50 protein-coding genes (1 of these 50 running past the window's edge) are annotated in these 57,671 nt (G+C 72.1%); 32 read left to right on the top strand and 18 right to left on the bottom strand.

Features of this window, described 5'->3' with window-relative positions; translation table 11 throughout:
- Positions 1 to 247: 247 nt before the first annotated feature.
- Together RM590_RS25765 and RM590_RS25760 are read right to left on the bottom strand one after the other, a co-directional pair.
- Entirely contained in the window at positions 248 to 1,810 is a 1,563-nt protein-coding gene (locus tag RM590_RS25765) for a serine/threonine-protein kinase (protein WP_311707103.1), read from the bottom strand.
- Positions 1,811 to 2,497: 687 nt separating this feature from the next.
- Positions 2,498 to 3,157 carry a DsbA family oxidoreductase gene (locus RM590_RS25760; RefSeq protein ID WP_311707102.1) on the bottom strand — a complete coding sequence of 220 codons (660 nt, stop codon included), beginning with the start codon at positions 3,155 to 3,157 and terminating at the stop codon, positions 2,498 to 2,500.
- Positions 3,158 to 3,220: 63 nt separating this feature from the next.
- On the opposite strand from RM590_RS25760, the gene RM590_RS25755 reads away from it, so the two are divergent.
- Complete coding sequence (locus RM590_RS25755) at positions 3,221 to 3,604, top strand: winged helix-turn-helix transcriptional regulator (protein WP_311707101.1); 384 nt, start codon at positions 3,221 to 3,223, stop codon at positions 3,602 to 3,604.
- Positions 3,605 to 3,638: 34 nt separating this feature from the next.
- Here RM590_RS25755 and RM590_RS25750 read toward each other — a convergent pair whose 3' ends face one another.
- Together RM590_RS25750 and RM590_RS25745 are read right to left on the bottom strand one after the other, a co-directional pair.
- Entirely contained in the window at positions 3,639 to 4,310 is a 672-nt protein-coding gene (locus tag RM590_RS25750; protein ID WP_311707100.1) for a DedA family protein, read from the bottom strand.
- A complete protein-coding gene (locus RM590_RS25745) occupies positions 4,307 to 5,083 on the bottom strand; it encodes an MBL fold metallo-hydrolase (RefSeq protein WP_311707099.1) in 777 nt (258 codons plus the stop codon). Before RM590_RS25745 ends, RM590_RS25750 begins: the two co-directional genes overlap by 4 nt.
- Positions 5,084 to 5,207: 124 nt before the next feature.
- Here RM590_RS25745 and RM590_RS25740 point away from each other — a divergent pair, with 124 nt between their 5' ends.
- A complete protein-coding gene (locus tag RM590_RS25740) occupies positions 5,208 to 7,286 on the top strand; it encodes a phage holin family protein (RefSeq protein WP_311707098.1) in 2,079 nt (692 codons plus the stop codon).
- A 59-nt stretch (positions 7,287 to 7,345) separates the two neighbouring features.
- Positions 7,346 to 7,651, top strand: coding sequence for a 4a-hydroxytetrahydrobiopterin dehydratase (locus tag RM590_RS25735; protein WP_311707097.1), 306 nt, complete (start codon positions 7,346 to 7,348; stop codon positions 7,649 to 7,651).
- Between the two features lie 6 nt (positions 7,652 to 7,657).
- On the opposite strand, the gene RM590_RS25730 is transcribed toward RM590_RS25735, so the two are convergent.
- Together RM590_RS25730 and RM590_RS25725 are read right to left on the bottom strand one after the other, a co-directional pair.
- Positions 7,658 to 9,223 (bottom strand): molybdopterin-dependent oxidoreductase, encoded by a 1,566-nt coding sequence (locus RM590_RS25730; RefSeq protein WP_311707096.1) that lies wholly within the window; start codon positions 9,221 to 9,223, stop codon positions 7,658 to 7,660.
- An 81-nt stretch (positions 9,224 to 9,304) separates the two neighbouring features.
- On the bottom strand, positions 9,305 to 10,147 hold the full coding sequence (locus RM590_RS25725) for an aldo/keto reductase (RefSeq protein WP_311707095.1): 843 nt from the start codon (positions 10,145 to 10,147) through the stop codon (positions 9,305 to 9,307).
- Positions 10,148 to 10,280: 133 nt separating this feature from the next.
- On the opposite strand from RM590_RS25725, the gene RM590_RS25720 reads away from it, so the two are divergent.
- Positions 10,281 to 11,318 (top strand): bile acid:sodium symporter family protein, encoded by a 1,038-nt coding sequence (locus RM590_RS25720; protein WP_311707094.1) that lies wholly within the window; start codon positions 10,281 to 10,283, stop codon positions 11,316 to 11,318.
- Here RM590_RS25720 and fdhD read toward each other — a convergent pair.
- Positions 11,210 to 12,121 (bottom strand): formate dehydrogenase accessory sulfurtransferase FdhD, encoded by a 912-nt coding sequence (gene fdhD / locus RM590_RS25715; RefSeq protein ID WP_311707093.1) that lies wholly within the window; start codon positions 12,119 to 12,121, stop codon positions 11,210 to 11,212. The genes RM590_RS25720 and fdhD overlap by 109 nt on opposite strands.
- Before the next feature lie 136 nt (positions 12,122 to 12,257).
- Complete coding sequence (locus tag RM590_RS25710) at positions 12,258 to 14,534, bottom strand: beta-L-arabinofuranosidase domain-containing protein (RefSeq protein WP_311707092.1); 2,277 nt, start codon at positions 14,532 to 14,534, stop codon at positions 12,258 to 12,260.
- 104 nt (positions 14,535 to 14,638) lie between these two features.
- Here RM590_RS25710 and RM590_RS25705 point away from each other — a divergent pair, with 104 nt between their 5' ends.
- The 3 genes from RM590_RS25705 to RM590_RS25695 all read left to right on the top strand — a co-directional run bounded on the left by RM590_RS25705 (position 14,639) and on the right by RM590_RS25695 (position 17,156).
- Positions 14,639 to 15,898 carry an SGNH/GDSL hydrolase family protein gene (locus RM590_RS25705; RefSeq protein ID WP_311707091.1) on the top strand — a complete coding sequence of 420 codons (1,260 nt, stop codon included), beginning with the start codon at positions 14,639 to 14,641 and terminating at the stop codon, positions 15,896 to 15,898.
- Positions 15,899 to 15,921: 23 nt separating this feature from the next.
- A complete protein-coding gene (locus tag RM590_RS25700) occupies positions 15,922 to 16,296 on the top strand; it encodes a MerR family transcriptional regulator (protein ID WP_311707090.1) in 375 nt (124 codons plus the stop codon).
- 77 nt (positions 16,297 to 16,373) lie between these two features.
- A complete protein-coding gene (locus RM590_RS25695) occupies positions 16,374 to 17,156 on the top strand; it encodes an NAD(P)-binding domain-containing protein (protein ID WP_311707089.1) in 783 nt (260 codons plus the stop codon).
- 308 nt (positions 17,157 to 17,464) lie between these two features.
- Here the strand turns inward: RM590_RS25695 and RM590_RS25690 are convergent, their stop codons facing one another.
- The 3 genes from RM590_RS25690 to RM590_RS25680 all read right to left on the bottom strand — a co-directional run bounded on the left by RM590_RS25690 (position 17,465) and on the right by RM590_RS25680 (position 21,459).
- Positions 17,465 to 20,599 (bottom strand): glycosyl hydrolase 115 family protein, encoded by a 3,135-nt coding sequence (locus tag RM590_RS25690; protein ID WP_311707088.1) that lies wholly within the window; start codon positions 20,597 to 20,599, stop codon positions 17,465 to 17,467.
- Between the two features lie 176 nt (positions 20,600 to 20,775).
- Positions 20,776 to 20,967, bottom strand: a complete 192-nt coding sequence (locus tag RM590_RS25685) for a hypothetical protein (protein ID WP_311707087.1) — start codon at positions 20,965 to 20,967, stop codon at positions 20,776 to 20,778.
- 48 nt (positions 20,968 to 21,015) lie between these two features.
- Positions 21,016 to 21,459 carry a winged helix-turn-helix transcriptional regulator gene (locus RM590_RS25680; RefSeq protein ID WP_311707086.1) on the bottom strand — a complete coding sequence of 148 codons (444 nt, stop codon included), beginning with the start codon at positions 21,457 to 21,459 and terminating at the stop codon, positions 21,016 to 21,018.
- Positions 21,460 to 21,541: 82 nt separating this feature from the next.
- Here RM590_RS25680 and RM590_RS25675 point away from each other — a divergent pair, with 82 nt between their 5' ends.
- The 11 genes from RM590_RS25675 (at position 21,542) to RM590_RS25625 (ending at position 33,305) form a co-directional block, all read left to right on the top strand.
- A complete protein-coding gene (locus tag RM590_RS25675; protein ID WP_311707085.1) occupies positions 21,542 to 22,459 on the top strand; it encodes a Rossmann-fold NAD(P)-binding domain-containing protein in 918 nt (305 codons plus the stop codon).
- A 293-nt stretch (positions 22,460 to 22,752) separates the two neighbouring features.
- The gene (locus RM590_RS25670) at positions 22,753 to 23,634 is read left to right on the top strand and encodes a glutathione S-transferase C-terminal domain-containing protein (protein WP_311707084.1); all 882 of its coding nucleotides are present in this window, start codon (positions 22,753 to 22,755) and stop codon (positions 23,632 to 23,634) included.
- Positions 23,635 to 23,655: 21 nt separating this feature from the next.
- Positions 23,656 to 24,336, top strand: coding sequence for a hypothetical protein (locus RM590_RS25665; RefSeq protein WP_311707083.1), 681 nt, complete (start codon positions 23,656 to 23,658; stop codon positions 24,334 to 24,336).
- Complete coding sequence (locus RM590_RS25660; RefSeq protein ID WP_311707082.1) at positions 24,329 to 24,613, top strand: type VII secretion target; 285 nt, start codon at positions 24,329 to 24,331, stop codon at positions 24,611 to 24,613. Before RM590_RS25665 ends, RM590_RS25660 begins: the two co-directional genes overlap by 8 nt.
- A 3-nt stretch (positions 24,614 to 24,616) precedes the next feature.
- Entirely contained in the window at positions 24,617 to 26,101 is a 1,485-nt protein-coding gene (locus RM590_RS25655) for an AAA family ATPase (protein WP_311707081.1), read from the top strand.
- On the top strand, positions 26,098 to 26,709 hold the full coding sequence (locus RM590_RS25650; RefSeq protein ID WP_311707080.1) for a hypothetical protein: 612 nt from the start codon (positions 26,098 to 26,100) through the stop codon (positions 26,707 to 26,709). The genes RM590_RS25655 and RM590_RS25650 overlap by 4 nt, the downstream gene beginning before the upstream one ends.
- The gene (locus tag RM590_RS25645; protein ID WP_311707079.1) at positions 26,706 to 27,350 is read left to right on the top strand and encodes a hypothetical protein; all 645 of its coding nucleotides are present in this window, start codon (positions 26,706 to 26,708) and stop codon (positions 27,348 to 27,350) included. The genes RM590_RS25650 and RM590_RS25645 overlap by 4 nt, the downstream gene beginning before the upstream one ends.
- 925 nt (positions 27,351 to 28,275) lie before the next feature.
- Positions 28,276 to 28,491, top strand: coding sequence for a hypothetical protein (locus RM590_RS25640; protein WP_311707078.1), 216 nt, complete (start codon positions 28,276 to 28,278; stop codon positions 28,489 to 28,491).
- A 196-nt stretch (positions 28,492 to 28,687) separates the two neighbouring features.
- Positions 28,688 to 31,684, top strand: coding sequence for an AfsR/SARP family transcriptional regulator (locus RM590_RS25635; RefSeq protein WP_311707077.1), 2,997 nt, complete (start codon positions 28,688 to 28,690; stop codon positions 31,682 to 31,684).
- A gap of 117 nt (positions 31,685 to 31,801) precedes the next feature.
- Positions 31,802 to 32,842, top strand: a complete 1,041-nt coding sequence (locus RM590_RS25630; RefSeq protein ID WP_311707076.1) for an STM4013/SEN3800 family hydrolase — start codon at positions 31,802 to 31,804, stop codon at positions 32,840 to 32,842.
- 19 nt (positions 32,843 to 32,861) lie between these two features.
- Entirely contained in the window at positions 32,862 to 33,305 is a 444-nt protein-coding gene (locus RM590_RS25625) for an NUDIX hydrolase (protein ID WP_311707075.1), read from the top strand.
- 201 nt (positions 33,306 to 33,506) lie between these two features.
- Here RM590_RS25625 and RM590_RS25620 read toward each other — a convergent pair whose 3' ends face one another.
- Positions 33,507 to 34,217, bottom strand: a complete 711-nt coding sequence (locus tag RM590_RS25620) for a hypothetical protein (RefSeq protein WP_311707074.1) — start codon at positions 34,215 to 34,217, stop codon at positions 33,507 to 33,509.
- 52 nt (positions 34,218 to 34,269) lie between these two features.
- Positions 34,270 to 34,635, bottom strand: a complete 366-nt coding sequence (locus RM590_RS25615) for an ATP-binding protein (protein WP_394813975.1) — start codon at positions 34,633 to 34,635, stop codon at positions 34,270 to 34,272.
- Positions 34,636 to 34,942: 307 nt separating this feature from the next.
- Here RM590_RS25615 and RM590_RS25610 point away from each other — a divergent pair, with 307 nt between their 5' ends.
- The 3 genes from RM590_RS25610 to RM590_RS25600 all read left to right on the top strand — a co-directional run bounded on the left by RM590_RS25610 (position 34,943) and on the right by RM590_RS25600 (position 37,891).
- Positions 34,943 to 35,815, top strand: coding sequence for a helix-turn-helix domain-containing protein (locus tag RM590_RS25610; protein ID WP_311707072.1), 873 nt, complete (start codon positions 34,943 to 34,945; stop codon positions 35,813 to 35,815).
- A gap of 20 nt (positions 35,816 to 35,835) precedes the next feature.
- Positions 35,836 to 36,036: a DUF397 domain-containing protein gene (locus RM590_RS25605; protein ID WP_311707153.1), complete on the top strand. Its 201-nt coding sequence runs from the start codon at positions 35,836 to 35,838 to the stop codon at positions 36,034 to 36,036.
- A gap of 1,102 nt (positions 36,037 to 37,138) precedes the next feature.
- A complete protein-coding gene (locus RM590_RS25600; protein ID WP_311707071.1) occupies positions 37,139 to 37,891 on the top strand; it encodes a glycoside hydrolase family 12 protein in 753 nt (250 codons plus the stop codon).
- Here the strand turns inward: RM590_RS25600 and RM590_RS36070 are convergent.
- Both RM590_RS36070 and RM590_RS25595 read right to left on the bottom strand, forming a co-directional pair.
- The gene (locus RM590_RS36070; protein WP_394813974.1) at positions 37,888 to 38,166 is read right to left on the bottom strand and encodes a transposase; all 279 of its coding nucleotides are present in this window, start codon (positions 38,164 to 38,166) and stop codon (positions 37,888 to 37,890) included. The two genes, RM590_RS25600 and RM590_RS36070, sit on opposite strands and share 4 nt — an antisense overlap.
- A 22-nt stretch (positions 38,167 to 38,188) precedes the next feature.
- Positions 38,189 to 38,728, bottom strand: a complete 540-nt coding sequence (locus RM590_RS25595) for a transposase (RefSeq protein WP_311707070.1) — start codon at positions 38,726 to 38,728, stop codon at positions 38,189 to 38,191.
- Between the two features lie 492 nt (positions 38,729 to 39,220).
- Between RM590_RS25595 and RM590_RS25590 the strand changes: the two genes are divergently transcribed.
- Both RM590_RS25590 and RM590_RS25585 read left to right on the top strand, forming a co-directional pair.
- Entirely contained in the window at positions 39,221 to 39,919 is a 699-nt protein-coding gene (locus RM590_RS25590; protein ID WP_311707069.1) for a tectonin domain-containing protein, read from the top strand.
- A 256-nt stretch (positions 39,920 to 40,175) separates the two neighbouring features.
- Complete coding sequence (locus RM590_RS25585; protein ID WP_311707068.1) at positions 40,176 to 41,063, top strand: aminoglycoside phosphotransferase family protein; 888 nt, start codon at positions 40,176 to 40,178, stop codon at positions 41,061 to 41,063.
- 207 nt (positions 41,064 to 41,270) lie between these two features.
- On the opposite strand, the gene RM590_RS25580 is transcribed toward RM590_RS25585, so the two are convergent.
- Both RM590_RS25580 and RM590_RS25575 read right to left on the bottom strand, forming a co-directional pair.
- On the bottom strand, positions 41,271 to 42,677 hold the full coding sequence (locus tag RM590_RS25580) for a sulfatase-like hydrolase/transferase (RefSeq protein ID WP_311707067.1): 1,407 nt from the start codon (positions 42,675 to 42,677) through the stop codon (positions 41,271 to 41,273).
- Positions 42,674 to 43,612 (bottom strand): TauD/TfdA dioxygenase family protein, encoded by a 939-nt coding sequence (locus RM590_RS25575; protein ID WP_311707066.1) that lies wholly within the window; start codon positions 43,610 to 43,612, stop codon positions 42,674 to 42,676. The genes RM590_RS25580 and RM590_RS25575 overlap by 4 nt, the downstream gene beginning before the upstream one ends.
- A 311-nt stretch (positions 43,613 to 43,923) precedes the next feature.
- On the opposite strand from RM590_RS25575, the gene RM590_RS25570 reads away from it, so the two are divergent.
- The 9 genes from RM590_RS25570 to RM590_RS25535 all read left to right on the top strand — a co-directional run bounded on the left by RM590_RS25570 (position 43,924) and on the right by RM590_RS25535 (position 55,891).
- Positions 43,924 to 45,162 carry an ROK family transcriptional regulator gene (locus RM590_RS25570; protein WP_311707065.1) on the top strand — a complete coding sequence of 413 codons (1,239 nt, stop codon included), beginning with the start codon at positions 43,924 to 43,926 and terminating at the stop codon, positions 45,160 to 45,162.
- Positions 45,163 to 45,194: 32 nt separating this feature from the next.
- The gene (locus tag RM590_RS36065) at positions 45,195 to 45,293 is read left to right on the top strand and encodes a putative leader peptide (protein ID WP_394813971.1); all 99 of its coding nucleotides are present in this window, start codon (positions 45,195 to 45,197) and stop codon (positions 45,291 to 45,293) included.
- Positions 45,294 to 45,529: 236 nt separating this feature from the next.
- On the top strand, positions 45,530 to 47,116 hold the full coding sequence (locus RM590_RS25565; RefSeq protein WP_311707064.1) for an ABC transporter substrate-binding protein: 1,587 nt from the start codon (positions 45,530 to 45,532) through the stop codon (positions 47,114 to 47,116).
- 3 nt (positions 47,117 to 47,119) lie between these two features.
- Positions 47,120 to 48,061 (top strand): ABC transporter permease, encoded by a 942-nt coding sequence (locus RM590_RS25560; protein ID WP_311707063.1) that lies wholly within the window; start codon positions 47,120 to 47,122, stop codon positions 48,059 to 48,061.
- A 4-nt stretch (positions 48,062 to 48,065) separates the two neighbouring features.
- Entirely contained in the window at positions 48,066 to 48,938 is an 873-nt protein-coding gene (locus tag RM590_RS25555; RefSeq protein ID WP_311707062.1) for an ABC transporter permease, read from the top strand.
- Complete coding sequence (locus RM590_RS25550) at positions 48,935 to 51,241, top strand: dipeptide ABC transporter ATP-binding protein (protein WP_311707061.1); 2,307 nt, start codon at positions 48,935 to 48,937, stop codon at positions 51,239 to 51,241. Before RM590_RS25555 ends, RM590_RS25550 begins: the two co-directional genes overlap by 4 nt.
- Positions 51,238 to 52,155: a formylglycine-generating enzyme family protein gene (locus RM590_RS25545; RefSeq protein ID WP_311707060.1), complete on the top strand. Its 918-nt coding sequence runs from the start codon at positions 51,238 to 51,240 to the stop codon at positions 52,153 to 52,155. The genes RM590_RS25550 and RM590_RS25545 overlap by 4 nt, the downstream gene beginning before the upstream one ends.
- Positions 52,152 to 53,579: a sulfatase gene (locus RM590_RS25540; protein WP_311707059.1), complete on the top strand. Its 1,428-nt coding sequence runs from the start codon at positions 52,152 to 52,154 to the stop codon at positions 53,577 to 53,579. Before RM590_RS25545 ends, RM590_RS25540 begins: the two co-directional genes overlap by 4 nt.
- The gene (locus tag RM590_RS25535; protein ID WP_311707058.1) at positions 53,576 to 55,891 is read left to right on the top strand and encodes an arylsulfatase; all 2,316 of its coding nucleotides are present in this window, start codon (positions 53,576 to 53,578) and stop codon (positions 55,889 to 55,891) included. The genes RM590_RS25540 and RM590_RS25535 overlap by 4 nt, the downstream gene beginning before the upstream one ends.
- Here RM590_RS25535 and RM590_RS25530 read toward each other — a convergent pair.
- A protein-coding gene (locus tag RM590_RS25530) for an AMP-dependent synthetase/ligase (RefSeq protein ID WP_311707057.1) crosses the window boundary here: on the bottom strand, positions 55,864 to 57,671 show its 3' portion. The gene runs 154 nt beyond the window's last position; only the last 1,808 of its 1,962 coding nucleotides appear in the window; its start codon lies beyond the right edge, outside the window; the stop codon is at positions 55,864 to 55,866. The two genes, RM590_RS25535 and RM590_RS25530, sit on opposite strands and share 28 nt — an antisense overlap.

The raw sequence follows: 57,671 nt of genomic DNA, 5'->3' as shown, positions 1-57,671 counted from the left end.
ACTCGGAGACGATCACGCACGAAGTGCTGCCCGCGCAGAGGTGTCCGGCGGCCGGGAGCGCGAGGAGGCGGAGAGGGGCCGGAGAGCCCGGCAGGTGTCTGTGGGTGGACGAGGCGGAGAAGGCGGCGCTGGAGCAGACACTGGCCGAGTGCTGACATGACGCGGTTGGGAGACCGGGCCGCCATCGGCCGAACGGTGGCTGGCGCCGCTGTACACCTGCCAGTGAGAGCGAGTGCCTGTCGGACGGTCATGCGCCCCAGACGTCGGCGTCGTCCTTGCCCTGACCGTATCGAGCAAGGGCTTCTCTCAGTGCGGTCCGCTGCTGGTCCGTCATCGGTCCGAGAACACAGACAGGGACCATGTCGTTGAATGCCTCGGGTCGGTGCGGGAGCGGCCACCCTGCCGGATGGGAGTCGGCCGGGTGCTCGGCGCCTGTGAACTTGATGTGGAGCGCGGCGGACCACAGGAAGCTTTTACTGTTGCCACCCTCTCCAATGGCGAACGCCCGTACGATGTCCCACGGATATTCGCGCCTGTCGAAGCCGCTGGTGGTCCTGATTCCGCGCGGCCCGACCTGCAAAGACCAGGCGGTTTTTGCGGCCGGATAACTCATCGGGAGGAAGACGAGAAGGAGTAGGAGCGTGAACCCTGCGGTGCAGGCGAACAGAATGGACCATGCTGACCACGCGTCGGCTTCGCCATCCTCCGCAGACGTAAACGGTTCGTTGGGGTCCAGTGCCAGCGTGATGAAGAAGCCCGCCAGGAGTACCGTCACCGCAATCGTCATCGAGACGGCCCGGACACGTCGCGGCCGAGTATCGAAGTAGGTGGAAAGGCGATCCTCTCCCGTCCACGAGATGGTGAACGAACTGCCCGGGAGTTCGGATGGTTGCCGGGTACCGTCGATCGCGGGGATGCTCGGTCCAGACGACTCTGCCGCCGTGGTCCGTAAGCCCGAGGCGCCATCCTTCTCCGGGGCAAGGTCCGCCCGCAGCTCCTGAAGGCGTTCATGGACCCGCCGCGCCGACTGGGGACGCCGGTCTGGACGGCGTTGCAGGAGTTCGGCAACCAGGGCGGTCACCGCTGGCGGCAGATCGGGACGAAGGGAATCGAGATGGGGCGCCTCTTCGTCCAGCTTGCGCCGCATGAGCGCGATACCGTTGTGGCCGGTGAAGGGGGGTCGGTTGGCGAGCAGAGTAAAAAGCACGCCGCCGAGGGCATACAGATCCGAGCGTTCGTCACCTCGCTCGGCAAGGAACTGTTCCGGCGCGCCGTACTCCACGGTTCCGGCCGGAGCGAGCTGGGATGAGCGTGCGACGGAGAACGATGCCTGGATGAACCCCGCAATCCCGAAGTCCACGACCTTCACTTGGCCGTCCGAGGTGAGCATCACGTTACTCGGCTTGATGTCGTAGTGGATGATATGGGCCTCATGGGCGGCCATCAGCGCTGAACAGATCCCGCTGGCGATGTCCAGGACGCGCGCCATGGATATGGGATTCTCGGCACGGGCGTATTCGCTGAGCGTCACCCCCTCGACCTTCTCCATGACCAAGAACAGCATGCTCTCGTGCATTCCCCGGTCGTGGAGGGCAACCACGTTGGGATGGTTGATCTGAGCGGCGGCAACCGCCTCACGCTCAAACCGCTGGGGCAGCTCCGGGTGGACGCCCCCGTCGAGGTCGAGCAGCTTGAGTGCGACGTCACGGTGAAGAGTGCGGTCCCGAGCGGCCCACACTTCACCCATGCCGCCCCTACCCAGCCGCTTGAGCAGCTCGTAACGGCCCGCGATCAGCCCCCCGCGCTCCATGCCCTACCTCCGTTGGCCTTGTCGTGCCAGGTGTAGAAGTACGGTCGGCGGCACCAGTGGCGTCGAACAGGTGTCGCGGCGCCGATCGCGTCCGCTCACCTGGTAGACGAAACGAAACCATCCGTTGGTTTCACCCGCGAGACGCCGATGGACCGCGAGGCCGCGGACAGGTCGCCGCGGCGGCCGAGCGGGACCCGGAGAGCCCGACAGCGGTGTCGGGGGCTCGGGGAGCGGCCCCAGGCCGCCGCCCCTCGAAACGATGTCGATGAGGACGAGGACTGGCGAGACGGCCCGGGTCGGACACCGGCCCGGGGGACCGGCGGACGCAGCGCCGCACCAGCGCGCCAGACACCCTGTGCACGGCCTCCGAGATCCCTGGGGCCAACGAGCCGTTCGGCTATGGCGTTTCCGTAACGCCATCCCGCGACGCCCTCGCTGCCGGGCGGCGTGCAACAGCCGTCACCGCCGTGACCTGTGCCGGCTCGAACTGAACACCGCCTCCGCCGTTTTCGACGCCGGCAACGGATCACCGCACTCCCGGCAGCACCGCCTCCCCGCTCCACCCCGATCCCACCACGATCATCCGACCAGGCCAGATCTCCCGACCAGGGTTCTCACATGCCTACTGACCACCGCGCCGCCGCGGTCGGTCCGCGGCCAGTCGCCCGCAGACCGGCGCAGCGGCGATCAGGACTCCGCCAGAGCCTCCTGCCGGGCCCGGGTCAGCGCGTCGCGCAGCACCGCGGCCGGCTGGGCGCCGACCACCGCGTACCGGCGGCCGAGGACGAACGACGGCACCCCGGTGAGCCTCAGCCGCCGCGCCGTGCCGGCGTCCGACCGCACCGCCGCCGCGTGGTCGTCGCCGGCCAGCGTCTCCCGCGCCCGGTCCCCGTCGAGCCCGGCCTCGGCCGCGAGGCCGGCCAGGGCATCGTGGTCGGCCAGCGAGACGCCCTCCGCCGTGTAGGCGGCCATCAGCCGCTCGGTGACCTCCGCCGCCAGCCCCTCCTCGGCGGCGTGGTGGACCAGGCGGTGCGCGTCGAAGGTGTTCACCGGGCGGGCCCGCGCCAACTGGTACTCCAGCCCCTCCCCGGCGGCCGTCTCGCTGACCGACGCGAGCATCTCGGCCACCCGCTCCGGGGCGACGCCCTGCCGGCGGCTGATGTACTCCGGCAGCGTCAGGTCGCCGGCGGTCGGCGCGTCCGGGTCCAACTGGTAGCTGCGCCAGACCACTTGAACCCCGGAGGCCGCCTCCCCAAGGCCGTCGAGGGCCGCCGTCAGGCGGCGCTTGCCGATGTAGCACCAGGGGCAGACGAGGTCGGACCAGATCTCCACGGTGATCTCACTCATGGGCACACCGTAGGGCATGCGACTAACGATTGGTAAGGGCATACCTTTTGGTAAGCTCCGGGCGTGAACGGAGGATCGCAGGTGGAGCGCGAGCGGCTGGATGTTTTCGAGGGCGACTGCCCGGCCCGGACCGTGCTCGACCATGTCACGAGCCGCTGGGGGGTGCTGATCCTGGTCGCCCTGCGAGACGGCCCCCAGCGCTTCTACCAGCTCCGCGACCGCATCGGCGGCATCAGCGAGAAGATGCTCTCGCAGAACCTCCGCCTGCTGACCGGCGACGGCCTGGTCGCACGCGAGGTGGAGCCCGTCGTCCCCGTCCGCGTCAGCTACGCCCTGACCCCGCTCGGCCACGAGGTGACGGCCCCGCTCCAGGCGATGATCGACGTCATCGTGGCCCGCACCCCCGACATCCTGCGCGCCCGCGAGGAGCCGGCCGCCGGCTCCTGACGGGCGCGGGGCAGCCATCCGCCAACGCGCTCGGCTACCCGGAGTTGGGCTCCGCCGCCGGGCCGTGCGGCGGCGGCTGGCGCAGCCGGCGCCAGGCCATCGGGACCGCGGTGATCAGCAGCGTGAGGGCCACGGCCGCGGCCACGCCCTGCCACGGGTGCGGGAACAGCGCGCCGCCCAGCATCCCCAGCAACTGGTACGTCGCGGCCCAGCCCAGCACCGCCGGGAAGTTCCCCCGGAGGTAGACGTGCAGCGGCATCCGCGCCAGCAGGCACGCCAGCATCGCCGGGATGCGGCCGGCCGGCAGCAGCCGGGAGACCAGCAGCACGGCCGCGCCCCGGCGTGCGAGCCGGTCGCGGGCGCGTTCCAGCGGCTCGGGCGCGACCTGGGCGCGCATCCGGTCCAGCCAGCGCGACCCGTTGCGCGACCGGACGCCCCGCCAGCCCAGCCAGTACAGCACCGCGTCGCCCAGGAACGCCGCGGTCGCCGCCACGGCGAAGACCAGCAGCGAGGACACCGCCGCGTCCCGGTGGTGGAACGCGACCGCCGCCGCCGAGCTGACCAGCGCGCCCGTCGGCACCACCGGCACCAGCGCGCCCAGCAGCACCAGCAGGAACAGCGACGGATAGCCGATCGCCTGCTGCGTCGCGTCCGGTGACACCGCCCGCCCGGCGGCCAGCGCGCACTCCGCGCCCGCCGTCGTCATCCGGCCACCGCCAGCCGCACGCGCTCGCCGTGCGCCAGCCGGTGCACGGTGACCGCCGGGGCCAGCCGCGCCGCGTGCCGCACGAACTCGTCGCCGGGGGAGTGGAATTCATGCGGCCGCACGCCCGCCATGCCCAGCGGCCAGAAAGTGCCGTAGTGGATCGGCACGGCGTCGCGCGGCCGCAGCCGGGCCAGCGCCTCCGCCGCCCGCTCCGCGTTCAGATGGCCGTGCCCCAGCCCCGGCCCCCAGCCGCCCACCGGCAGCAGCGCCATGTCCACCGGCCCCGTCTCGCGCGCCATCGCGTCGAACAAATCCGTGTCCCCCGCGTAGTACGTCCGCGCCTCGCCATCCACCACAAAGCCCAGCGCGGACACCCGGCGCGGCCCGAACGGCAGCCGCCGCCCGTCGTGCGCCGCCGGCACGGCGCGGATCGTCAGTCCGCCCACGGGAACCTTGTCGCCCGGCGTAACCTCGCACACCTCCAGCCGTGCGGCCAGCCTCCGCAAGCCCCGCACCGCCCGCAGGGCACCGCGCGGGGCCACCAGCGGCGTGCCGGCCGCCAGCCGGGCCAGGGAGCGGAGATGCAGATGATCGGCGTGCAGATGCGAAACGAGCACCACGTCCGCGCGGTGCGCCGTCACCGGGGGCACCGAGCCGCGCCGCCGCCACAGATGGGCACACCGGTGGGTGAACAGCGGATCGGTGAGCACCGTGGTGCCCGAGTCCACGACCGACGCCGTCGCATGCCCCCACCAGGTGATGTCCACCGGCACGGAGAACTCCTTCCGCCCCTGCACACGTTTCCGTGACGCCACCGGACGCCGCCGGCTCCCACCAGCATGCCAGGCGGCGCGTTGTGGAGAATTGCACACCGGACGGAAGGGCAGGTCGGTACGGGTGACGGCATGGCGGAACGGGGGCGCGGCCCTGCTGCGCGTGCTGGCCGTATGGGCGGTCGGCACGCTCACCATGGTGCTGCTGGCGCTGGTGCTGCCCGACTTCCGGCTCCAGTCCGCCGACGGCGACAGCTTCACCCGCGTCGGGGTGACCGCGGCCCTCGGCGCCGGCTGCTTCAGCCTGCTCAACGCCCTGGTGTGGCCCTGGCTGGTCCGCGCCCTGCTGCTCGTGCCCGCGCTCGCCCTGGGCTCGCTGGTCTTCCTGCTCAACGGGTCGCTGCTGTGGCTCGCCCTGAGCGCCACCCCCGACGGCCGCGGCACGGCCGGCCCCGGCACGGCCGTCGTGGTCGCCGCCGTGATGTCCGTGACCGCCTCCGCCACCAGCACGTTCCTCGCCACCCGGGACCCCGGCGCGCAGTCCCGCCGGCTGCGGCGGCTGGCCGGCCGGCGCGCCTCCGCCCCCGCCCGGCACTCGGTGACCCCGGGCATCGTCTTCCTCCAGCTCGACGGCATCGGCTACGACGTGCTGTGCGAGGCCATCGACGGCGACCGGCCGGTGATGCCGGCGGTCGCCGCCCTGTGCGGCACCAGCCACCGGCTGACGCTCTGGCACACCGACTGGTCCAGCCAGACCGGCGCCGCGCAGCTCGCGATCCTGCACGGCAGCAACGAGGACGTGCCCGCGTTCCGCTGGTACGAGAAGGAGACCGGCGAGGTCATCGTCAGCAACCGGCCCTCCAGCGCGGCCGAGCTCCAGCGCCGCGCCGTGGCCCGCAGCGGCGTCCCCGGGCTGCTGGCCCACGACGGCGCCAGCCGGGGGAACCTGTTCACCGGCGGCGCCGGGCAGGCCGCGCTCGTCCTGTCCGTCGCCGCCCGCCGCCGCCCCGGACAGCGGTCCCGCGCCGGGTACTTCGCGTACTTCGCCGACCCGGCCAACGCCGCCCGCACCGCCGCGTCGTTCCTCGCCGAGCTGGTCCGCGAGGTGGGCCAGGCGCTGCGCGCCCGGCTCGCCGGGGAGCGGCCCCGCGTCAGCCGCGGCGGGCTCTACCCGCTGATCCGGGCGTTCGCGACGGTCGTGCAGCGCGACGTGGTCACCGCCGCCGTCATCGGCGACGTGCTCACCGGCCGCACCTCCGTCTACGCCGATCTGGTCGCCTACGACGAGGTCGCCCACCACTCCGGGCCGCGCGGCCGCGACACCCGGCAGGTGCTGGCCCGCCTCGACCGGTGCGTCGACCTGATCGCGCGCGCCACCCACCACGCGCCCCGCCCCTACCACCTGGTGCTGCTGTCCGACCACGGGCAGAGCCAGGGCGAGCCGTTCGCGGCGGCCTACGGCCACTCGCTGGAGGAGCTGGTCCGCATCGGCTGCGGGCGCCCGGTGCCCCGGCAGCCGCGCCGCCCCGAGACCGGCGCGGAGGCGCGCGGCGCGGCGCGCGTCGCCCTGCACCGCCCCGAGCGGCCGCCGGAGCCGCCGGGCGCGGCGAACGGCGAGGGCGCCGCGGGCGGCGGACCGGGCGGGCGGACCGCGCCCGTTGTCCTCGGCTCGGGCAACCTGGGCCTGGTCTCCTTCCCGGACCTGCCGGGCCGGGCCTCCCGGCAGGCCATCGAACGGCGCTACCCCGCGCTGCTGCGCACCCTGGCCGAGCACCCCGGCATCGGCTTCCTGCTGGTGGACGACGAGCGGCACGGCCCGGTCGTGCTGGGCGCCGGCGGCGCGGAACACCGGCTCGCCACCGGCGAGATCACCGGCCACGACCCGCTGACCCCGTTCGGCCCCGGCGCGGCGGCGGCCGTCCGGCGCGCGGCCGGCTTCCCGCACGCCGCCGACATCATGGTCAACTCGTCGGTGGACCCCCGCACCGGCGCGGTGCACGCGTTCGAGGACCAGATCGGCTGCCACGGCGGCCTCGGCGGGGAGCAGACGCGGGCGTTCCTGATGTCGCCGCTGGCGCTGTCCGCCCCGGCCGGCGAGCTGGCCGGCGCCGAGGCCGTGCACGAGGAACTGCGCCGCTGGCAGCGGGAGGCGATGGCCCAGCCGGCCCAACGCGCGGGCGCGCCCGCGCCGGCCGCCCCCTAGGGTGGGACACACCCCACGCCATGAGCAGGACCGCGCATTTCGCGGGAAGGGAGCACCGAATGGCCCCGCAGCCGTTGACCGAGGTGGAGATCGCCGAGTCCCTGAGCGGGCTGCCCGGCTGGACGTTTCAGGCCGGCCGCCTGGTGCGCAGCTATGGCCTGAGCAGCCATCTGGCGGCCGTCTCCCTGCTGGTGCACGTCGCCACCATCCAGGAGGAGCTGAACCACCACGCGGACCTGACGGTGACCTACGACCGGCTCGGCATCGCCGTGCACACCCACAGCGTGGGCGGCAAGGTCACCGAGCTCGACGTCCAACTGGCGCGCCGCATCGACGAAGTCGCGCCCGCCCACGGCGCGAGCTGAGCCTCCCTAGCCCTCCCGCACCTCAAGGGTGACGGTGTGCCAGCCGGTGGCGCCGTCGGGGGCCGTGCCGGTGGTCGTTTCCGTCTGGGTGCGGCCCGCGCGGTCGGTGGCCCGTACCTGGAGCCGGTGCTCGCCCGGCTCGGCCGTCCAGTCCCACCGCCACTGCCGCCAGGTGTCGGCCGTGTCCTCGGCGGCGAGCTCCGCCTCCTGCCAGGGCCCGTCGTCCACCCGTACCTCGACCCGTTCGATGCCGGTGTGCTGGGCCCACGCGACGCCCGCCACCGGCACGCGGCCGGCCACCGGCGGCGACGAGGGGCGCGGGGTGTCGATGCGGGACTGGGTCTTGATCGGCCCCTGTTCGGCCCAGCCGCGGTCCACCCAGTAGGCGTCGAAGTCGTCGAACGTGGTCAGCTCCAGCCCTTGCAGCCATTTGCACGCCGACACATAGCCGTACAGGCCGGGCACCACCATCCGCACGGGGAAGCCGTGTTCGAACGGGAGCGGTTCGCCGTTCATGCCGACCGCGAGCAGCGCGTCCCGGCCGTCCATGACCGTCTCCAGCGGGCTGCCCAGCGTCATCCCGTCCACGGAACGGGCCACCAACTGGTCCGCCGGCCCGCCCTCCGAGGGCGGGCGGACGCCGGCCTCGCGCAGCACGTCGGCCAGTTGGACGCCGATCCAGCGGGCGTTGCCGATCAGTGTGCCGCCGACCGGGTTGGACACACAGGTCAGCGTGATGTCGCGTTCGACCAGCTCCCGCCGCAGCAGTTGGTCCAGCGTCATGGTCACCGGGCGCGGCACGCCCCGGCCGGAGACCCGCAGTCGCCACCGGGTGGCGTCCACGCGAGGGACGCGCAGCGCGGTGTCGATGCGGTAGAAGAGCCTGTTCGGCGTGAGGAACGGGCCCAGCCCCGGCACGTCGAGCTCGGCGGCGGGCGGGACCGGCGCGGCCGGGACGTCCGGCGCCGGAATGGTCAGCGCGGCGCGGGAGGCGGCGGCCTCGGCGGAGTCGGCGGAGTGCAGGGCGCGGCCCCACAGCCCGGCGCCGGCCGACGCCGCCGCGGCAGCGCCGAGCGCCGTCAGGAAGCCGCGCCGGTCGAAGCCGTCGCCGTCCCCGGCCGCGCCGTCCGGCGATTCGGCGAGCCGGCCGGCCAGCACCCACAGCACCGCGCCGGCGGCGACCGCCGCCAGCACCGAGGGCCAGGCGTCGCCCCCTCCCGCGTCCGGCCGCGTCACCGCCGCCGCGACGCCGACCAGGCCGAACAGCGCGGCACCCGCCGGGCCGATGAGCCGGAACCGCGGCGCCAGCGCGCCCAGGACGGCGGCGCACAGCCCGAGCACCGCCACGATGCCGATCTCCAGCGCCAGCTTGTCGTTGGTCCCGAAGACGTCGATCGCCCAGTCGGTCAGCCCCACCGGGGCCAGCTCGATCGCCGCGTCGCCCACCGCCGTGACCGGGCTCGCCTCCCGCCGCACCGCCGCCGAGGCCAGTTCCCCGGCGGCCAGTCCGGCCGCCCCGGCCACCAGCCCGCCGAGCGCGCCCAGCGCGCGTTGCCCACTCCTACCGCTCACTCCGCCATTCGACTCCACCAAGGGCGCGCCGCGACAGGTCTGGAAAAGAACGAAACGCTGACATCCGCCGGCCGGCCGGGCTCAGCTCCAGTCGAAGGTGTCCGGGTCGGCGCCGAACCGGGTGCCGGAGTCGAGGGCGGCGATGGCCGCCATGTCCTCGTCGTCCAGCTCGAAGTCGAACACGTCGATGTTCTCCTTGATCCGCGAGGGCGTCACGGACTTCGGGATCGCGATGATGCCGAGCTGGAGGTGCCAGCGGAGCACCACCTGCGCGGGGCTGCGGCCGTGCTTGCGCGAGAGGCCGGCCAGCGCCGCGTCGTCCAGCAGGCCCTTGCCCTGGCCCAGCGGCGAGTACGCCTCGGTGGCGATGCCCAGTTCGGCGTGCAGGGCCCGGCACTCGCTCTGCTGGAGATAGGGGTGCAGCTCGATCTGGTTGACGGAGGGAACGACCCCGGTCTCCTCGACGGCCCGCCGCAGGTGCTCGGGCTTGAAGTTGGAGACGCCGATGGCCCGGGCGCGGCCGGTGCGGTGAAGCTCGTCGAACGTGCGCAGGATCGTGAGGTAGTCGTCCCGCATGGGGCGCGGCCAGTGGACCAGGTAGAGGTCGAGGTAGTCCAGGCCGAGGCGGGCCAGGGAGGTGTCGAACTCCCGCAGCACCGCGTCCCGCGTCCAGGTCTCGGCGGAGCTGTTCCACAGCTTCGTGGTGATGAACAGCTCCTCGCGCGGCAGCCCGGACGTCGCCAGGGCCCGGCCGGTGCCCTCCTCGTTCCCGTAGATCGCGGCGGTGTCGATACTGCGGTATCCCTCGGCCAGAGCCCGGCCGACGGCGATCTCCGCGTCGGCGTCGGGCACCTGCCAGACGCCGAAGCCGAGCTGAGGCATCTGCACGCCGTTGTTGAGGGTCACGGTGGGAACGCTGCTCACTGGCGAATCAGTCCTTGTCTGAGCGGATTACGGCCATGGAATGATCGGACGTTGTCTGGTTTCCATCGTCCATGATCGGCTCGCCGGGCGCACGCCCGGGGCCCCGGCACCCTTGGGGGATTCGGGGGAGAGGATGTCCGCTGTGCGCAGGCTGGCCCGGGTGCTGGACCCCTATATCGTGCTGCTGCTCTGCACGGTCGGGCTGGCCGCCCTGCTGCCGGCCTCCGGCTCGGCCGCCGACACGGTGGACGGCGCCGCCACCGGCTTCATCGGGCTGCTGTTCTTCCTCCACGGCGCGCGGCTGTCCACCCGCGAGGCGCTGGACGGGCTGCGCCACTGGCGGCTCCATCTGACCGTCCTCGCCTGCACGTTCGCGGTCTTCCCGCTTTTCGGACTGGGCGCCCGCGGCCTGGTGCCCTGGCTCGTCGCCGACGACCTCTACGACGGCCTGCTCTTCCTGTGCCTGGTGCCCTCCACCGTCCAGGCCTCGATAGCCTTCACCTCCATCGCCCGGGGCAACGTCCCGGCCGCCATCGCCGCCGGCTCGTTCTCCAGCGTGCTGGGCGTGTTCCTCACCCCGCTGTTCGCCGCCGCGCTGATCGGCGGCACCGGCGGCTTCTCCGCCGACTCGCTGCTGGCCATCGGCGGCCAACTGCTGCTGCCGTTCCTGCTCGGCCAGGCGCTGCGCCGCTGGATCGGCGCGTTCGTCAAACGCCACCGCGCCGCGCTGTCCGTGGTGGACCGCGGCTCGATCCTCATCGTCGTCTACGCCGCGTTCAGCGAGGGCATGAACCAGGGCGTCTGGAACGAGGTGAGCTGGCGCCGGCTGGTCGCCCTCTTCGGGGTGGAGGCCGTGCTGCTGGCCGCCATGCTGCTGCTCACCGGCTTTGCCGCGCGCCGGCTGGGCTTCGGCCGCGACGACCGCGTCGTCATCGTGTTCGCCGGGTCCAAGAAGTCGCTGGCCTCCGGGCTTCCCATGGCCAGCGTCCTCTTCCAGGACCAGGCCGCGCTCGTGGTGCTGCCGCTGATGATGTACCACCAGACCCAGCTCATCGTCTGCGCCTATCTGGCCAGACGCTGGTCGCGCGACCCCGGGATCGACGGCGACACCGACGGCGCGTCCGGCGCCCCGGCCGCGCCCGGCAAGGCCAGCCGCTCGGCTCCCGCGTAGACGTTCATCGACGTCCCTCGCAGGAAGCCGACCAGCGTCAGCCCCGACTCACCGGCCAGGTCCACGGCCAGCGCCGAGGGCGCGGACACGGCGGCGAGGACCGGGATGCCCGCCATCACCGCCTTCTGCACCAGCTCGAACGACGCCCGGCCCGAGACCATCAGCACCGTCCCGGCCAGCGGCAGCCGCCCGCGCGTCAGCGCCCGGCCCACCACCTTGTCCACCGCGTTGTGCCGCCCCACGTCCTCCCGCACGTCCAGCAGCTCGCCCTCCCCGGTGAACAGCGCCGCCGCGTGCAGCCCGCCGGTGCGCGCGAACACCCGCTGCGCCTCGCGCAGCCGGTCCGGCAGCGCGGCCAGCACCTCCGGCCGCAGCCGCGGCCCGCCCGCCAGCGGCAGCGGCCAGCGGGCCGTGGTGCGCACCGCGTCCAGGCTCGCCTTGCCGCACAGCCCGCACGAGGAGGTGGTGTAGACGTTGCGCTCCAGCCGCTCCAGCGTGATGTCCGGCAGCGGCACGCCCTCGGCCAGCCGGACGTCGACCACGTTGTAGGTGTTGCCGCCGTCGCTGGTGGCCCCGGCGCAGTACGCCACGCCGGCCACCTCCTCGGCCCGCGTCAGCACGCCCTCGCCGACCAGGAAGCCCAGCGCCAGCGCGAAGTCGTCGCCCGGCGTGCGCATCGTGACCGTGACGGGGTGGCCGTTCACCCGGATCTCCTGCGGCTCCTCGCCGACCAGCGCGTCCGCGCGCTCGCTGACCCGCCCGTCCCTGATCCGTACCACGCGGCGCCGCTCGATCCTTGCCATGACGCCATCATCCCCCCGGCCGGCCCGGGCGTGACCCGCCGGGCCGCGCCCGCCCGGCGTTCTCCGCCCCGCCCGCCACGCGAACGGGCGGCGCGTTCACGGGCGGGCCGTCCCCGGACGGGGGAACGGGCGCCGGTCAGCGCCGCAGGAGCCGCACCAGGTGCACCTCGGGCGTCGCCGAGCCGGGCGCCGCGGTGAGGCGCACCTCGAAGCGCCCGTCCGCCGCCGCGGCGGCGCGCATCGCGTCGGTGAGCGGGCGGCTCAGCTCGTAGAACGTGCCCTCCGGCGCGCCGGATCCGTCGACCGCCGCGAGCGGATGGCCGTTGACCGTTATCTGGCAGGCGCGCCGGTCGCCGGTGCCCACGCAGGTGAGCGAGAGCTCGGCCGCCTCGCCCGAGGCGTCGCGCAGCGTGTATCCGAACCAGCCGGTCGCGCTGCGGCAGCGCCGGTCGCCGGTGGCACCCGCCCGGGTGTCCGCGCCGTCGAAGTCGTGTTCCGTCTCGGGCTGTTGCTCACCGGCGGCGACCTTGTCCGCGGTCCGCTCGTCCAGCCGCAGCCCGGTCTCGTCGGCGCGGCGCAGCTCCGCGCGGCGGCGCTGAAGCGTCTCGGGCGTCGCCGTGGACCAGTAGACGGTGTACCGCGCGTCGTGGATGCCGGCGAACGGCTCCAGGACGACCGGCTCGGTGTCCGTGTCCAGGAGGAACGTGCCCGCCTCGGCGTCCAGCGGCTTCAGCGCGGATGCCGGGGGATCGGCCGTCACCACCGGCACGCCGGCCAGGGCGTGCAGCGGACCGGCCGCGACATGGCCCATCCGGCTGTCGTCGGCTACCAGGCCGTCCAGCCCATGGGTCCCGGCGCGGGCGGCCAGCACGGCCGGGCCGTGGCGGAAGGACACCCAGGGCGAGCCGTCCGGCAGCGGCTCGGCGACCGTGGCCGCCGCCAGTTCGACGGTCACCCGGTCGCCGTCCGCCCAGCGCCGGGTGACGGGCACCCGGCCGTCCGGCCCTGGCTCGGCGGGGACGGGGGAGCCGTTGACGGCGACGGTCATCGCCGCAGCCCAGGCGGGCCGGCGCAGCCGCAGGGTGAACTCGCGTGGGCCGGTGGTGAGTCCGAGGTCGAGGGAGATCTCCCGGCCGTCCGGGAAGCCGGCGCGCTGGGTGAGGGTGAGGCCGCGCTCGGGCCAGTCGAGGGTGGACGGCAGGTAGAGGTGGACGGCCAGGTCGTCGCCGTCGTGGGTGTAGATCAGCTCGCCGTACCGGGCGTGGTTCTCCAGGCCGGTGCCCACGCAGCACCAGAAGCAGTGCTGAGGGCTGGAGTAGACCCGGTAGTGCGCCGGGCGCATCGGCGTGAAGTAGACGAAGCCGGGCCGGTCGGGGTGGACGCTGGACAGCACGTGGTTGAACGTGGCGCGTTCGTAGAAGTCGATCAGCTCCGGCCGGGGCGCGGCGAGGAACAGCATGCGGGCCAGCTTCAGCATGTTGGCGGTGTTGCAGGTCTCCGGGCCCTCGCGGTCCTCGATGACGCGCGTGTAGTCGGTGGCGGAGTGGAAGTGCTCGCCCACGCTGTTGCCGCCGACACTGACGCTGCGGTGACCGGCGACGCGCTCGAAGAAGAACGCGGCGGCGCGCGCCAGTTCGGGGTCGCCGGCCACCTCCGCCGTCCGCTGCCAGCCGACGGCCTTGGGGATCTGGGTGTTGGCGTGCAGGCCGTCGAGCGCGTCGCGGCCCGCCAGCGCCGGGTCCAGCAGCGCGCGGTGGGAGAACCGGCGCGCCATCGCGAGGTGGTCGGCGCGCCCGGTGCGCGCGGCGAGCTCGGCGAACGACTCGTTCATCCCGCCGAACTCCGTCGCCAGGATCTCCTCGAAGCCGTCGTCCGACAGCCCGGCGGCCAGGCCCAGCCACCAGTCGGCGAACCGGACGGCCATCCGCAGCGCCCGCTCGTCGCCGGTGTACCGGTGCGTGTCCAGCAGCCCGGCGAAGGTCTTGTGCAGGTTGTAGAGCGGCACCCAGCGGTCGTCCAGCGCGAAGCCGCTCGCCGTGACCTCGCCGGCGGCCAGCCGGTCCCACAGCTCGGCCCCGCGCGGCACCCCGCCCAGATACCCGGTGCCCAGCGCGTCCTGGCACTCGGCGAGCCGCTCGACCACATACGCCGCGCGGTCCTTCAACTCCGGGCGCCCGGTCGCCGCGTACAGCAGCGAGGCGGCCGACAGGTAGTGCCCGCCGATGTGGCCGTCCAGCCCGCCGCTCTCCCAGTTGCCATAGCTTTTCGCCACCGGCGGCAGCCCGGCCTCCCGCCGGAACGGCGCCAGCAGCCGGTCCGGGTCCAGCTCCGACAGGTAGGCGACGCACGCGTCTTGGGCGCGCAGGAACGGGCCGTCGAGCAGGCGTGTCCGGTCCAGGGCGAAGGCTTCCATGCCACGATCGTCGCCGACGGGCGGCCGGGGCACCAGCCGTCGCCGGCGCCCGGTGACCGGCCCGGGCGCCATGTCCCAAGCGGCGTACGGTCGTTGGACCGTACGTGACCCACAACACCTTTCTGCGCAGACTCCTTGGCGCCCTGCTCCCCGCCGCCCTCCCCGCCGCCCTCCTCGGCGGCCTGCTGCTGGGCGCACAGCCCGCCCCCGCCGCGGCGGCCCCGGCGCACCGGCCCGAGGCCGGCGCGTTCGGACCGGGCATGGTGCCCGGCGGACCCGCGTTCACCGACCAGACCATCCGCATGGTGGTCCACCCCTCCGTCGCCGGCACCCGGCCCCGGCTGCGGGTGTCCAACCTCCGGGGCAGCGCGGACCTGCGCGTCGGGGCCCTCGCGGTGGCGCTGCGCGCCTCCGGCGGCGCGGCCGTGCCCGGCAGCCACCGCGCCGTGACGTTCGCCGACGCGCCCTCGACGACGATCCGCGCGGGGGGCGAACTGCTCAGCGACCCGGTGCCGATCCGCGTCGAGCGCGGGCGGGACCTCCTGGTGAGCATCCATCTGCCGGACGCGACCGGCCCCTCGACCCAGCACCGGCACGCCTACGAGACGACCTATCTGACGCCGCCCGGCTCCGGCGACCACACGGCCGACGCCGGGGCCGGTGACTACACGGCGACCACCGGCTCCTGGTACTACCTGGCCGGCCTGAGCGTCGTGCCCGCGACCGCCGCCACCACGGGCACCCTGGTGGCGTTCGGCGACTCGATCACCGACGGCACGCTCTCCACCCCGGGCACCAACCGGCGCTGGCCCGACCTGCTCGCCGACCGGCTGGCGGCCGAGCCCGGCGGCCAGCGCCTGGGCGTGGTGAACGCGGGCATCTTCGCCAACCGCATGCTCAGCGAGCGGGACGAGACCAGCGGCCGGCCGGCCCTGGAGCGCTTCAGCCACGACGCGCTCGGCCAGCCCGGCGTGGCGACGGTGATCGTGCTGGAGGGGATCAACGACATCACGGCCGGGGTGAACGCCGAGGGACTGCCGCTGGCGCCCCGGGACCTCATCGACGGCTACCGGACCCTGATCGGCCGCGCCCACGACGCCGGGGTGCGGATCATCGGCGGCACGCTCCTGCCCAACGGCAACCACAGCGCCGGACAGAACGCGATCCGCACCGCCGTGAACGACTGGATCCGCACCGGCGGCGAGTTCGACGCGGTCATCGACTTCGACCGGGCCACGCGCGACCCCGCCCGCCCGGACACCCTGCGCCCGGCGTATGACTCGGGGGACGGGCTGCACCCCAACGACGCCGGCATGCGGGCCATGGCCGACGCCGTCGACCTGGCGGCCCTGACCGTTTCCTGAAGCGGCGTGCGATCCTCGGTGGCGTGCGCTTCTACACGCCGAGCCAGACCGCGGAAGAGACGGGTTTCAGCCTGGACACGCTCCGGTACTACGAGCGGATCGGGCTGGTGTACTGCATCGACCGGACCGCCGGCGGGCGCCGCCGGTACAGCGAGACGGATCTCCAGTGGCTGCGGATGCTGCGCTGCCTGCGGGACACCGGCATGCCCATCGCCGAGATGGTCCGCTTCACCGAGCTGACCCGGGACGGCTCGGACACCGTCCCCCAGCGGCTGGCGCTGCTGGAGGAGCACGACGAGCGGATCGAGCGGGAGATCGCCGGACTGCGCGAGCGCCAGGCCCACATACGCCGGAAGATCAGCACCTACCGCGCGCTGGCGGACGAACGGCAGCCCTGACCGGCATGAGGACGGCCGCCTCGCGCCCGGCGCCGCACCTCGTGGGCACGGCACGGCCTCGAAAGGAAAGCACTCCGATGACGAAGGAAGACACAGTGAAGCGCATCGGCATCATCGGCGTGGGCGAGATCGGCCGGGCCATCGTGCTGGGCCTGCGGCACGGAGGCGGCATATCGCCGGAGGTGTTCCTCTCACCCCGGGGAGCCCGCACCGCCGCGGAGCTGTCCGCGCGTTACGAGGGCGTGCGGGTGTGCGCCGACAATCAGGAGGTGGTGGACCGCTCCGAGCTGGTGATCGTGGCGGTACGCCGCCAGGACCGGCACGACGCGCTGGCCGGTGTGAGGGTGGCCGGCGACAAGGTGGTGGTGAACGTGATGGCGGGCGTCGGCAACGACGACCTGCGCCGGACGCTCGCCACCGACGCCCCGCTCGTCCGGGCCATCCCGCTGCCGGCCATACGCGAACGCCGCTGCGTCACGGTGGTTCACCCGGCGCACCCGGAGGTGAACTCCTTCTTCGAGCGGCTGGGCGGGGTGCTCCCCGTCGCGGACGAGGCGGCCTTCAACGTCTTCTCCGCGCTGACGGGGACGCTGACCGCCCACTACTGGTATCTCGCCACGATCACGTCGTGGGCCGCCGGCCAGGGCATCGCCCCGGACGACGCGGACCGCTATGTCCGCGGCCTCTTCCAGGGCGTCGGCCGCTCCCTGAGTGACGAGACCCGCTCCCTGCGCCAGCTCGCGGCCGACCACGAGACCCCGAACGGCAGCAACGAGCGCATCCGGACCACCTGGTTCGACCCGGCCAACTCCGAAGCCCTCAAGAAGGCCCTCGACGACCTCCTCGCCGATCTGACGTAGCGGAGGCCGACCGGCCCCGGCTGGAACCCTCCTCCCCGGGGCGAAGGGCAGCCCGGGGGAGGAGGGAGCTTTCGCCCGCCGCTAGGGCCTGTATCGAGTTCCCGCCCGGGCCCGCGACGCCAGTCACGGCACCTCGCCGCTCCCCCAGACTCCGTCTGGGAGGTGCCCCCAGCCGAATCGCGCGAATACGGCCGGGTATGAGCTGCGATCCGGTGCCTTGCTGGGGGTACCTCCCAGGCCCCCAAGGGCCTGGGGGGGCACCGCGTCTGACGCCGCGGGCTGATCCGACCGGGAACTCGATACCGGCCCTAGTCGTGGGCGCGCATGCTTTCGGGCGGGCCCAGGTAGCTGGGCTTCAGCCCGCCGGTGTCCACCACCAGCTTCTGGAGGACCACGGTCGGATCGACCATCCAGAACTTGAGCAGGTGGCGGCCGGGTGCGGTGATCGTGTGCGAAGTGACGGTGAGATTGGTGTTGTTGGAGGTGTTGCGCTCCCACTGCTTGTTCATCGTCGTGTCGTTGGCGCCGGTGACGGCGGTGACGTTCACGGTCTGCGGCGTCTCGTCGTCGAACGAGACGGCGTAGGTCAGGCCGTCGGTGGGCAGCACGTTGTTCCGGGGCGACAGATACGCCAGCACCTCGACCGGCCCGGTGGTGAAGAGCGTCACCTCGAACTCCAGGCGTGGTGAGCGCCCGCCCGGGGTCTGGCGGGGAACGGTGACGGGGAACGGGGTGACGCCGTCGCCCGTGCGGCCGAGGTCGGGGAGCACCGTCCAGCGCACTCCGGAGGTGTTGACGGCGCGCGAGTAGTGCGCGGCCTCCATCGACACATAGCCGTTGGCCTCGATGAACCCGGCCAGCCGGCGGCGCGGCACGTCCGGATTGTCCACCACGGCGCGCACCTCGACGCTCGCCCCCTCCGGCCCGGTGACGGTGATCGGGACGGTGGTGCGGCCGCGCGGCGCGGCGGCGAAGTCCACGCGGACGATCGAGCGGACCTGGGTCTCCACGGTGCCGGTGGGGTTGGTGACCGTCACCCAGGACTCGGCCGGCTCGATCCGGTACTCGAACGGGGCCGAACCCCGGTTGAACACCTCGATGTACTGCTCGGGCTGGCTCTGATACGGGCTGAACACCGGGAGTTCGGCCGGCTCCTCCGCGTTGGGCCACCACAGGTCGGAGCCGTCGATGCCCACGCCCATCTCCGGCCCCTCGGCCAGCTCCACGCGGCGCACCGGGGGGAACACGGCGTCGGGCAGGGCGACATGGTTGGGCGTCTGCGGCTGCTGCCAGGGCGCGTCGGGGCCGTACCGTTCGACATCGCCGTAGCCGATCTTCGGCTGCGACTGGAAGCCGTGCCATTTCCCGTCGGACAGCGTGTTGTTGTAGTAGTCGGACATCGCCTGGTCGTCGGCGAACCGCGCGTCGGTGGTGTCCGCCAGCCGGTTGGCCTCGGCGCGGCCCTGCGCGGCGTAGTGCAGGCTGGTGAACTCGGCCTGCCGGAGCGCGTAGAGGTTGGCGGTCGCCTCCACCTGGTACTGGACCAGTTGGTAGTACGCGTCGTGGCAGGCCGGGTCCAGTTCCTCGCCGATCCGCTGAGCCTCGGCGTCCAGTTGCTCCCACTCGTCGGTGACGCGGTCCAGCTCCCGGTAGTGGTTGATGCTGAACGGGGTGGCCTTGTCGTCGTAGACCACGGCCGAGGAGTCGGTGGCCGGGTCCTTCGCGGGGTCGAGGGTGATGCGGCGGTTGAGCAGCTCCGGCTTGCGGCGGGCCTGGAGGACGCCGTAGGCGTGCAGGACCTCGGCGATGGCCTCGGCGTGGGCCGGGCCGAAGTTCTGCTCGGCGTAACGCCGTTCCCACTCGCCGAGCCGGTCGATGGTCCAGCGCTCGGGGTCCCAGGCGTAGTCGAGGAAGAACTGGAGCGGCATCTCCTCGGCCTTCATGTCGCCGACGTTGACGACCCACAGCCGGTCGATGCCGTACTGGTAGGAGAGGTTCAACTGCTCCCAGGTGGACGCCAGGTTGATGGTGTCGACCCACTTGTAGTTCCGGCCGCCGCCCACGTAGTCGAAGTGGTAGTACAGGCCGTACCCGCCGGTGCGCTCCTCCAGGCGCTGGTCGGGGACCTTGCGCATGTTGCCCCAGTTGTCGTCGCAGAAGATGACGGTGACGTCGTCCGGGGGCCGCAGGCCCTGGTCCCAGTACCGCTGGACCTCCTTGTAGAGGGTCTGCACCTGCGGGATCTCGGTGATGTCCCCGACGGCCACCTCCTGCAGGATCTCGCGCTGGCGGGCCAGGATCGACTCCATCAGCTCGATGCCGTCGCCGTCGGGCAGGCTGACATCGCCGTTGCCGCGCATGCCGAGGGTGACCACGCCCTCAAAGTTCTCCTCCACCATGCGCCGGATGCCGTCGGCCCAGTACTGCTCGACGGCCTCCCGGTTACGGCGGAAGCTCCACTCACCGGTGCCGCCGTAGGGGTCGCTGCCGGGCGTGACGATGTTTCCGTCGCCGTCGCGCACGGCGGGCCGCGCGTGCCGGTTCCACTCCTCGATGCCGCGCATCATGGGCGCCTCATGCGAAGTGCCCATGACCACGCCGTACTCGGTGGCGGTGGCGTGGTTTCGCGGGTCGTCCTCGGCGAAGGCGCGGCCCCAGACGGCGGGCCACAGGTAGTTGGCCTTGAGGCGGAGCATGACCTCGAAGACCTTCGCGAAGAACTCGCTGTTGAAGCCGTTGGGGAAGCCGGGGGCGTGGCCGGGGCCGAAGAAGGCCGGGGCCCAGTCGCCCAGCGCCGGGTTCTCGTCGTTGATGAAGAAGCCGCGGTACTTCACGGCCGGGGTGCCCTGGGTGTGGCGGCCGGGCAGGACGTAGAGCTCGGCGTGCTGCCGGGCGGGCACGTCGTCCCACCAGTACCAGGGGGAGACGCCCATCTGCTTGGACGTCTCGTAGATGCCGAAGATGGTGCCGCGCTGGTCGCTGCCGGCGATGACGAAGGCGCGGCGGACGCCGGGCAGAGGGTTGGCGACGACCTGCTCGCGGGTGGTCTCCCACTTGCCCCGGATGCCGTTGACGTCGAGCTTGCCGGCCCGGATCAGCCGGTCGATGAGCGGGCTTCTGCCGATGGTCCCGACGATGACGATGTCCTCGTGGCCGTCGGGCGCCTCGTCCTGGGAGAGAAGGGGGTCGACGCCGGTGACGCGTTCGATGTCGGCCTGGAGGTCGCCCGCGGCGCGGATGACGCCGGGGTAGTCGTCGCCGCTGACCACGATGGGCGCGGCTCTGCCGCCCGCGACGAGGGGCAGGCTGCCCGGCTGCCAGGAGGGAGAGATGAAGATGCCCCGTCTCTCCGTGGCCGCGGCGGGAGTTGCGGCGATTGTGGGCACGGTGGTCGCGGCGACGGTCAGGGGAAGCAGACTGAGGAACGCACGGCGGCTCGGCATGATCATTCTCCGCCCGGAGTAAGAGGTGGCGATAATTCTCGGAATGGTTCCGGAAGAAGTTAAGGAGCGTGCCCGGCGCAGGTCAATACTCCGTTACCGGCGGATTTCCCGGCCGGGGGGCGGGAGTTCGCCCATCCCCGGGGCGACCTGCTGGGCAGCCGGTCGCCGGAAAATTTTCAGAAAGGGTGGCGGCGAATCAACGCGGCGAATTCGGCCGGGTTCTCCAGGTGCGCCGCGTGCCGGCCGCCCGGCACCGTCGCCCGGGACACGCCGCAGTGCCGGGCAACGGCCGCGACCGCCGCGTGCCGCGCCGGCGGCGAGTGCTCGCCCACCGCCGGCTCGTGCGGCACGGTGGTCCGCAGCGGCACGCCCCGCACCGCGAACGCGGCCGCGATGTTACGGCTGCCGCCGCCGTGTTACGCGGAGCCGCCGCGTTCGCCGTCTTCGCCGCGCGCGGCGTGCTCGGCGTCCCACCGGGCGCGGGCCGCGGCGATGGCCTCCCGGTGGTCGCGGGACCAGTCCGCCAGGCCGAAGACCGTGTCGGCCAGGCTGCGGCCCACCGGCGTGAGCCGGTAGTCCACCTGCGGCGGGATCGTCGGGTACGCGGTCCGCTCGACCAGGCCGTCCCGCCACAGGCGCTTGGTGGTCAGGGTCAGCATCCGCTGCGAGATCCCGGGAATCGCCCGCTGCAACTCACGGAACCGGCGCACCCCCTTCGACAGCTCCACCAGCACCAGCACCGTCCACCGGTCGCCGAGCCGGTCCAGCACATCGCGGATCCCGCAGTCGTCGTCGCCACACGGCCCGACGGGAACGGGCGCGCTGACCTGGGAAGTTACGGCCGTGTTCGTGACGGACACGAGAGTGCCTCCTTACGGACCGCCGCCGCGGGCGGAAATGTGGACCCGACTCTTCTCGGCTTCAACACACGGAGTGTTCCCGATGATTCTCGTGACCGGCGTTTCCGGCGCACTCGGCGGCCTGATCCACGACGGCCTGACCGCGTTCGACGACCTGACAGTGGTGGCCGGCACCCGCGCCGGCGACGGCACCACGGCCCGCCGGATCGACTTCGACGACCCGACCACGCTCGCCACGGGCCTCGCCGGGGTGAGCGTGCTGGTGTTCGTCTCGGCCGGCTACGCCGAGGACGACGTGGTGCTCGCCCGCCACGGCGCCGTGGTGGCCGCCGCCGCGGCGGCGGGCGTCCGGCACGTGATCTACACCAGCCTGGCCGGCTCCGGCGAGCTCATGACCATCGCCCTTCCGCACCGCTGGACCGAAACCCGGCTGGCCGCCGCCCCGTTCGATGTGACCATCCTGCGCAACGGCCTGTACGCGGACGTCCCCGTCGGCCTGGCCGCGGCCGGCGCCGCGTCGGCCGCCGCCACCGGCGTCTTCGCCGCCGCGTTCGGCACCGGCCGGGTGTCCGTCGTCGCCAAGCAGGACCTCGCCGACGTCGCCGTGCGGGTGGCGGCCGAGTCCGCTCGCGACCTGGCGGCGGGGCGCCGCGGCCGCCACGCGGGGCGGACGTACGAGCTGGAGGGGGTGACCGCGATCGGCGGCGAGGACATCGCCGAGCTGCTCACCGGCGCGCTGGGGCGCACGGTCGCCTACCGGCCGGTCTCCCTCGCCGAGACCCGCGAGGCGCTGCGCGACAGCGGCCTGGAGCCGTACCAGATCACGCACGCGCTCTCCCTCTTCTCCAACGTCAACGCCGGCCTGCTCCAGGCCACCGACACCGACCTGACCACCCTGCTGCCGGCCGCGCCACGGCCCGTTCGCCACCTCGTCGCCGACGCCGTGGCGGCGGGCGGGTACCAGTCGCAGTCGATCGGGACCATTTCGCGGGGGTCTTGACGGCTCGCCGGAGGGCCCCGACAATCCCACGGGAAGCCCCTGCGACGGGTCAACTCCGACCGAACGGACGGAAAAGCCATGGGTGATGGAGGACGGGAGGCCGGCTGCCGGTTCCCGCTCCGCCCGGTGCTCCCGGTCCTGACCTGCCGTCGCCACATCGATCTGCTGCGTGTGTGCAGCATGGGCAGTCCCCTTCTCTGAGACGGCTCCGCGGGCCATCCCCGCGCACCGGTGACGACGCCGGCCGCCGTTCCCTCCTGTCCGCGATCACCCATGCCCCGTGAGGGAGAGCCATGTCCGCCATCCACCCGTGTGCCTTCCGGTCCAGGATCGGCCCCGACGCCAACCACGGCTTCTACCCAGCCCCGCTCCGCTACCGCCTCTACCTCTCCCTCGCCTGTCCCGGCTGCCTCCGCATCGCCATCACCCACCGCCTGCTCGGGCTGGCCGACCGCATCCCGCTCACCGAACTGCCCGCCGTACCCGAACCCGACGGCGGCTACGCCGAGTTGCGCACCGCCTACGACCGCACCACGCACGGCTACCGCGGCCCGGCCACCGCGCCGGTCCTCGCTGACCACTGGACCGGACGAGTCGTCAGCAACCACGCCCCCGACATCCTGCGGGACCTCGCCGTCCGCTTCCGCACCGCCGGCACCCCCGAACTGCGTCCGCCGGCCGCCGAGAAGGACATCGCCGAACTCGCGCGGCTGTGCGACCACGACATCACCGAGGCCGCACAGCAGGCCGGCCGGGCCACCGCCGAAGGACCCGACCGCGAGGCGGCGTCGGACACCCTGCTGACCGCGCTGGCCACCCTGGAGGAGCGGCTGTCCGCCGGCCCCTACGTACTCGGCGACGCGCTGACGGCCGCGGACGTCGACCTGTGGGTCACGCTGGTGCGGCTCGACACGGTGCACCGCTGGCACCTGGACGCCGAAGCCGTCCACCGGATCGCCGCGCACCCCGCGCTGTGGTCGTACGCCAAGCGCCTGCTGTCCGCCCCGGCCTTCGGCGACTCCCTGCACATCGACGACATCACCCGCCGCCACCACGCCCGCTGCCGCGGCCTGGAAGCGGCGGGCGCGGCGGTCCGGATCATCGACTGGACCCCCGACCCGTCGGCCGTTGCCCGTTGCCCAGGAGCGACTCAGGAGGCTAGCGTTGCCTCCTGAGTAACAAGGAGCTCACGGAGTGTGGGGGGCCACATGGAGGAGACGGGCACGGCGACGCCTGAGTTAGCGGCGGAGGAGCGGGAGGGGGCGCCCTCGCACTACCAACTGCTGACTCCGAAGGACTGGTTCCGCATCCCGCTGCGGGACGCGGAGCAACGGGCCCGGTCGGTGCAGGCGCTGATCGATCTGACCATGCCCAGCCGTGATGAACGCGCCGTCCAGCGGCGGGAGTTGCGGGACATGCTCACCACCGTCACCGGCACCGCGGCGGCGCGGGACGGCATCGAGATGTACCTGTCCACCGACGCGGTGCTCGGAGTCCCGGTGCCGGCCACGTTGCTGGTGAGCGCCGAACCGGGCGACCCGGACCCGCCGGTGCGGCTGCCGGTGGCGTGGATGGCCGACGGCGTACGGGACAAGCACGGGCCGGAGGCCGAGGTCTCCGTCGTGCGCCTGCCATCGGGGGAAGCGGTGCGCTGCCGCCGTCAGGGAACGTCGGAGGACACCCGGGAGCTGGGCCAGGCGGCGGACCGGCCCAACACCTTGCTGGACTTCTACCTGCCGATCCCCGAGTCCGGCGGCTGGCTGATCCTGACGTTCAGCACGCCCATCCCCGAACTGGCCCAGCCACTGACGGAGTTGTTCGACGCGATCGCCGGTTCGCTGCGGTGGACCCAGGACGTGGCGGTGGCCCGTGGCTGATCTGACGGTCACGGTCGCGGATGTACGGGAGCTGGCGGACCGGCTGCGTTTCATCGCGGCGGAGTTCGAGGACTCGGAGGACATCGCCGACGCGTACGCGGAGCAGATGGGCCACGGCGATCTGGCCCACGAGGTCGAGCAGTTCGCCGCCAACTGGAAGCACAAGCGCCGCAAGCTCATGGAGAACCTCCAGTCCTTCGCGGACGAGGCCAGGCTCGCGGCGGACACGTTCACGGGCGTGGAGGACGATCTGGCCGGCGCGTTGGAGGGGGAGTAGACCGTGGGAAGCCGACCGAGCGACTGGTACCCGCTGACCGAGAACGGCGAGGATCCGGTTCCCGGCGACTGGGAGCTGGTCCAGGAAGCGGCGGCGCGATACCGCCGGACCGCGGACTCCATCCAGCGGGCGCAGACCCTGCTGACCGAGGTGACCAGCGGCAGCGACGGCTGGGAGGGAAAGTCGGGCGAGGCGTTCCGGGACAAGGCGGCGGAGCTGTCGGACAACGTCTTCAGGGCCTATGGCCGTTACGACGCGACGGCGAACGCGCTGGCCGAGTACTGGCCGCGGTTCCAGGAGGCCCAGGACGAGAGCCTGCGGCTGCGGACCCAGGCCCTGGAGGCACACGACGAGATCACGCGCCGCGAAAGGCTGGCGGAGGCCAGCGAGTCAGAGGACTCCGAGACCCACGACGACCACGAGGCCAACCTCCAGAACCTGGAGGCGGCACAGGCCGAGCTCAACCGGCTGCGGAACCGGCTCGCCCAGGTCGTCGAGGACAAGGACGTGGCCGCGCAGCGGGCCGCCGACGCGATCGGCGACTTCATCGGCGACGACGGTCTTGAGGACGGCTGGGGCGATCGCTGGGACTCCTTCTGCAGCGGGCTGAGCCAGGCTGTCGCCCTGCTGGGGGAGATCGCGGGCCAAGTCGCGATGATCGCCGGAATACTGGCCCTGTGCCTGGCCTGGGTGCCGGTCCTGGGCCAGGCACTGGCCGCCGTCGCCCTGATCGCCACCGCCATCTCGCTGGCGGCCAACCTCTACAACGGGAACTGGAACGGCGTGGTCTGGGACGCCATCGGTCTGGCCACATTCGGCGTCGGCCGCGTCGCCAGCGCGATGACGCGTGCGGCGCGGGCGAAGGGGTTGATGCGGGCCCACGTGCGTTCGACGACGGCTGCGCGAAGCGGCACTCACACAGCCGACGAACTGGAACAACTTCAACGGAACGTGAATGTGAGTCGGGCCGGCGCATGGGCCGCCCGCGATGAATTGGACGACATCAGGAGTGTGGCGGACGGCCGTCTGGGCTGGGCCGGGCACGCCTTCCACAATTTGGGCTCGGACCTGGGCCGGGCCCTGAGGGCACCCTTCGACGGTCGCAACTGGGGTGTCCGCGGCGGCGGGCTGCGCCACTGGATCGGGGCGACCCCGATGAGCGACGCAAGCCGAGCCGTGGCCGCTGCCGAGGGCGCGCTGGGCGGCGACGACGCGGCGGTACTCCAGGGCAACGCCCGGGACCTGAGGCGGGCCGCCGGCGTGGAGTTGGGTGCCCTGGCAGGTGGCGCTGCCCTCGGTGCGTTCACCGTCAACGACAACTGGAACATCCACAGTACGTTGCCGCTCGACTTCGAGGGTTGGCATCCCGAGCGCCTCCCCTTCACGAACCTGCCCGGCGTCTCCGTGACCGTCCAGAGCCCCTGGTCGGGAGAGGCAGCCGCGGTGGGCGAGTTCTCGTATCAGGAGAGCGAGGCGATGCCCCGGTGACGGAGTGGATCTGTGGCTTCGGCTACCCGGCCGACGGCTGGCTGCCTCTGGAGGTGGACAGCCCGGACGGTGCCGAGCGTGCCGCGCAGCGGATCGCCGAACGGGAGGGTGACGGCAACGAGCTCTACGCCGAAGCCGTCTACCCGGAGCTGAAGGTGATCTGGGAGGGCATGCGCGCCCGGGCGGCCGGACCCGTGGCCGTCTGGGTGCCCCCCGTCCCGCTGAACGCACGCCCCCTGGTCCCGGCCAGCATCTTCGCGGCGCGCGAGGAGACCTCGCCCGAGGAGCGCACTGTCGCGGCCGTCGGCGAGACCTTCCGCCGCCCGCGCCCCGACCGCTTGGGCGAAGCGGACATCACCGAGATCGAGCTGCCGCTGGGTCCGGCCTGCCGCGTGCATCAGCTCTTGCTCAACCAACCCGGCGACGACGGACGGCAGTTCGTGATCGAGGCCATCGACTACTTCGTCCTGCCGCCCGACTACCCGGAGGGACTGTTCCAGCTCTCCGTCTCCTGGTCCAGCCCCGCCATCGCACCCCATATGACCGAGACCGCCGACCGGATCGCCACCACCCTCACGGCCCGGCGCGCGGAAGGAGTTGGACGATGACCAACGTTGTACCGGTGTTCGCCTGCCCCACCGATGAGTGGCTGCCCCTGGACATCCACGATCCGGATGGTGTCCAGGAGGTCGTCCGGCAGGTGGTCGATCGCGGTGGCTGGAGCAACAGGCGCTATGCGAAGGCCGTGACCCCGCACGTGCGCAGGGTGTGGAACTCCCTCCAGGAAGGGCGGAAGGGACCCGCAGCCGTGTATGTGCCCCACGAGCGGCCGAAGGAGCTGGGGCGGTCACTGCCCTCGGTGAGTACCGCGTGGCGGCACCCCCAGAAGATGGGGTCGACCCTGGCCGAGGTCAGCGAGAACATGAGCCAACCGGAGCCGGGGCGGAAGAGAGTGGTCACGAAGGTGGAGCTGCCCGCCGGCCCCGCCTGCCGGGTGTACCACGAAACCACCTTCGTCATCCCCGACCTCAATCTGACGTTCCACGTCACCGGCGTCTCTCACTATCTCTTCCCCGAGAAGGGCCCCCGGAAGATTCTCGCCATGCTCGCCGACTGGGACACCCACACCCCCCTCACCGGCCTGGTCGAGATGGCCGACCAGATCGCCGCCACCCTGACGCTCCACCCGCGCACCCTGGAGCGGCCCGACGGGTGGGTGATTCCGGCGGCGAAGACGATCGAGTCCTGAGAGGTCGTTCACCGTTCGGGTGGATGTCCAACCACCAGGCTCAGGGCGCCAGTTCATCGCACCGGGCGATGCGTACTCCGTGCCGTGCGCCCCTGTCTCTTCAGCCGGATTGCCGTCGCGCACTTTGCATACAGACGATCGCCGGACGCCCGCCGCTGGCATCAGCCGGCTCGCCGGACGCGTCGGGCACGTTGGCGAAGTGGCACAAGCGATCCACGTCACAGCGTGATGGTGCCATCCGCCGCCAGGGGCGCCGTAGTACCTGAGAAGGACACGGGGAAGTCCCCACCAGTGGGGACGACCGGGACGCGGGGCGCGGCCTAACGTTCGGCGTGTGATCCACACCGCCCAGAATCCCGCCCCCCGCACACGCCGGGTTCAACGGCCTGCGCAGGACTTGCTCGGCGGGGGATTCGCCTTCCGGCCGCTGCCCGCCGGCCCGCCGACGCCCGGGAGCGGGACGCCTGAGTGCAGCACATGCTCGGGCCCCGCGCCACGGCCCGCGGGAGGCGCCCACATCCGTCGGCCCGCATAGGGAGACGGCCGACGGCGCCGGCGGCGCGCGGGAGGGCGCACAGGTGAGGCCGGCCCCTACCGCGGGCACGGCCACTGCCTGTGGGGCGCCCGCTGCCGGGCGCGCCGGGCCCCGCAACCGTGCCGTTTGGAACCGTCCAGCGCGTCCGGACACACATCAATCAGCCGCCTCCCTGCGCCACCCACCGAAGGATGACCGTGATCTTCAAGCGCAGAAAGACGTCCGATGGTGCCCCAAAGCCGAGGGCACAGCAGCCAGAGCCGGAGCAGTGTACGGACATGATGGGGATACCTGTCGCCGGCCACAGCCCGAACCGCAAGGGCAAGTGCACCACCTGCGGTCAGCAGGTTCCGTGAACCGGGGCCAGGACCGGTCAAGATCAGCGAGGTCATGCGTCGGCCGAATCCCGAGCACGGCCGGGAGCCGGAGGTCACGATGGCCGGGCGAGTCGCCACCGCCGGCGGCGGGTCCCTCGTCGTCCTGCTGACCGCTGCGGGCATGCTCGTGGGCCTGCTGGTCACGCTCACCCTGCAGGGCCGCCGCACCGCCGCGACCACCCCCGCCGCCCCGCCGGAGACCGAGGAGGTTCTCACAACCAACCCCTGACCACAGCCGCGGCGGGGCGGGCCAGGGCACCTGCCCGCCCCGGCGCGGACGCAGCGATCCCGGGCACCCGCTGTCGTATCGCGAGTGGCGCCGGCGCTTTCTCCGCGCTTTCATACCGGGGAAAGCTTCGCGGCTCGGGTGGTGGCCAGACCATGGGTCCGCCAGTCGGGGCCGATGGATCGGGGTACGGAAGTCCATGGAGTTTCTGGTGTTGGGTCCGCTGGAGATCCGGCGGGACGGGCGTGACCGGCAGGTGACGGGTCGGTTGCGGCGCGTGCTGCTCGGCGTGCTGCTGGCGCGGGCGAATCGGGTGGTGCCGGTGGATGTGCTGACCGGCGCGCTGTGGGGGGATCGGTTCGATGTGCGGGCGGGGCAGCGGCTGCACCTGCACATTCACCGGCTGCGGGACGTGCTCGGCGAGCCGGACCGGCTCTCCTTCGGCCCGGATGGATACCAACTGCGGGTGCTGCCGGGGGAGGTGGACGCGGATCGGTTCGAAACGCTCGTGGGTGAGGGGGCGGAGCTCGCGGGCGGCGATCCGCGGGGGGCGGTCGATGTGTTGCGGCGGGCGTTGGCACTGTGGCGCGGTGCGCCGTTCGCGGAGATGGACGTCCCGCTGTTGGACGACTGGCGACACCGGCTGTCCGAGCGGCTGTTGGTGGCGTACGAGGCGTTGTACGAGGCCGAGTTGGCGTGTGGGGCGGGCGCGGCGGTCATCGGGGAGCTGACCGGTCTGGTGCGGGAGCATCCGTTGCGTGAGCGCCTGCATGCTCTGTTGATGGTGGCGTTGTACCGGTCGGGACGGCAGAGCGAGGCGCTGGCGGCCTATCGGGAGGTCCGAAACAGGCTCGTTGAGGAGCTGGGGCTGGAACCGGGCCGCGAATTGCGGGAGTTGGAGCGGTGCATGCTGGCGGGGGAGCCGGTGGCGGTCGGCGGGGTCGCCCGTCCGCAGGTAGTGGCTCCCGCGCAACTGCCGGGGGACGTACCCGGGTTCGTGGGGCGGGAGGCGGAGCTGGCGGAGCTCGACGCACTGCTGTCGGGCGGTGGCACGGCACCGGTGGTGGTGGCGGGTACGGCCGGTGTGGGGAAGACGGCGTTGGTGGTGCGGTGGGCTCATCGGGCGCGGGAGGCGTTCCCGGACGGGCAGTTGTATGTGGATCTGCGGGGCTATGGCCCGGATCACCCGATGGAGCCGGAGGACGCGCTGGCGGGGTTTCTGCGTGCGTTGGGCCTGGAGGGTTCGGCGATTCCGCAGGATGTGGGTGAGCGGGCGGCGCGCTTCCGCACGCTGGTCGACGGGCGGCGGCTGATGGTCGTGCTGGACAACGCCCGGAGCGTGGAGCAGGTGAGGCCGCTGCTGCCGGGCAGCGCGAACTGTGCGGTGGTGGTGACCAGCCGGGACGCGCTGGCAGGGCTGGTGGCCCGGGAGGGCGCCCACAGGCTCGGCCTGGACCGGCTGCCGGTGGGGGAGGCGCGAGAGTTGCTGGGGGAGGTGCTGGGCGACCGGGTGGCGGCCGAGCCGGCGGCGGCCGAGACGCTGATCGAGCGGTGTGCCCGGCTGCCGCTGGCGCTGCGGATCGCCGCCGAGCTGGCCAGGTCCCAGCCCGCCCGCGGCCTGGCCGACCTGGCCGGAGAACTCGCCGACCAGCAGGAGGCGTTGGACCTGCTGGACATCGACGGTGATCCGTTCACGGCAGTGCGGGCCGTCTTCTCCTGGTCCTACCGGCGGCTGGAGGAGACCGCGGCGCGGGTGTTCCGGCTGCTGGGAGTGCACCCGGGGCATGACACGGACGCCTACGCCGTGGCGGCCCTGGCCGGCGCCGGGCTGCGTGCCACGCGCCGGGTACTGGATGTCCTGGCGCGCGCCCATCTGGTCGACCGGACATCCGGCGGCCGGTATCAGCAGCACGACCTGCTGCGCGCCTACGCCGCGGAGCTCGCCGCCTCCACCGACGGTGCGGGCGAGCGCGAGGCGGCCCTTGACCGGCTGCGGGACTACTACCTGTCGACGGTCGCCGCGGCCATGGACGTCGTGGCGCCGCACGAGTCCTTCCGAAGGCCGAAGGCACCGGCCTGGGACGGCGACGCGCCTTCGCTCCACGCCCACGATCACGGCCTGCGCTGGCTGGACGCGGAGCGGGCGAACCTGCTGGAGACCACTCGGCACTCAGGCCCGGAGTTCACCATCGACGCGGGGCAGACCATCTGGCGCTACCTTGATATCGGCGGCTATACCGATGAGTTGATCACCGTGTGCACGCGAGGGCTCCGGGCCGCGGAGGTCAACGGCGATCTGCTCGGGGAGGCGTTCTCGCGGACCCGCCTCGGCCTGGCCCTGAACCGGATCGGCAGGGACATCGAGGCGGCGATCGAGCACCTCCGGCGAGCTCTGGCCATCTACGAGCGGGCCGGAGAAGCGGAGTTGCAGGCGACCGTGCTGAACAACCTCGGGATCGTGTACGGGCGGAGAGGAGAACTGGCCCAGGCTGCGGACCAGTTCAAGCGCGCGCTGGAACTGAACGGCCCGACCGGTCCGTGGACGCTCCGCCGGTCCGCCCTGGTCAACACCTCCCACTGCCTGAAGGGCCTCGGCCGGTTCGAGGAGGCCCTGAGCCATGTGCGAGACGCCCTGGAACTGTGCGAGAAGAACGGCGACGAGACCAACGAGTCCAACGCGCTCATCGCCATCGCCGAGCTCTGCCTGATCACGGGACGGGACGACCAGGCGCGCGAACACGCCGGGCGCGGCCTGGCCCTCGCCCGCAAGACGGGCTTCCGCGGCGTCGAATCGGACTGTCTGCGCCTGCTCGGCACACTGTCCCGCCGGGACGGCGACCACGGGGCGGCGCTGCGCCACCACGACGAAGCACTCACGATCGCCCGTGCCGTGGGTGCCACGGAAACGGTCGTCGAGTCCCTCAACGAACTGGCGGCCACCCACGCCGCGGCCGGACACCCGGCCCGGTCACTGCGCCTGCACGGCGAAGCCATGGAGGTGGCCGAGAAGGCCGGCCGCCGCAGAGCGCTCGCCGACACGCACGCGGGCATCGCCGCCGTCCGCGCCGCTCTGGGCGAGCACGACACCGCCCGTGGACACTGGCGCCGGGCACTCGACCTCTACGAAGCGCTCGGCCTGCCCCAGGCGGCCGACATGCGGACGCGACTGGGCGCGTCGGAGACGACCAGGAACTGATTGGGGTTCAGCCGCAACACGTCTGCACAGATTTGAAAAGCAGTGCAATATCACACGTGACACTAGTTCGTAGCGTGAGTGCGGCAGCACGCCACCGGTTCGGATCAGGAGAGAACGTTGCACGAACGACGTAGTGCCTTGATAGCGATCGCCGCCCTCGTCGCCACCGGCGTCACGGCAGCCGCACGGTTCGCCGCTGAACGCGCCCACGCGGCCCCCTCGTTGAGCAGCACGCAGTGCAAGCTGCCCGCCGCGACCGGCGGCGACCTGGGCGCCGGCTTCCCCGTCGGCGATCAGGCCCTCCCCGCCGTCGGGACGCTCGACGCCGCGATGATCTTCGTTGATTTCGAGGACCACCCCGCGCCCCGTGGGTCGCTGCTCAAGGCCGAGTCGAACCTGCGCATCCTGTTCGTCACCCTGGATTCCCTGCGCTACGACGTCGCCCGCGCGGCCCTGCAAGCCGGGCAGACCCCGCGCCTGGCCAAGATCCTGCCCGGCGGGGCGTGGGAGGAACGCCGCACCCCCGGCACCTTCACCCTCCCCGCGCACATCGCGTTCTTCTCCGGCTTCCTGCCCAAGCTCCCGCAGCCCCTGCAGCCGCCGCGGCTGTGGGAGTGCCGCCCGCCCGCGTTCAAGACGGTCGATGCGGGGGCGTTCGTCTTCGACGCGCCAAACCTCCTCACCGGGCTTGCCCAGCACGGCTACCGCACCGTGTGCATCGGCGGCGTGACCTACTCCTCGCGGGAGACACCGCTCGGGTCGGTGCTGCCCGACATGTTCGAAGAGGACCACTGGCGGCCCCAGTTCTGTTCCCCGGAGCCTGGCTCCCCCCGCCACCAGGTCGACCACGCCCTGACCGTGGCCGAGCAGTACGCCAACCACGCGCTGTTCCTGTTCGTCAACGTCTCCGCCACCCACGTCCCCCACGGCCACTACACCGGCGACAGTGGCGACTCCTGGCAGTCCCAGGCCGCCGCGCTCGCGTACGCGGACGACCACCTCGGCCGCCTGGTCGACGGGCTCACCGGCAAGAAGAGATGGCTGATCATCATGTGCGCCGACCACGGAGAGGCCTTCGGGGAGGACGGCTACCACGGCCGTGGCATCGCTCACCCGGCCGTGCTCAACGTGCCGTTCGCAGCCTGGCTGTCAGAGTAGGCGGCTACGCTCCACGGCCATGACCGACACATCCCAACGGGGGGCGGTGCGCGACGCCTCCGTCATCGTGGCCCGAGACGCGGACGACATGGTCGCCGTCCTGACCGACGAATTCCCCCAGCACGGTGGCGAGTACGTGTTCCTGCCCGGAGGGCGCCGGGAGGACGGCGAGACACCGGAAGAGTGCGCGCGGCGCGAGCTGCGCGAGGAAGCCGGCGTCACCGCCCAGACCTGGCTGTCCCTCGGCTCGTACGCCATCACCCTGAACTCCACTGCCCGCGTCCACCTCTTCCTTGCCGAAGGTCTCACGTGCGGCCCGCAGCAGCTCACGCCCAGCGAAGAGAGCTTCAAGCTCATGTGGTGGCCGATGCCTGACGCGATCCGGGCCGCCAGCGAGGGACGCTTCCTGCTTCAGGGGGGCCCGCTGGCGCTGCTGCTTGCCCAGCAGGTCATCGCAGTCTGAGAAGAGTCGATCCCGGGCGTCGACCGACAGCCCGGTCGCGTCATTGTCTACCTCAGCGGATACCCCCCGGTCTCGCACGCTGAGGCGCCGACACCCGGAGCCCAGGCGGTGGCCCCATGAACGGCTCCGAGGTGCTGGAGTACCTGAGCGAGCACGAGGAGGTGCACGACGCGGTCCACTCGATCTTCGGAGTCGCCTGGTTCACCGAGCCGGCGGCTGCGCCGCCGGGGCGGGTACGACCTCGCCCTCGGCAACTGACCCGGCCGGGATCCGGAGCACATCCGCTCCCGCGTGGGTGCAGCGGGTGAGTTCGATGACGAGTTGGTATGCGACGAACCAGGGGCTCGCGGGGTGGCCGTAGGGGAGGTGGTGGTTGGTGGGGGACGAGGCGAACCCACCGGTGGGGGTGGGGGTATAGAAGGCGCCGAAGACGCCCCAGGTGCGGGGTTTGCGGGAGCGGATGGCGGTGGGGTTGGTGAGGTGCGGGCAGTGGCGCGCGGCGAGGATGGCGCAGGGTTCGCAGATGGGGGGTTTGGTGGAGAACAGGCCCTCGGGCCAGTGGGGTGACTGGTCGGTGGAGGTGGGGCGTTGGAGGAGGAAGAGCCAGCCCTGGGGCGTGCGGCTGGCGGGGCCGCCGCAGACGTGGCAGAGCTTGTGGAGCATGGTGTCGCGTTGGCGGTGGGGGTGCAGGGCGCGGAAGTTGGGCCGTCCTTCGCCGGGGGAGTGGCGCAGGCGGGCCCAGAGCACGCCGTGGCGGTCGCGGTCGGCGGGTGTCTCGTCGCGGTAGGCCAGCCCCATCCCGTCGGCGCGGATGGTCAACGCCCGGGCTACGACGGGCGTTTCCGTGTTCCACACGGCGGCATAGGGGACGGGGAGGCGGTTCGGTCCCCAGGTCAGTGGCTTCGTGGGCATGGCAGGCAGGTGTTCTTTCTCGAACGGGCGTGGGTGGCGGGGATCGGTTCCTTCAGCGGGTGTCTTCGCACGTCAGCTCGGCCCAGACGCGCTTGCCCCGGGGCAGCGGGTCGGTCCCCCAACGGGTGGTCAGCGCTTCGACGATGACCAGGCCGCGCCCGGACACGGCGTCGTCGCGCGGGTGCCGGCGTTCCGGCATGGTCCGGGAGGCGTCCACGACCGCGACGCGCACGACGTTCCGGCCGGTGCGGGTCACGGTGACGCGAACGGCGCGACTCCCGGAATGCCGCACGGAGTTGGTCACCAACTCGGAGACCAGGAGCGCGCCGGCGTCGGCGAGAACGCTCAAATCCCAGGCGGCAAGGGCGGTATGGACCAAGGCCCGGGCGGCGTCAACGCATTGAGCGGTGCACGGCATCGTGCGGGTGAATTCGGGGTTGATGATAGGGCTTACGGCGGTGGTCGTGGTCATTCTCATTGCCTCCGGTCCCGGGCATGGGTGGGGAGAGTCCGGCCGTAAAGATGACCGGATCCCTTGATTCCCGGGGCTCGATAACCGTGGCCTGCGGGGGCAGTTCGGCGCAATAGAATCAGCTGCGAATCAGCCTCACCAGCAGAAATGGCACATGCCAGAGCATGCGCAAGGCTTTCGCCGTGTGCACGACGGGGGCCCGGCTGAACACAAGGCAGGAATCGGCGCGCACATGCGCCAGAATGGAGGGCACATGGCCGCACGACCGCAGCCAACCGCCAGGCGTATCGAGCTCGGACACGAGCTGCGGCAGCTTCGCAAGGAGGCCGGTCTCACCATGGCGGAGGCGGTGGAGGGTCTGCCTTTCGACGAGAGCACACTTCAACGCGTCGAGACCGGCTGGAAGTCCTTCCGACAGGCGGGACATATGCGAGACCTGCTGGAGCGTTACGGCATCACCGACGAGGACGAGGTGGACCGGCTGGTCGCGCTCCAGCGGGAGGCGTCCAGCCGGGAGTGGTGGACCGGTTCAAGCACCACCATGCTGTCGGGCATGCCGCGTTTCCTCGGTGTCGAGTCGGTGGCCCGGGAGATCCGCGTCTTCCACCCGGCAGTTGTTCCCGGGCTGCTCCAGACCGAGGCGTACGCGCGGGCGTTGCATGAGCTGCACAAGCCCATTGAGGAGACGACCACGGAGTTCGTGCGGCAGAGCGTGCAGACCCGCATGAGGCGGAAGGAGGCCCTGACACGGGACGAGGACCCGCTGAAGCTCTGGGCCGTCCTGAACGAACCAGCGCTGCGCTACCACATCGGTGGTGCGGACACCATGCGAGAGCAGTACGCGGAGCTCGTCGAGCTGGCTGCCCTGGAGAACGTGACCCTGCAAGTCCTTCCCCAGGCGGGGAACGGCTACGTTGCCTTGCATGACGTCACGATCATGACCCTCGACGAAGGGCTGCCCACCACGGTCCAGACGGACACCGCCTGGTTCACCGTCGCCGTGACGGACAAGCCGCGCGAGGTCGGGCGGTTCGCCCGGATGTTCGACGCGATGGTGGCGGGCGCCTTGCCGCCCGGTGACACCCCGAAGTTCCTGCACCAACTAGCGAGAGAGATCACAGAATGAACACTCACCCTGCCGCCGTGATGGCATCGGACCTGAGGGGCGCTTGCTGGGTCACGTCGTCCTACAGCAACGGCGGGGGCAACTGCGTAGAGGTCGCCGGGCTGACCGGCACCGTCGCCGTCCGCGACTCCAAGGCGCCGCACGGTCCCGTCCTGCTGCTGGCGTCCGGCCACTTCGCGGCGTTCATCGCCGACGTGCGAGCGGGCCGGTACGACGTCTGACACTGATGTAGTTTCCCCGAAGCCGGGGTCACTTCCCAGCCTTGAGGGCCACTCGAAGGCCGGTTGGCCTCCGAGTGGATCACATGGGAAAGTGCGCGTAGTTGCGCTCGGCCCGGTCTTCACCCGTACGGGTGGCGGCCGGGCCGCGTGCGCTACGCGGAAGTTCCGCTGTACGGCGGGGCAGCGGCGGGCTTCCGGCCGGCCCGGCCCTCCCGTGCGGGCCGGCAGTCACGGCGCGCCGCTCCTCCTCCCCCGCGCCCTGTGCGCCTGTGGAAGAGGTGGCGACCCACTAGTTGATCATTGTTCGAAGCGCTTCGACACTGATGAGGAACCCGCTTCTGCCGTGAGACTGTGCGGCAACAACCGAGAAGGCCTTGCATCCCCTGCCCGAGGGGCACTCAGACTCGTTCATCGAACTCTTGCCGGAGGGCTTGTGCGACCCGCTGTTGGGTCCTAGCCTCACTGGACATCGAAGCGCTTCGATCACTCGTCTGACGTATGACGCATAGGACACGGCGGGCGGGCATGAGGGGTTGTTGGCCGCCGAGGACAACCTGAACGCCTGCCCCGCCGCACTCTGCCCACCCTCCACACGCGGCGCTCCGTCCTGGCGTCCCTTCCTCGCCGAACCGGAGCTGTCACGGACCGCAAGGAGCACTCCATGTCACGGAGCAGGATTCGCGGACCTCCCTACCGCGCGACCATCCCAACAGCGCGGGCCGGGTCAGCTCGCCGAGCCCGATCAACATATCGGGTCACACGTGATGCAAAGCGCATGAATTCATGGGATTCGCCGGACAGTTCACCACCGCGATGAGCCGCCTTCGCGATGAGCCGCCTTCTCGGACCGGATCTTCCGCCAGTTTCGTGGCACGACACACGTGATGGTGGACGGTGACTCCGCCTCCACCCTCGCGATCCGCACTTCCTGATGCCGCTTTGCGCTGACCCAGCCAACCACGGTGAGAGCAGTCCGATCGGCTCCGCCCGTTCTCGTCGCCTGTCGACGGGCGGGAGCCACCCCAACCCCCACGAAAAGGACGACCGTGAAGCCTCGTAGGCACAAACTTCTGATCGCCCCCGCGCAGGAAGGAAAGCTCAGATGAAATCCGTCAGCAGCAGGTGGGCCGGGTTCGGTCGGCTGGCCCTGATCGTCTGCATGATCGCCGGGTTCCTGAGCCTCGCGTCTCCGGCACAGGCCCAGGTGTACTCCACCTGCGACCGGTGGGGTCAGCACACCGAGGGCACCTGGACGATCTACAACAACATCTGGGGCGACAACCACGGCACGCAGTGCCTGACCGTCAACAGCATCAAGTCCTGGTACGTCGACGCCAACCACTCCGGCGGCGGGATCAAGTCCTACCCGAACACCTCGGTCCGGCCCCAGACGCCGCTGTCGCAGTTGAACTCGGCGGGCTTCTGGTACAACACGTCGTCGGCTCCCGCCGCCGGCAGTGACCACTGGAACTGGACGAGCGACCTCTGGTCGACCGGCAACCAGGACGAGATCATGGTCTTCACTAGCTGGGCCCCAGGGCCGGCAGGCGGCTGGGGACGACAGATCGCGTCCAACGTGACCATCGGCGGCATCCTGTACGCGTCGGTCTGGCAGGCCGATCCCGGCTGGAACGTCCTGCAGCTCATCCCCGCCCAGCAGAGCAACACCGGCACCATCGACGCCTCGGCGGTCTGGCGATGGGCCGCGTCGCAGAACCTCCTGCGCAACACCACCTTCGATACGATGCAGTTCGGCCTTGAGATCACCTCGACCAGCGGCGTGCAGAAGCGGTACTCGCTGAACGCCTACAGCGCCTGGTGGAGCAACACCTCCGGCGGCGGGTCAAGCATCTAGCCGCAATACGCGCGACACGACGGTGCACTCCGTCCGCGCATAGAGACGAACGCCGGAGCGATTCCCAAACGCATACCTTGCCGCCGGGCCTCGAACGACGAATTCCGGCGGCAAGGTTTGCGCAGTTCGGGCAGACCAAGCCGAGCTAGGGCAGACCAGCGGAAGCCGTGCGCGGCGCGGGCGACGAGCTTGATCATGCGGTTGATGCCTTCGCTTCTGGCGTTGCTGTGGCCGGTGGCGATGAAGGCGGCGATCTCGGGCCACCAGCGGTCGATGGTGCGGGCGAGGGCGAGCAGGTCACGCAGTCGTTCCTCGGTGATCCAGTGCGGTGAGCGGGATCATGCCGATGCTCCCGGTGTCGATGAGCTGGTTCCTCATGGGGGTGAACTGGTCGTCGGTGAGGTCTTCGCGGTTGCGCAGGAGGCGGCGCCGCGCTTTCCATTCCGGGTCGCAGGCCCGGCCCGCGCCCGCGGAGGGTGGCGGTGGTGCGGCGGCGCACCAGGTTGAGCATCCGGTCGGCGAGTTGGACGACGTGAAGTAATCGGCGACGACGTGGGCTTGGGGCAGGCCGGTTCGGATGGCGGCACGATAGCCGGGGGAGATGTCGATGACCACGTAGCGGATCTGCTCGCGCCACGGCTTCGGGATGCCGGCCAGCCAGGCCAGCACATCGGAGGGGAGGCGGCCTTCGACCTGGCCGAGGAGTCCCTGGTGACCTGCCGCGTCGACGAAGCCGGTGTGCCAGCGGTCCGCGATCGACTCACGCCGGCCGGTGTCCGCATCCTGCCGCCACTGGGCGCGTCCACGCCGGGCCTCGTCGATCACCAGCACGTGCACCGGCCCGGGCACAGGGGGCATCACCTGCTGCCCGCGTCCGCATCGCCGCACGCGGCGGCTCCCAGCAGGCAGACCCCGACTCCCGTCAACGCCAACGCAATCCGGACCCGCCGCAGGACCGTCGCCTGCGTGTATCGCTTCATGTGCTTGGGACGGCTCCAACCGTGGGCCCGTTCCGATCGGATGACGCTCGCACGATCGCGCCACGCGGGTTCTGTCGAGTCGCCAGAACGGCCACCTCAACGTCGCCGCCGCCATGCGCGGGACTGCACAGATTCGGCGTCGCGTCGATCCCTCTCACGCGTGACGGTGCTTTCGGCCGATCGGTCATTGGCCGTTCGATCCGGACGCCCTTTGTTCCGGCCGTGACCGGCTGCAAAACGTCGCTTTCCAGATTATTTCCGCGATCGATCAGCGTTTCGAAACGTTTTGGGCAGCCTGCCGCTCGCCATGAAAGTGAAGGCAACGTTCCAGCGGAAGAGAAGGATTCGCATGGCTGACTGGAAGAAGATCTCCGGCGCTCTCGCGGCGATCTCGGCGGGGTCCAGGACGAACGTGTGGGGTGTGAACGCCGCCGGCGGTATCTATCGGTACACCAACAACGATGCCAGTCCCTGGGTGAACATCCCGGGTGGTCTGAGCGACATCGGTGCCGCTGCCGACGGCACCGTGTGGGGTGTCAACTCCAACCACCAGATTTACCGTTACACCGGCGACCAGGGTTCGAACCACTGGGTGGGGATCCCCGGCAGTCTCGTCCGGATCTCGGCGGGGTCCAGGACGAACGTGTGGGGTGTCAACGCCGCCGGCGGTATCTATCGGTACACCAACAACGATGCCAGTCCCTGGGTGAACATCCCGGGTGGTCTGAGCGACATCGGTGCCGCTGCCGACGGCACCGTGTGGGGTGTCAACTCCAACCACCAGATTTACCGTTACACCGGCGACCAGGGTTCGAACCACTGGGTGGGGATCCCCGGCAGTCTCGTCCGGATCTCGGCGGGGTCCAGGACGAACGTGTGGGGTGTCAACGCCGCCGGCAACATCTATCGGTACACCAACAACGACGCCAGCCCCTGGGTCAACATCCCCGGCACCCTGAGCGACATCGGCGTCGCCGCCGACGGCACCGTCTGGGGTGTCAACTCCAGCGGTGAGATCTACCGGTACACCGGAGACCAGCCAAGCTGAGCCGTACCCGCGACAGCGCGCAGGAGGTCTCCAGTCCCCGACCGGAGACCTCCCTGCGACACTGGGCGAGGCGGACGGTTGCCCGCCGACGCGGGCAGGCTGAACGCCCGCTGGTGCGGCGACATCACCTCAATCGGTAGGTGAGCACATCGGCTGATACAACGGCACCCGGCCGCACACCGCTCCCGGCCCGGGCAACCCCGCCGAATACGAGGAACAGAACAAGATCACACGAATGTAGTAGCCTGACCACGTCATGGAGATGTCCGATGTCACACGTGCGATCGCGGCTGCGACTTCGGTCGCCGCATCGCTCGGCCTGCCAGCCGACGACGCAGTCGTTCTCCACAACTCGAACAAGCTGGCGCTGCGGCTGACGCCATGCGACGTCTTTGCCCGCGTCGCCCCTGTGGGGCAAGAGGTCGCACAGTTCGAAGTCGAGCTCGCTCAACGGCTCGCCGAGGTCGGATGCCCGGTGTGTCCCTTGGAGCCTCGGACGGACCCGGGTGTGTACACGCGCGATGGCTTCGCAGTGACGCTGTGGACTTACTACGAGCCCGTGACACCTCACGTCTCACCAGTCGACTACGCCAAGGCGCTGGAGCGGCTGCACGCCGGCATGCGCGAGGTTGATATGGCGAGCCCTCGGTTCACGGATCGAATCGCGGACGCGGAAAAAGTCGTTGCCAACCGGGGTCTCTCGCCGGAGCTCGCCGACGCGGACCGCGTGTTCCTCGGCGGCAGACTGGGAAGCCTGCGACGGGCGATCGAGGAGCGCGGCGCCGTGGAGCAGCTACTCCACGGCGAGCCGCATCCGGGCAATGTGCTCAGTACGAAGAACGGCCCGTTGTTTATCGACTTTGAGACGTGCTGCCGGGGACCCGTCGAGTTCGACCTCGCCCATGTTCCCGAGGCGGTCTGCGAGCACTACCCGAACGTTGACCACGGGCTGCTGGACGAGTGCCGGCAGCTCGTCCTCGCGATGGTCGCGGCGTGGCGTTGGGAACTTGGCGACGAGTTTCCGAATGGGAGGCTATTCGGAGAGGAATTCCTGCGCTTGCTGCGCGAGGGCCCTCCTTGGCCGACACTCGACGCGGTGACCAGGCGACTGGATGGTCTGGAGAATTCGCCGAAGGTCACGTGAAAGCGGCAAGAAATCATAACGAGCCACGGCGGCGGCCCGCGTCCGGGACCCCTTGTCGACCACCCCGGGGCCGGGCTCGTCGAGGTGGACTGCGATGTCCTGACCGACGGCGATTCCGACCTCAAGATCGTGATGCTGACCGCGGTGCCCGGCAGTGCGGACGAGGCCAGGGTGAGGCACGTTCTGACTTCCCCGCCCGCCTCCTGATCACCCACCCCGTTGGTGGCCGAACGGCAGCTCGTCCCACGGGAGTTCGGCGACCTCCGGGTCGGCGCGCCGCTGGCCGGGGGCGCGGGGCGGGGCCAGGGTGATGACCGCGTCCGGCTCGCCGGCGCGGGCCAGCCACGCGAGCAGGGCCCTGCGCAGTTCGTCGGCCACCGCGCGGTGGGAGTCGAGACCGGCCAGGTTGTCCAGCTCATAGGGATCGGCGTGCAGGTCGTACAGCTCGCTCTCCGCGTAACGCGTCGCGTCCGGCTCGTGCCACGGGTCGGCGTCCGGCGCGGTCACCGCGTACTTCCAGCGGTCCGTGCGCACCGCGCGGCCGACCTGGGACTCGCTGATCTGGACGAACACCTCCGGCGGGCGGCCGGGGTCCGTCCCGCCGCCCACCAGCGGCAGGAACGAGCGGCCCTGCACGCCGTCCGGCACCGGCACCCCGGCGGCTTCGAGCAGCGTGGGCACCAGGTCCACGGTGCTGACCGGGTGCCGGATCCGGCCGCCGCCGGTGAAGCCGGGCCCGGTCAGCGCCAGCGGCACCCGCACCGACGCGTCGTGCGCGGAACGCTTGTACTCCGCGTTGCGGGTGCGGAAGTGCGAGCCGTGGTCGGCGGTGTACGCCAGCACCGTACGGTCCTCGACGCCGAGGCTGCGCAGCGCGTCCCGCAGCCGGCCCACGCCCTCGTCGACGCGCTTGATCTGGCCGAGGTAGCCGCCCAGATGGCGGTGCGCGGCGCCGCCGAGCGTGGCCAGGTCGGGCGGCAGCCAGCGGCCCTCGTAGCGCTCGCGGTAGCCCTCGGGCGCGGGGAAGTCGTCGGTGGCGTTCTGGTGGTGCGGCTCCAGGAGGGAGAGGAAGAGCAGGAACGGCCGTTGGTGATGGTCCGCGACGAACCGGATCGCCGCGTCGATCAGCGCGTCCGAGCGGTAGCCGGGCAGCCGCACCGGCCGCTCGTCCTCGTCGTACAGCACGGTGCGATAGGCGTCCGAGGTGAACTCCAGCAGCGCGCTGGCCAGCCACCGCTGGTAGCCGCCGCGCCGCTCGGGCGGCACGGGGCCGGGGCCGGCACCCGCCGCCTCGCCGCTCAGATGCCACTTGCCGAGATACCCCGTCACATAGCCGGCCGCGCCGAACGCCCCGGCGAGGGTGGGGATGTCCGACGGCAGCGGCAGCCCGTTGCGGAACACGCCGGTGGCCGTCGGGTAGCGGCCGGTCTGCAACGCCGCCCGCGCCGGCGCGCACACCGGCTGCGGGGTGATGGCCTGCTCGACGTGGGTGCCGGTGCGCGCGATGCGGTCGAACTCCGGTGTGACGTCCGCCGGGTTGCCGTGCGCCCCGGTGGTGTCCCAGCGCTGCTGGTCGGTGAGGACGACGATGACGTGCGGGTGCCGGACGCTCATGCGGCGGCCGTTGTCGCGCCGGACGGCAGGCCGAAGGCGGGCGCCGGGATCTCCTCGGGCTTCAGCAGTTCGCTGCGGCGGCCGTCCACGCCCACCGGGACGTCGCCGTCGATGGTGACGCGGCGCAGCGTGCGGCGGTGGTCGTCGGAGTCGTCCACGCCGTAGTGCTGGGTGGCGCGGTTGTCCCACAGGGCGACGTCGCCGGTCCGCCACTGCCAGCGCACGGTGTTCTCCGGGCGCTCGACATGGCTCTGGAAGAGGTCGATCAGCAGCCGCGAGTCCTTGGCCGGGACGCCGGTGATGCGCTGCACGAAGTTCCCCAGGAGCAGGATGCGTTCGCCGGTCTCGGGGTGGACGCGCACCACCGGGTGCTCGGTGCGGAACTTGGTGGAGGTGAACACCTCACGGTAGCGGGCCAGTTGCTCGCTGTCCGCGTCCGGGTGGGCGGCGGCGTAGTCGAAGTCGTTGGAGTGCACGGCGCGCAGCCCGTCGGCCAGCGCCCGCAGCGGCTCGGCCAGGGAGGCGTAGGCGGCGGCGGTGTTGGACCACAGGGTGTTGCCGCCGTAGGGCGGGACGGTGACGGCGCGCAGGATGGAGAACGCCGGGTGGGCGGGCACGAACGTGACGTCCGTGTGCCACTGGTTGGCCCGGCCGCCGTGCTCGCTGTCGACGGGGAACGCGTAACGGCCGTCCGCGGAGGGCACGGTGGGGTGCGCGACCGGCGTGCCGAGCAGCCGGCCGAACGCCTCGTGGCTCTCCTCGTCCAGGTGCTCCTGGCCGCGGAAGAATATGACCTTGTGGGCGAGTACGTGTGACCGGATGGCCGCGACGGTCTCCGGCGGGAGGCCGCCGCCGAGCCGGACGCCCTCCACGACGGCGCCGATCCGGCCGCCGAGGCGGGTGACGGTGAGGGAGGTGGCGGGGGCGGTCGTCATGGCTGCGGACCCTTTCCGTTCAGGTGGGTTGACGGTTGACCGGGGGAGGAGTTGATTCGTCTCGCAGCGAAATAAATCCTTCCCGGCCGGGGCCGTCAACTCCCTTCCGGCGCCCGATCCGGCCGGGGGATGGTTGAATCGGCGCCTGCGACGGGTGGCCCGCGCGGGCCGTGGCTCCCGCTCTGACCTGCGGCGTCACCGGCGCCAAGGGGCGCGGGGCGGCACGTTCGCGGCCGGGCCGGGGTGACCGGAGAATGTTCATACAGCTGCAAGAAGCTGGCAACGCGCGTACCGGGAAAGGACGCCCTGAGATGAGTTGGCCCACCGCCGAGTCCGTGAGCCGCACCGCCGGTGACGGACGGCGCGACACCAACGCCGCGGCGGTCCTCACCGCCGTGCTCGACCACGGGCCGATAGCCAGGAGCGGCATCGCGCGGCTGTCCGGGCTGAGCCCGGCCGCCGTCTCCCGCCAGTACCTGGGCCTGGCCCGGCGCGGCCTGGTGCGCGAACGCCCGGACCTGGCGGTGAGCGGCGGCGTGGGCCGGCCGCAGGTGCCGGTGGACATCGACACCGAGGGCCCGCTGGTGGGCGGCATCCACATCGGCGTCGCGTACTCCACGTTCTGCCTGCTCGACCTGCGCGGCGGGGTGGTCGCGCGGGCCCAGGCCCACCACACCGGTCTGACCTCCGCCGCCGCGCTCGGCCCGGCGCTGCGCCGGCTGCCGGCCTTCCTCGCCGAACGGGCGGCCGGGCGGCCGGTGCTGGGCCTCGGCGCGGTGATCGGCGGCTGGGTGGACCCGGTCGAGGGGACCGTGGTGCGGCACGTGCCGCTGGACATGCACCAACTCCCGTTGCGCGCCCTGCTGTCGCGCGCCCTCGGGCTGCCGGTGCACGTCGACAACCACGCGCGCGCCATCGCCCAGTTCGAGATTCTCTTCGGCCGGCCGGCGGCCCGGCGCAGCGTGGTGCACCTGTTCATCGGCAACGTGGTGGACGCGGCCGTCGGCATCGCCGGTGTGGTGCACCACGGTCCGCGGTCCGCGGCCGGGGACATCGCGCACCTGCCGGTGGCCACGCGGGGCGAACGCTGTTCCTGCGGGCGCGTCGGCTGTCTGCAGGCCGTGGCCTCCGACGCCGCGCTGGCCGAACGCGCGGTGGCGGCGGGCGTCATCCCCGAGCCGGAGGCGACGCTGCTGGTGGACGCCGCGGCGGCGGGGGACCGGCGCGCCGACCGGCTGCTGCGGGACCGCGCCCGGCTGGTCGGCCGCGCGGCGGCGCTGCTGACCGATGTGCTCAACCCCGATGTGGTGCTTGTCACGGAGCTCTCCAGCATCCTCAACCCCGAGTACCGGGAGGTGATGGGGGCCGAGCTGGCCGAGCGCTCGCACATCTGCGACGACCCGGCGCGGCTGGCCGGGCCGCACGCGGGGCCGGCCGTGCTGCCGGTGGCCGGGGGCACTCCCGCCCTGTCCTGGCTCTACCGCAGCCCGCTCCAGGTGCCGACGACCACCATCCGTACTGACGAGCCATCAGTTTTGGACGCCTGTTGACCGGCTCTGACCGTTCCTGTCAATCTGCTGCCGTGAATCTCGATCTGCGCCTCGTGTCCCGCAGGCACGTCGACCTCCGTCGGCAGGCCAGCGCGATCTGTGCCGCGCGGATTTCCGTGTCGGGCCGCTGAGCCCCGGCGCCGCCCGCCGCCGCCGAGCGGCGGCGCCCCCGAACTCCCCGTACGGCCGGGCCGCCGCGCGCCCGTGACGCCGGACCCCGGCGTCGCGCCGTCGCGCCCGCGCGCTTCCGAGCGCCGCGCGCCCGGTCGTTAATTCCCCTCGTAAAGCAATCAAAGGCGGCCGACGCGTGCCCGGCCCGCCGCCATGGGTAGGAGAAATCCGCCCTTATCGCATCCGGTAGGCATCCATGAATACGCTGTTCCTCCCCCCGTCCCCCGGCCCCACCCGGCGCGGCGTGCTGCGCGCCGCCGGCGCCGGCTCCGCGCTGCTGACACTCGCCGCCTGCCGTTCCGCGGTCAGCCACTCCGAGAGCGACGAGGTCGGCGCCTCCGCCGCCCCGCGCCGCGGCGGCACCCTCACCGTCGCGCACGGCGTGGACTTCACGCCCGCCCTGCTGTTCTCGCAGAGTTCCATGTCGCTGCCCCAGCGGCTGGTGTTCAACACCCTCACCCGCTACGACGACGACCTCCGGCCGCAGCCCGAGCTGGCCGAGTCCTGGGAGGTCTCGCCGGACGGCACGACCGTCACCCTCCGGCTCCGGCGGGGCGTCACCTACCACGACGGCCGGCCATTCACCGCGGACGACGTCGTCTTCGCCGTCGAGAACCTCCAGACCCCGGAGCGCTCCGCCCAGTTGCGGTCCACCGCCGAGGCCGTCACCGCCCTGGACAAGCGCGGCGACCACGAGCTCACACTCACCCTCGCGCACCCGGTCGGCAACCTCTTCGACCTCTTCGAGTTCATGATCATCCCGGACCGCAACACGGTCGAGGAGGCTCTCACCGGCGACCGGCTCGTCGGCACCGGCCCGTTCCGCTTCGACGGGTGGCGCCCCGGCTCGCTCCTCACCTTCAGCCGCAACGACTCCTACTGGCAGTCCGGCCGCCCCTATCTGGACGGCGTGGAGATCCGCGTCATCACCCAGACCGACTCGCTGCTGTCCTCCCTGCGCACCGGCCAGTCCCAGCTCTCCCTCGGCGTCGTCGGCCGCGACGCGGCCACCCTGAAGGACGATCCGCAGTTCACCATCACCACCTACACGACCGGCAACGGCTGCTCCTACGTCGGCGCCAACACCGCCGTCCGGCCCACCAACGACAAGACGGTGCGGCAGGCCATCGCCTGGGCGCTGGACCGCGAGCGCATCGTGGAACAGGCGTACGGCGGCTTCGCGCTGGCCAGCGCCGCGCCCTGGCCGGAGTCCTCGCCCGTGTTCACCGAGGACAACCGCACCCACTACCGGCACGACCCCGACCGGGCCCGCGAACTGCTGCGCCAGGCCGGCGCCACCGACATCAGCCTCCCGCTCGGCTACTCCGCCTCGCCGGGCAACACCGTGATCGCCGAGATGGTCCAGTACGACCTCGAACAGGTCGGCATCCGCACCGAGTTGCAGCCCTACGACCCCGCCAACGCCCAACGCCGCCTGATCTCCCAGGAGATGCCGGCGCTGTGGACGATGAACCACGGCTTCGCCCAGGTCACCCCCTCGACCCTGGCCGTCAGCGCCTACCCCTTCAACGAGGCGCACAACACCTCGCGCTTCCAGTCCGCCGAGTACACCGGCCTGGTGCAGGACGCCTGGCGCCGGGCCGACCCGCTCGACGAGGAGGCGCTTGACCTCTACCAGCGGATCGCCGACGTCCTGCTGGACGAGGCGTTCATCATCGACATCGCCGTACTGGACATCGTTCAAGTGGCGCGTGCCGATGTCCGGGGCGTGACGCTCAACAAGTTCAACTACCTGACCCTCGACGACGCCTTCCTCGCCTGAGCCATGTCTGCCTACCTGCTGCGCCGCGTTCCCTCCGCGCTCCTCGTCCTCCTGCTGGCCTCGTTCGTGATCTTCCTGATCCTGCGGCTGATCCCGGGCGACCCCGCCACCACCCTCGCCGGCCCCGACGCCCCGCCCGGCACCGTCGAGGCGATCCGTGCCCAACTTGGCCTGGACCAACCGGTCCTGACCCAGTACCTCGACTGGCTGGGCAGCTTACTGACCGGTGACCTCGGCCCCTCCTACACCATCGGCGGCGACGTCGCCGAGCTCATCGGCAACGGCTTCGGCGCCACCGTAGAACTGGCCGTCGGCGCACTGCTGTTGGTAGTCGCCCTCGGGCTGGCCCTCGGCATCCTCGGCGCCACCGCCCGGTCCCGCCCGGTCCGCGCCGCCGTGCGGATCCTGACCACCACGGCGCTGTCCGTCCCGCCGTTCGTCACCGGCGTCGTGCTGGTGCTGACGTTCGCGGTGGCGCTGCGCTGGCTGCCCGCCGGCGGCCACCTCTCCGTTCTGGAGGCGCCCGACCTGGGCGCGCAGTACCTGCTGCTGCCCTCCGTCTGCCTGTCCCTGCCCAGCGCCGCCGTGCTCGGCCGCTACCTCAAGGACGGCTTGGAACGCGCCCTGGACGAGGACTACGTCCGCACCGCCACCGCGCTGGGCGTCTCCCGCCGCCGCATCGTCTGGCGCCACGCCCTGCCCAACGCGCTGCCGCCCGCCGTCACCGTGCTGGGCATGCAGACCGGCCATCTCCTCGGCGGCGCCATCCTCGTGGAGGCCATCTTCGCCTGGCCGGGCCTCGGCCAGCTCGCCCAGCAGGGCGTCGTGCTGCGCGACTACCCGGTCGTGCAGGCCCTGTTGCTCCTGCTCGTGGCCGTCTTCGTCGCCACCCAGCTCCTGACCGACATCGCCTATGCCTGGCTCGACCCGCGGATCCGGTGGTGACCCGATGACGACCCAGACCGAGACTCGTTCAGGCGTCGCGACCGGGACCCTGGCCCGGCTGCGTGCCCGCAACCCCTATCTCAACGGGCTCCTCTCCCCGCGCGGGATCACCGGCCTGATCATCGTCGGGCTCCTCGCCCTGGCCGGCCTGCTCGCCCCCGCCCTCGCCGACTTCGCGCCCACCGCCCAGAGCGACCAGGCGCTGCACAGCCCCGGCGGCGCCCACCCGCTGGGCACCGACGAGGTCGGCCGCGACCTGTTCAGCCGTGTGCTGCACGGCATCCGCAACGACCTGGCCATCATCCTGATCGCGGTGCCCGTCGCCGCCCTGGCCGGCAGCCTGCTGGCGCTCCTGGCCACCGCCTCCCGCGCCGCCGACGCCGTCGTGCAGCGCTTCTTCGACCTGGTGCTGGCGTTCCCGGGGCTGATCCTCGCCCTGGCCATCACCGCCATCATGGGCCCCGGCTTCCTCCCGGTCGTCATCGTCATCGCCCTCGCCGAGACGCCCGGCTTCGGCCGCGTCCTGCGCGCCGGCATCCTCGTTCAGCGGGAACGCGAATACGCCGTCGCCGCCCGCGTCGGCGGGGCCGGCCGCGCCCGTGTCCTGATCCGGCACGTGCTGCCCAACGCGGTGGACCCGCTCATCGTGCAGCTCGCGATCTCGCTGCCGGTCGCCGTGTTCATCGAGGGCGCCATGTCCTTCCTCGGCGTCGGCGTCCGCCCGCCGGAACCCACGCTCGGCAGCGTGCTGAGCCAGTCCATGCCCTATCTCTCCAGCCACCCCTGGTACGCCGCCGCCCCGTTGATCACGGTCACCGGCCTCGTCCTCGGCTTCACGCTCATCGCGGAAGCCCTGAACAAGGGAGTACGCCGTTGAACGCCACCCCCGTGCTCGACGTCGCCGACCTGCACGTCGAATTCGACGCCGGAACGCGCCGCGTCCGGGCCGTCAACGGCGTAGGCTTCCAGCTCGCGCCGGGCGAGACCCTGGGCATCGTCGGCGAATCCGGCTCCGGCAAGTCCACCACCGCGCTGGCGCTGATGCGCATGCTGCCGGGCGCCGGCCGCATCACTGGCGGCGCCATCCGGCTGGACGGCCGGGACCTGGCCGACGCCGGGGAGGACGAACTGCGCCGGACCCGTGGCGCCCGCATCGCGATGATCTTCCAGGACCCCATGACCGCCCTCAACCCGGTGCTGAGCGTCGGCCGACAGCTTGACGAGGCCATGCGCGCCCACGGGCGCGGCGACCGCGCCGCCCGCGCGCGGCGCGCCGTCGAACTCCTCGACCTCGTCGGCATCCCCGAGCCGCACCGCCGCGTCCGCGACTACCCGCACCAGTTCTCCGGCGGTCAGCGGCAGCGCGTCGTCATCGCCCTCGCGCTGGCCAACGAGCCCGATGTACTGCTCGCCGACGAGCCGACGACCGCGCTGGACGCCACCGTGCAGGACCAGATCCTGCGCCTGCTCGACCGGCTCAACCGCGAGACGGGCACCTCGCTCGTCATCATCACCCACAACATGGGCGTCGTCGCCCGGGCCACCCGCCGCGTGCTGGTCATGTACGGCGGCACGGTCGTCGAGGACGGCCCCACCGAACGGGTCCTCACCCGTCCCCGGCACCCCTACACCGCCGGACTGCTGGCCGCCGTGCCGCGCCTGGACACCCCGTCCGGCACCCGGCTGCACAGCATCCCCGGCACCCCGCCCGACCTCGCCCGCTCCCTCACCGGCTGCGCGTTCGCCGCCCGCTGCCCGCTGGCCGAGGACCGCTGCACGCAGGCGGCCCCGCCACTGGTCACGGACGCCGACACCGGCGTCAGCACGGCGTGCTGGGTGACGCTGCCTCCGGCGGTCAACGGGCAGCGGTCCCCCGAACGCGCGGGTACCGCCGGGCGGCCGGTGACTTTCGCGCCCGCGGCGCGGGACTCCGGCCCGGGGACGGCCGATGCCCCCGCTTCCGGCGACAGTTCCCCGCCTGCGGCGGAAGCCGACGGCCGCCGCTTCGCGGCACGCCTGGCCCCGGCGGCCGGCGGGCAGTCGCCCCCCGTCCCGCTCTCGGACGGCGACCTCGGCACCGAGCGGGCCGGGTCCGCCGCCTCCGGCGAGGGCTCTTCGCCCGCTGCGCGGGGCTCCGGCCCGGGACGGGTGCGTCGCTTCGCGGCGCGCGTGGCCGGTCGTCGCCCGGCGGGTGGCCCGGCCGTCAACGGGCAGTCGCCGGCGGCGATCTCGGGCGGTGATGTCCTGCCCTCGGCCCGGGGCGCCGGTGCCGAGACGGCCGGGGTCCCCGCCTCGCGCGTCGGCTCCTCGCCCGGGGAGGGCGTCGCCGCCGGGGCGCGCGCGGACGACGCGCCCGGCGTCGCGCGGCCCACCCCGCCGGAGGCGGCGTTGCTCGAAGTGACCGCCTTGCGCAAGACGTTCCCCCGGCGGGGGCGGGGCGGGCGGCGTGATCCGCTCGTTGCGCTCGATGGGGTGGATCTGACCCTGGCCGCCGGGGAGACGCTGGGCATCGTCGGGGAGTCCGGCAGTGGCAAGTCCACCCTGGCCCGCACCATCGTCCGCGTGCATCCGGCGACCTCCGGCATCGTCGTCTTTCGCGGCCGGGACGTCACCACCGCCACCGGCGCCGACCTCAAGGCGCTGCGCCGTGAAGTGCAGATGGTCTTTCAGGATCCCTACGCCTCCCTCAACCCCCGCATGACCGTGGGGCGGATCCTCGCCGAGCCGCTGATCGCCCACGGCCTGGACGACCGGCCCGCCCGTGTCGCCGCGCTGCTGGAGCAGGTCGGCCTCGACCCCGGCGCCGCCGACCGTCACCCGCGCGACTTCTCCGGCGGGCAGCGGCAGCGCATCGGCATCGCCCGCGCGCTGGCGCCCGAGCCGTCCGTCCTCATCTGCGACGAACCCGTCTCGGCGCTCGATGTCTCCGTCCAGGCCCAGGTCGTCAACCTGCTCACCGACCTCCAGCAACGCCTCGGCCTGGCCCTGGTGTTCATCGCGCACGACCTTGCCGTGGTCCGCCAGGTCAGCCACCGCATCGCGGTGATGCGCCAGGGCCGCATCGTGGAGACCGGACCCGCCGACGACATCTGCGAACGACCCGCGCACCCCTACACCCGCGCCCTCCTGGCCGCCGCGCCCGTCCCGGGGCCGGCCGCCGCCGAGGCGGTGGCGCCATGACCGCCTGCTGCGGACCGGCCCGGGACGGACAGCCGCCGCTGCGCCCGGCCGCCGCCCCGCGTGCCGCCACCGCCCGCCTTGAGCGGGCCCAAGTGACCCTGCCGGGCGGCACGTTCCTGATGGGCGACCACTTCGCCGAGGGCTACCACGCCGACGCCGAGGGCCTGGTCCGGGAGGTGGCGCTGCCGCCGTTCGCCATCGACACCACGGCCGTCACCAACGCCGACTTCGCCGCCTTCGCCGACGCCACCGGCCATGTCACCGACGCCGAACGCTACGGCAGCTCCTACGTGTTCCACCTGCTGCTCGCGCCCGGCGCCGAGCGGCACGTGCTGGGCCGGGTGCCCGGCGCCCCCTGGTGGCTCGGCGTGGCCGGCGCCTCCTGGCGCGCCCCGGAGGGCCCCGGCTCCGGCGCCGAGGACCGGCCGGACCACCCCGTCGTCCACATCTCCCACGACGACGCCCTCGCCTACTGCGCGTGGGCGGGCACCCGGCTGCCCACCGAGGCCGAGTGGGAGTACGCCGCGCGCGGCGGCGCCACCGGCCGGCGCTACCCCTGGGGCGACGAACTCGCCCCCGGCGGACGGGAGATGTGCAACATCTGGCAGGGCCACTTCCCGCACCGCTACACCGGCGCCCGGGGCCGGCCCGGCACCGCCCCCGTCACGGCGTACGAGCCGAACGGCTTCGGCCTGTACAACACCTCGGGCAACGTCTGGGAGTGGTGCGCCGACTGGTTCGCCCCCGGGCGGAAGGTCATCCGGGGCGGCTCCTACCTCTGCCACGCCTCCTACTGCAACCGCTACCGCGTCGCGGCCCGTTCCGCCAACACCCCCGACTCCTCCACCGGACACGGCGGGTTCCGCTGCGCGCGGGACGTGGCCCCGGTCCCCATGGAAGGACGACACCCGTGAAAGCCGTCGTGGTCATGTTCGACAGCCTCAACCGGCACCTGCTGCCGCCCTACGACGCCGACTGGACCCACGCCCCGAACTTCACCCGCCTGGCGGCGCGCACCGTCACCTTCGACAACTGCTACGCCGGGTCCATGCCCTGCATGCCGGCCCGCCGCGAACTCCACACCGGACGGCACAACTTCCTGCACCGCGGCTGGGGCCCGCTGGAGCCCTTCGACGACTCCATGCCCGAACTGCTGAAGCGGCACGGCGTCTACACCCACCTCGTCAGCGACCACCAGCACTACTGGGAGGACGGCGGCGCCACTTACCACACCCGCTACAACAGTTGGGAGTTCTTCCGGGGCCAGGAGGGCGACCCCTGGAAGGGCCGCGTCGCCGACCCGCCCGCGCCGCCCGACCTGCACTCCGCGCGCGGCGAAATCTGGCGCCAGGACTGGGTCAACCGCCAGTACCTGGACACCGAGGCCAAGCAGCCGCAGACGCTCACGTTCGACGCGGGCCTGGAATTCCTGACGGACAACGCTGCCGAGGACAACTGGTTCGTCCAGATCGAGACGTTCGACCCGCACGAGCCGTTCTTCACCCACCAGCGGTACAAGGACCTCTACCCGCACGACTACCACGGCCCGCACTTCGACTGGCCCGACTACACACGCGTCACCGAAACCGACGAGCAAGTCGCCCACGCCCGTTACGAGTACGCCGCCCTGCTGTCCATGTGCGACCACTCCCTGGGCCGGGTGCTGGACGCCTTCGACGAGCACGGCCTGTACGAGCACACGCTGATGCCCACCCGCATCCGCGGCCGGTTCACCCCCGAGGAGCTGGCCGACATCGAGCTCGCCGAGCCGTTCGCGTTCACCAAGGGCGTCCGGACGCTGCGCGTGCCCGCCCGCACCGCTGCCTTCCTCGGCCCGGCCCGCTTCGGCACCCTGCTGTTCGACCTGGCCACCGACCCGCACCAGGAACGGCCGCTCACCGACGACGCCGCCGAGCTGCGGATGATCCGGCTGCTGGTCGAGGCGCTGCGCGAGAACGACGCGCCCATCAGCCAGTTCGAACGCCTCGGCGTGCCGTGGGACCCCGAGGAGGTCGCCGAGGAACACCTCCTGGTCGCCGCCCAGCGCGAGACCGCCGCCGCGGCACGCCAACCGGCCGCCCGCGTCGACGGGTTCCCCGAGGGCCGGCTCAACCTGCGCACCCCGCTGACCGAACTGCTCGCCGAGCCGTCCGCCGCCGACGCCGTCCGCCGCCATCTGCCCGGGCTGCTCGACTCCGAACTGCTCACCATCCGCGGCGGCGGCTCCCTGCTGCAACTGGCCGCCACCACCGGCGAACCGGCCCGCGCCCAGCTCACCGCGCTGGCCGAGGAGCTCGCCCGCCTGTTCCCCATCCCCGCCGTGAGGACGCCCGCATGACCACCCCCACCCCCGAACGCCGCACCCCCTACGACGACTTCGCCGGGTTTATCGGCCGCACCTTCGCCGAGTCGGAGGCCGCCTGGCGCGAGCCGCGGCGCCCGGGCCACCCCGCGCCCAACATCGTCGTCGTCCTGGTCGACGACATGGGCTACAGCGACATCGGCCCGTTCGGCGCCGAGATCCCCACCCCGGTGCTCGACCGGCTCGCCGGCCAGGGCGTCCGGCTCACCAACTACCACACGATGCCGCTGTGTTCGCCCGCCCGCGCGGCGCTGCTCACCGGCCTCAACCCGCACCGCGTCGGCTACTCCTTCGTCGCCAACGCCGACCCCGGCTTCCCCGGCTACGGCATGGAGATAGCCGACGACATACCCACCCTCGCCGAGACGCTGCACGACGCCGGCTACGCCACCTACGCCGTCGGCAAGTGGCACCTGACCCGCGACTCCGCGTCCAACGCGGCCGACGACCGGCGCAACTGGCCGCTGCAGAAGGGCTTCGACCGCTACTACGGCGTCCTGGAGGGGCTGACCAGCCTCTTCCACCCGCATCAACTGGTGCGCGACAACAGCCCGCTGGACATCGACGCGTTCCCGGACGACTACTACTACACCGACGACATCACCGACCAGGCCATCGCCATGGTGAAGTCGCTGCGCGCCCACGACGCCGACAAGCCGTTCCTGCTCTACCTCGCGCACAACGCCGTCCACGGCCCGTTGCAGGCCAGACCGGAGGACATCGCGCGCCACCGCGGCCGTTACGACGAGGGCTGGGACCGGGTACGCGGTGACCGCTTCGCCCGCCAGCTCGCCGCCGGGCTCTTCCCCGAGGGCACGGAGCTGCCGCCGCGCAACGGCGAGCCGGGCCACGAGGTGGGCGCCTGGGACGAGCTGACCGGCGAGCAAAAGGCGCTGTACGCCCGGTACATGGAGGTCTACGCCGCCATGGTCGAGAACATCGACACCAACCTGGGCCGCCTCCTGAACACCCTGGACGCGCTCGGCGACCTCGACAACACCATCGTCGTCTTCACCTCCGACAACGGCGGCACCGGCGAGGGCGGCGCGGAGGGCACCCGCAGCTACTTCAGCCGCTTCGTCCGCCACCCCGGCCTGCCCGCCGACTGGACCCCGGACGTGTACCGCGACCCGGAGCTGATCGGCGGCCCGCGCGGCCTAGTGCACTACCCGCGCGGCTGGGGCATGGCCTCCAACACGCCGTTCCGGCTGTACAAGGGCCAGACCTACGCGGGCGGGGTGCGGGTGCCGTTCGTCATCTCCTGGCCCGCCGGGCTGGCCGGCGGCATCCGCGACCAGTACCAGTACGTGACCGATGTGGCCCCGACCCTGCTGGACCTCGCCGGCATCGAACGGCCCGCCGAGCGGCGGGGCGTGCCCGTGCAGGAGCTGGACGGCGCGAGCTTCGTGCCGGTGCTGGCCGACGCCGCCGCCGAGTCCGCGCACGTCGAGCAGTACTGCGAGATGACGGGCAACCGCAGCTACTACCGCGACGGCTGGAAGCTGGTGACGCTGCACCGACCCGGCGACGACTACGACGACAGCGAATGGGCGCTGTACGACATCCGCGCCGACCCCACCGAGACCACCGACGTGGCGGCCGAACACCCGGATGTGCTCAAGGAGTTGGCCGCCGCGTGGGAGGCGGCGGCCTGGCGCAACGACGTCTTCCCGCTGCCCGACGCCAGCGGCGCCCTCGCCCTGCGCAACCCCGACGAGGCGCGGCTGCACCGCCCGCTGACGCTGCTGCCGGGCACCCCCGAGCTGGAGCGCTACCGCTCCTCCCGGCTGATCGCCTTCCGCTCCTTCACCATCACCGTGCGGCTGGCCGAGCACCGGGCCGGCGACGCGGGCGTGCTCGTCTCGCACGGCGACCAGGGCGGCGGCTACAGCCTGTATGTGGCGGACGGCCGGCTGCGGTTCGCGTATAACGAGTACGGCGAACTGACCGACACGGACGCCGGCCCGCTGTCCGCGGGCCCCCACACCATCGAGGTGACGGCCACCGCCCTGCCGGACATCCGCTGGTCGTTCGCGTTCTCGGTGGACGGCGCCCCGACCGGCGCCCTGGACGGGGTGCACCAGCTCATCGGCATGGCGCCGTTCCAGGGCATCAGCGTCGGCATCGACCGCAAGTCCCCGGTGTCCTGGCCGGTGTACGAGCGGCACGGCACGTTCCCCTACTCCGGCGCGCTGACGTCCGTGACCTACACGCCCGGCCCGCCGGCGCCCTACGACCCGCAGGAGATCGCCCGCACCCTTCAGGAGGCCGCCGCCGCGTTCGAGTGAGCGCCCCCTGACTTCTCCGCGTACAGCTCGGCCATCTCCCGGGCGTAAGTCTCCGCGACCGCCTTGCGTTTCACCTTCAGCGACGGGGTGAGCAGCCCGTTCTCCTCGGTGAACTCGCCCTCGATCAGGGTGAACGCGCGGATCGACTCGGCCCGGGAGACGGCCTCGTTGGCGTAGTCCACGGCGCGCCGCACGTCGGCGAGCAGCTCGTCGTCCTCACGCAGTTCGGCGAACGGCGTGTCCAGCGGGCGGCCCCGCACCGTCAGCCAGTGGTCAAGTGCCTCCCGTTCCAGGGTGATCAGGGCGCCGATGAACGGGCGGCCGTCGCCGACGACCATGCACTGGCCGATCGGGGGGCGGCTGCGCAGCCGGTCCTCCAGCACGCTGGGGGAGACGTTCTTGCCGCCGCTGGTGATGAGGATGTCCTTCGTCCGGCCGGTGATGGTCAGATAGCCGTCGTCGTCCAGACTGCCGAGGTCGCCGGTCGCGAACCACCCGTCGGTGAGGGCCTCTTCGGTGGCCGCCGCGTTGGCCCAGTAGGAGCCGAACACGATGCCGCCGCGGATCAGCACCTCGCCGTCGTCGGCGATGCGCACGGCCGTGCCGGGCACGGGGTGGCCGACCGTGCCGGGGCGCGGGGCCAGCGGCGGGGTGAGGACGGCGGCCGAGGTGGTCTCGGTGAGGCCGTAGCCCTCGTAGACGACGATGCCGCAGCCGAAGAAGAACAGGTTCAGCCGCCGGTCCAGCGGTGAGCCGCCGCTGATGGCGTACCGCACGCGCCCGCCCAGCGCGCTGCGGATCCGGCGGTAGACCAGCACGTCGTACAGCCCCTTGGCCACCCGCAGCCCGAGGCCGGGGCCCGGCCCGGTGCCGTGGTAGGCGCGCAGCGCCGCCTCTCCGTACGCCACGCCGATCCGGTTGGCCCGGTCGAACGAGGCGCCGCGGCCGAGCCGTTCCGCCATCGCCCGCCCGGTGTCGTGGATCTTCTCGAAGAGATAGGGCACGCCAACGAGGAACGTGGGCCGGAAGGAGGCCAGTTCGGGGCGCAGTTCGGCGGGCTTGACGCTGGGGCAGTGGCCTATCTCGATGCGCGCGGACAGGCAGGCGATCTGGATGGTCCGGCCCAGGATGTGCGCCAGCGGCAGGAACACCAGGGTCGCGGGCGTCTGCCCGGTGACCTCCTCGAAGACCGGCTTCAGCAGCTCCACCAGGTTGGCCGCCTCGGCGTGCAGGTTGCCATGGCTGATCACACAGCCCTTGGGCCGGCCGGTGGTGCCGGAGGTGTAGACGAGGGTGGCGGCGGTGTCCGGGCCGAGCGCGGCGCGCCGCCGCGTCACCTCCTCGTCGGCCACCTCCCCGCCGAGCGCGGCGAGTTCGTCCAGGGCGCCGTGCTCCAGCACCCACAGGCGCGGCGGCTTGTCCGCGCCGAGCGCGGCGACGGCGGTCTCGGCGGCGGCGGCGTGCCCGGCCGTCTCGGTGATGACCGAGGCCGCGCCCGAGTCGCGCAGGATCCACTCGATCTGCTCGGGCGAGGACGTGGCGTAGACGGGCACGCTCTGGCCGCCGGCCGCCCAGATGGCGAAGTCCAGCACGGCCCACTCGTAGCAGGTGCGCGCCATCAGGGCGACCCGGCCGCCGGGTTCGAGGCCGGCGGCGATCAGGCCCTTCGCGGCGGTGGTGACCTCGCGGGCGAACGCGGCGGCGGTGACCGGCACCCACCGGTCGCCGGACTTGCGCCGCACGACGACGGCGTCGGGTGCCTCGGCGGCGTTGGTGAACG

The sequence above is a fragment of the Streptomyces litchfieldiae genome (assembly GCF_031845365.1).
GTDB lineage: Bacteria > Actinomycetota > Actinomycetes > Streptomycetales > Streptomycetaceae > Streptomyces > Streptomyces litchfieldiae.
Note: the sequence above shows the minus strand (reverse complement) of the source record. Positions and strands in the feature narration are given on the sequence as shown.

Coding starts and splice junctions, on each gene's coding strand:
- RM590_RS25635 (WP_311707077.1), top strand. CDS start 28,688: ATGGAGTTTCTGGTGTTGGGTCCGCTGGAGATCCGGCGGGACGGGCGT.
- RM590_RS25625 (WP_311707075.1), top strand. CDS start 32,862: ATGACCGACACATCCCAACGGGGGGCGGTGCGCGACGCCTCCGTCATC.
- RM590_RS25645 (WP_311707079.1), top strand. CDS start 26,706: ATGACCAACGTTGTACCGGTGTTCGCCTGCCCCACCGATGAGTGGCTG.
- RM590_RS25610 (WP_311707072.1), top strand. CDS start 34,943: ATGGCCGCACGACCGCAGCCAACCGCCAGGCGTATCGAGCTCGGACAC.
- RM590_RS25535 (WP_311707058.1), top strand. CDS start 53,576: ATGACCACCCCCACCCCCGAACGCCGCACCCCCTACGACGACTTCGCC.
- RM590_RS25565 (WP_311707064.1), top strand. CDS start 45,530: ATGAATACGCTGTTCCTCCCCCCGTCCCCCGGCCCCACCCGGCGCGGC.
- RM590_RS25600 (WP_311707071.1), top strand. CDS start 37,139: ATGAAATCCGTCAGCAGCAGGTGGGCCGGGTTCGGTCGGCTGGCCCTG.
- RM590_RS25570 (WP_311707065.1), top strand. CDS start 43,924: ATGAGTTGGCCCACCGCCGAGTCCGTGAGCCGCACCGCCGGTGACGGA.
- RM590_RS25670 (WP_311707084.1), top strand. CDS start 22,753: ATGTCCGCCATCCACCCGTGTGCCTTCCGGTCCAGGATCGGCCCCGAC.
- RM590_RS25690 (WP_311707088.1), bottom strand. CDS start 20,599: ATGCCGAGCCGCCGTGCGTTCCTCAGTCTGCTTCCCCTGACCGTCGCC.
- RM590_RS25760 (WP_311707102.1), bottom strand. CDS start 3,157: ATGAGTGAGATCACCGTGGAGATCTGGTCCGACCTCGTCTGCCCCTGG.
- RM590_RS25765 (WP_311707103.1), bottom strand. CDS start 1,810: ATGGAGCGCGGGGGGCTGATCGCGGGCCGTTACGAGCTGCTCAAGCGG.
- RM590_RS25615 (WP_394813975.1), bottom strand. CDS start 34,635: ATGCCGTGCACCGCTCAATGCGTTGACGCCGCCCGGGCCTTGGTCCAT.
- RM590_RS25545 (WP_311707060.1), top strand. CDS start 51,238: ATGACCGCCTGCTGCGGACCGGCCCGGGACGGACAGCCGCCGCTGCGC.
- RM590_RS25710 (WP_311707092.1), bottom strand. CDS start 14,534: ATGGAAGCCTTCGCCCTGGACCGGACACGCCTGCTCGACGGCCCGTTC.
- RM590_RS25640 (WP_311707078.1), top strand. CDS start 28,276: ATGCGTCGGCCGAATCCCGAGCACGGCCGGGAGCCGGAGGTCACGATG.
- RM590_RS25575 (WP_311707066.1), bottom strand. CDS start 43,612: ATGACGACCGCCCCCGCCACCTCCCTCACCGTCACCCGCCTCGGCGGC.
- RM590_RS25580 (WP_311707067.1), bottom strand. CDS start 42,677: ATGAGCGTCCGGCACCCGCACGTCATCGTCGTCCTCACCGACCAGCAG.
- RM590_RS25560 (WP_311707063.1), top strand. CDS start 47,120: ATGTCTGCCTACCTGCTGCGCCGCGTTCCCTCCGCGCTCCTCGTCCTC.
- RM590_RS25750 (WP_311707100.1), bottom strand. CDS start 4,310: ATGACGACGGCGGGCGCGGAGTGCGCGCTGGCCGCCGGGCGGGCGGTG.
- RM590_RS25695 (WP_311707089.1), top strand. CDS start 16,374: ATGACGAAGGAAGACACAGTGAAGCGCATCGGCATCATCGGCGTGGGC.
- RM590_RS25585 (WP_311707068.1), top strand. CDS start 40,176: ATGGAGATGTCCGATGTCACACGTGCGATCGCGGCTGCGACTTCGGTC.
- fdhD (WP_311707093.1), bottom strand. CDS start 12,121: ATGGCAAGGATCGAGCGGCGCCGCGTGGTACGGATCAGGGACGGGCGG.
- RM590_RS25720 (WP_311707094.1), top strand. CDS start 10,281: ATGTCCGCTGTGCGCAGGCTGGCCCGGGTGCTGGACCCCTATATCGTG.
- RM590_RS25555 (WP_311707062.1), top strand. CDS start 48,066: ATGACGACCCAGACCGAGACTCGTTCAGGCGTCGCGACCGGGACCCTG.
- RM590_RS25620 (WP_311707074.1), bottom strand. CDS start 34,217: ATGCCCACGAAGCCACTGACCTGGGGACCGAACCGCCTCCCCGTCCCC.
- RM590_RS25605 (WP_311707153.1), top strand. CDS start 35,836: ATGGCATCGGACCTGAGGGGCGCTTGCTGGGTCACGTCGTCCTACAGC.
- RM590_RS25675 (WP_311707085.1), top strand. CDS start 21,542: ATGATTCTCGTGACCGGCGTTTCCGGCGCACTCGGCGGCCTGATCCAC.
- RM590_RS25735 (WP_311707097.1), top strand. CDS start 7,346: ATGGCCCCGCAGCCGTTGACCGAGGTGGAGATCGCCGAGTCCCTGAGC.
- RM590_RS25590 (WP_311707069.1), top strand. CDS start 39,221: ATGGCTGACTGGAAGAAGATCTCCGGCGCTCTCGCGGCGATCTCGGCG.